The 50,864-nt window shown below is 65.7% G+C and carries 43 protein-coding genes and 1 pseudogene; 29 read left to right on the forward strand and 15 right to left on the reverse strand.

The genetic code is table 11. From position 1 onward, the window contains the following. The first annotated feature begins 167 nt into the window (after positions 1 to 167). The 6 genes from F3J14_RS14075 (at position 168) to F3J14_RS14100 (ending at position 4,641) form a co-directional block, all read left to right on the forward strand. A complete protein-coding gene (locus F3J14_RS14075) occupies positions 168 to 380 on the forward strand; it encodes a DUF1656 domain-containing protein (protein ID WP_006755496.1) in 213 nt (70 codons plus the stop codon). A 2-nt stretch (positions 381 to 382) separates the two neighbouring features. Next, positions 383 to 1,366, forward strand: a complete 984-nt coding sequence (locus F3J14_RS14080) for an HlyD family secretion protein (protein WP_166723506.1) — start codon at positions 383 to 385, stop codon at positions 1,364 to 1,366. After that, positions 1,363 to 2,862, forward strand: coding sequence for an efflux transporter outer membrane subunit (locus F3J14_RS14085; RefSeq protein ID WP_166723507.1), 1,500 nt, complete (start codon positions 1,363 to 1,365; stop codon positions 2,860 to 2,862). The genes F3J14_RS14080 and F3J14_RS14085 overlap by 4 nt, the downstream gene beginning before the upstream one ends. A gap of 185 nt (positions 2,863 to 3,047) precedes the next feature. Next, the gene (locus tag F3J14_RS14090; RefSeq protein WP_166723508.1) at positions 3,048 to 3,473 is read left to right on the forward strand and encodes a TOBE domain-containing protein; all 426 of its coding nucleotides are present in this window, start codon (positions 3,048 to 3,050) and stop codon (positions 3,471 to 3,473) included. 93 nt (positions 3,474 to 3,566) lie between these two features. Then, complete coding sequence (locus F3J14_RS14095) at positions 3,567 to 4,157, forward strand: nitrogen fixation protein NifQ (protein ID WP_166723509.1); 591 nt, start codon at positions 3,567 to 3,569, stop codon at positions 4,155 to 4,157. Positions 4,158 to 4,275: 118 nt separating this feature from the next. Beyond that, on the forward strand, positions 4,276 to 4,641 hold the full coding sequence (locus tag F3J14_RS14100; protein WP_166723541.1) for a bleomycin resistance protein: 366 nt from the start codon (positions 4,276 to 4,278) through the stop codon (positions 4,639 to 4,641). 108 nt (positions 4,642 to 4,749) lie between these two features. Here F3J14_RS14100 and F3J14_RS14105 read toward each other — a convergent pair whose 3' ends face one another. Continuing rightward, complete coding sequence (locus F3J14_RS14105; RefSeq protein WP_166723510.1) at positions 4,750 to 5,811, reverse strand: DMT family transporter; 1,062 nt, start codon at positions 5,809 to 5,811, stop codon at positions 4,750 to 4,752. Positions 5,812 to 6,482: 671 nt separating this feature from the next. After that, a complete protein-coding gene (locus tag F3J14_RS14110) occupies positions 6,483 to 7,142 on the reverse strand; it encodes a ProQ/FinO family protein (protein WP_166723542.1) in 660 nt (219 codons plus the stop codon). 672 nt (positions 7,143 to 7,814) lie between these two features. Here F3J14_RS14110 and F3J14_RS14115 point away from each other — a divergent pair. After that, complete coding sequence (locus F3J14_RS14115) at positions 7,815 to 8,399, forward strand: DUF2889 domain-containing protein (protein ID WP_166723511.1); 585 nt, start codon at positions 7,815 to 7,817, stop codon at positions 8,397 to 8,399. A gap of 177 nt (positions 8,400 to 8,576) precedes the next feature. Here the strand turns inward: F3J14_RS14115 and F3J14_RS14120 are convergent, their stop codons facing one another. Both F3J14_RS14120 and F3J14_RS14125 read right to left on the reverse strand, forming a co-directional pair. Continuing rightward, on the reverse strand, positions 8,577 to 9,068 hold the full coding sequence (locus tag F3J14_RS14120; RefSeq protein ID WP_166723512.1) for an NAD(P)H-dependent oxidoreductase: 492 nt from the start codon (positions 9,066 to 9,068) through the stop codon (positions 8,577 to 8,579). Positions 9,069 to 9,261: 193 nt separating this feature from the next. Continuing rightward, the gene (locus tag F3J14_RS14125; RefSeq protein ID WP_166723513.1) at positions 9,262 to 9,915 is read right to left on the reverse strand and encodes a TetR/AcrR family transcriptional regulator; all 654 of its coding nucleotides are present in this window, start codon (positions 9,913 to 9,915) and stop codon (positions 9,262 to 9,264) included. A gap of 85 nt (positions 9,916 to 10,000) precedes the next feature. On the opposite strand from F3J14_RS14125, the gene F3J14_RS14130 reads away from it, so the two are divergent. Beyond that, the gene (locus F3J14_RS14130; protein ID WP_166723543.1) at positions 10,001 to 11,125 is read left to right on the forward strand and encodes an MBL fold metallo-hydrolase; all 1,125 of its coding nucleotides are present in this window, start codon (positions 10,001 to 10,003) and stop codon (positions 11,123 to 11,125) included. 1,126 nt (positions 11,126 to 12,251) lie between these two features. On the opposite strand, the gene F3J14_RS14135 is transcribed toward F3J14_RS14130, so the two are convergent. Continuing rightward, the gene (locus tag F3J14_RS14135; protein ID WP_166723505.1) at positions 12,252 to 12,725 is read right to left on the reverse strand and encodes a hypothetical protein; all 474 of its coding nucleotides are present in this window, start codon (positions 12,723 to 12,725) and stop codon (positions 12,252 to 12,254) included. A gap of 490 nt (positions 12,726 to 13,215) precedes the next feature. Between F3J14_RS14135 and F3J14_RS14140 the strand changes: the two genes are divergently transcribed. Both F3J14_RS14140 and F3J14_RS14145 read left to right on the forward strand, forming a co-directional pair. Further along, positions 13,216 to 13,911, forward strand: a complete 696-nt coding sequence (locus F3J14_RS14140) for a ParA family protein (RefSeq protein WP_006759638.1) — start codon at positions 13,216 to 13,218, stop codon at positions 13,909 to 13,911. Further along, entirely contained in the window at positions 13,904 to 14,935 is a 1,032-nt protein-coding gene (locus tag F3J14_RS14145) for a ParB/RepB/Spo0J family partition protein (protein ID WP_166723514.1), read from the forward strand. The genes F3J14_RS14140 and F3J14_RS14145 overlap by 8 nt, the downstream gene beginning before the upstream one ends. A gap of 92 nt (positions 14,936 to 15,027) precedes the next feature. Here F3J14_RS14145 and F3J14_RS14150 read toward each other — a convergent pair whose 3' ends face one another. Then, positions 15,028 to 16,344, reverse strand: coding sequence for a replication initiation protein (locus tag F3J14_RS14150; RefSeq protein WP_166723515.1), 1,317 nt, complete (start codon positions 16,342 to 16,344; stop codon positions 15,028 to 15,030). A 2,479-nt stretch (positions 16,345 to 18,823) separates the two neighbouring features. Here F3J14_RS14150 and F3J14_RS14155 point away from each other — a divergent pair. After that, positions 18,824 to 19,144, forward strand: coding sequence for a DUF4148 domain-containing protein (locus F3J14_RS14155; protein WP_166723516.1), 321 nt, complete (start codon positions 18,824 to 18,826; stop codon positions 19,142 to 19,144). 248 nt (positions 19,145 to 19,392) lie between these two features. On the opposite strand, the gene gcvA is transcribed toward F3J14_RS14155, so the two are convergent. Further along, positions 19,393 to 20,295, reverse strand: a complete 903-nt coding sequence (gcvA, locus tag F3J14_RS14160) for a transcriptional regulator GcvA (RefSeq protein WP_166723517.1) — start codon at positions 20,293 to 20,295, stop codon at positions 19,393 to 19,395. Between the two features lie 140 nt (positions 20,296 to 20,435). On the opposite strand from gcvA, the gene F3J14_RS14165 reads away from it, so the two are divergent. From F3J14_RS14165 to F3J14_RS14175, 3 genes are all read left to right on the forward strand, one after another. Further along, positions 20,436 to 21,725, forward strand: coding sequence for an adenylosuccinate synthase (locus tag F3J14_RS14165; protein ID WP_166723518.1), 1,290 nt, complete (start codon positions 20,436 to 20,438; stop codon positions 21,723 to 21,725). A 236-nt stretch (positions 21,726 to 21,961) separates the two neighbouring features. Further along, entirely contained in the window at positions 21,962 to 22,903 is a 942-nt protein-coding gene (locus F3J14_RS14170; protein WP_166723519.1) for a LysR family transcriptional regulator, read from the forward strand. A 277-nt stretch (positions 22,904 to 23,180) separates the two neighbouring features. Further along, positions 23,181 to 24,152 (forward strand): sulfonate ABC transporter substrate-binding protein, encoded by a 972-nt coding sequence (locus F3J14_RS14175; protein WP_166723520.1) that lies wholly within the window; start codon positions 23,181 to 23,183, stop codon positions 24,150 to 24,152. Between the two features lie 99 nt (positions 24,153 to 24,251). On the opposite strand, the gene F3J14_RS14180 is transcribed toward F3J14_RS14175, so the two are convergent. The 3 genes from F3J14_RS14180 to F3J14_RS14190 form a co-directional block, all read right to left on the reverse strand. Next, on the reverse strand, positions 24,252 to 24,965 hold the full coding sequence (locus tag F3J14_RS14180; RefSeq protein WP_166723521.1) for a dienelactone hydrolase family protein: 714 nt from the start codon (positions 24,963 to 24,965) through the stop codon (positions 24,252 to 24,254). 312 nt (positions 24,966 to 25,277) lie between these two features. Beyond that, positions 25,278 to 25,589: a DUF4148 domain-containing protein gene (locus F3J14_RS14185; RefSeq protein WP_011660879.1), complete on the reverse strand. Its 312-nt coding sequence runs from the start codon at positions 25,587 to 25,589 to the stop codon at positions 25,278 to 25,280. A 390-nt stretch (positions 25,590 to 25,979) separates the two neighbouring features. Further along, positions 25,980 to 26,945: a GlxA family transcriptional regulator gene (locus F3J14_RS14190; RefSeq protein ID WP_166723522.1), complete on the reverse strand. Its 966-nt coding sequence runs from the start codon at positions 26,943 to 26,945 to the stop codon at positions 25,980 to 25,982. Positions 26,946 to 27,169: 224 nt separating this feature from the next. Between F3J14_RS14190 and F3J14_RS14195 the strand changes: the two genes are divergently transcribed. From F3J14_RS14195 to F3J14_RS14205, 3 genes are all read left to right on the forward strand, one after another. After that, a complete protein-coding gene (locus F3J14_RS14195; protein WP_166723523.1) occupies positions 27,170 to 27,811 on the forward strand; it encodes an HD domain-containing protein in 642 nt (213 codons plus the stop codon). 305 nt (positions 27,812 to 28,116) lie between these two features. Continuing rightward, positions 28,117 to 28,572 (forward strand): antitoxin Xre/MbcA/ParS toxin-binding domain-containing protein, encoded by a 456-nt coding sequence (locus F3J14_RS14200; RefSeq protein ID WP_006753033.1) that lies wholly within the window; start codon positions 28,117 to 28,119, stop codon positions 28,570 to 28,572. Continuing rightward, on the forward strand, positions 28,569 to 29,048 hold the full coding sequence (locus F3J14_RS14205; protein ID WP_166723524.1) for an RES family NAD+ phosphorylase: 480 nt from the start codon (positions 28,569 to 28,571) through the stop codon (positions 29,046 to 29,048). The genes F3J14_RS14200 and F3J14_RS14205 overlap by 4 nt, the downstream gene beginning before the upstream one ends. A gap of 16 nt (positions 29,049 to 29,064) precedes the next feature. Here the strand turns inward: F3J14_RS14205 and F3J14_RS35680 are convergent. Next, positions 29,065 to 29,184, reverse strand: a pseudogene (locus F3J14_RS35680) (site-specific integrase); the annotation flags it as partial. A gap of 222 nt (positions 29,185 to 29,406) precedes the next feature. On the opposite strand from F3J14_RS35680, the gene F3J14_RS14210 reads away from it, so the two are divergent. Beyond that, positions 29,407 to 30,084 (forward strand): heavy metal response regulator transcription factor, encoded by a 678-nt coding sequence (locus tag F3J14_RS14210; protein WP_166723525.1) that lies wholly within the window; start codon positions 29,407 to 29,409, stop codon positions 30,082 to 30,084. Beyond that, positions 30,081 to 31,562 (forward strand): heavy metal sensor histidine kinase, encoded by a 1,482-nt coding sequence (locus F3J14_RS14215; protein ID WP_166723526.1) that lies wholly within the window; start codon positions 30,081 to 30,083, stop codon positions 31,560 to 31,562. Before F3J14_RS14210 ends, F3J14_RS14215 begins: the two co-directional genes overlap by 4 nt. On the opposite strand, the gene F3J14_RS14220 is transcribed toward F3J14_RS14215, so the two are convergent. Genes F3J14_RS14220 through F3J14_RS14230 form a run of 3 tightly spaced genes read right to left on the reverse strand, consistent with a single transcriptional unit; the run spans position 31,543 to position 37,714 of the window. Then, positions 31,543 to 33,036: an efflux transporter outer membrane subunit gene (locus F3J14_RS14220; RefSeq protein WP_166723527.1), complete on the reverse strand. Its 1,494-nt coding sequence runs from the start codon at positions 33,034 to 33,036 to the stop codon at positions 31,543 to 31,545. The two genes, F3J14_RS14215 and F3J14_RS14220, sit on opposite strands and share 20 nt — an antisense overlap. Positions 33,037 to 33,066: 30 nt before the next feature. After that, positions 33,067 to 34,434, reverse strand: a complete 1,368-nt coding sequence (locus F3J14_RS14225; RefSeq protein WP_166723528.1) for an efflux RND transporter periplasmic adaptor subunit — start codon at positions 34,432 to 34,434, stop codon at positions 33,067 to 33,069. A gap of 49 nt (positions 34,435 to 34,483) precedes the next feature. Continuing rightward, positions 34,484 to 37,714 (reverse strand): efflux RND transporter permease subunit, encoded by a 3,231-nt coding sequence (locus F3J14_RS14230; protein ID WP_166723529.1) that lies wholly within the window; start codon positions 37,712 to 37,714, stop codon positions 34,484 to 34,486. A 269-nt stretch (positions 37,715 to 37,983) separates the two neighbouring features. Between F3J14_RS14230 and F3J14_RS14235 the strand changes: the two genes are divergently transcribed. The 10 genes from F3J14_RS14235 to F3J14_RS14280 all read left to right on the forward strand — a co-directional run bounded on the left by F3J14_RS14235 (position 37,984) and on the right by F3J14_RS14280 (position 49,569). Continuing rightward, the gene (locus F3J14_RS14235) at positions 37,984 to 38,265 is read left to right on the forward strand and encodes a DUF4148 domain-containing protein (protein ID WP_166723530.1); all 282 of its coding nucleotides are present in this window, start codon (positions 37,984 to 37,986) and stop codon (positions 38,263 to 38,265) included. Next, a complete protein-coding gene (locus tag F3J14_RS14240; protein ID WP_166723531.1) occupies positions 38,262 to 38,531 on the forward strand; it encodes a hypothetical protein in 270 nt (89 codons plus the stop codon). The genes F3J14_RS14235 and F3J14_RS14240 overlap by 4 nt, the downstream gene beginning before the upstream one ends. Before the next feature lie 441 nt (positions 38,532 to 38,972). Further along, entirely contained in the window at positions 38,973 to 40,961 is a 1,989-nt protein-coding gene (locus tag F3J14_RS14245) for a gamma-glutamyltransferase family protein (protein WP_166723532.1), read from the forward strand. 94 nt (positions 40,962 to 41,055) lie between these two features. Then, positions 41,056 to 41,478 carry a hypothetical protein gene (locus tag F3J14_RS14250; protein WP_166723533.1) on the forward strand — a complete coding sequence of 141 codons (423 nt, stop codon included), beginning with the start codon at positions 41,056 to 41,058 and terminating at the stop codon, positions 41,476 to 41,478. A gap of 246 nt (positions 41,479 to 41,724) precedes the next feature. Further along, positions 41,725 to 42,264 carry a hypothetical protein gene (locus tag F3J14_RS14255; protein WP_166723534.1) on the forward strand — a complete coding sequence of 180 codons (540 nt, stop codon included), beginning with the start codon at positions 41,725 to 41,727 and terminating at the stop codon, positions 42,262 to 42,264. A gap of 297 nt (positions 42,265 to 42,561) precedes the next feature. Then, positions 42,562 to 43,338 carry a hypothetical protein gene (locus F3J14_RS14260; protein WP_166723535.1) on the forward strand — a complete coding sequence of 259 codons (777 nt, stop codon included), beginning with the start codon at positions 42,562 to 42,564 and terminating at the stop codon, positions 43,336 to 43,338. 167 nt (positions 43,339 to 43,505) lie between these two features. Continuing rightward, positions 43,506 to 44,756: a DNA repair exonuclease gene (locus F3J14_RS14265; protein WP_166723536.1), complete on the forward strand. Its 1,251-nt coding sequence runs from the start codon at positions 43,506 to 43,508 to the stop codon at positions 44,754 to 44,756. 3 nt (positions 44,757 to 44,759) lie between these two features. Beyond that, positions 44,760 to 48,230 (forward strand): YhaN family protein, encoded by a 3,471-nt coding sequence (locus tag F3J14_RS14270; RefSeq protein ID WP_166723537.1) that lies wholly within the window; start codon positions 44,760 to 44,762, stop codon positions 48,228 to 48,230. A gap of 121 nt (positions 48,231 to 48,351) precedes the next feature. Then, on the forward strand, positions 48,352 to 48,876 hold the full coding sequence (locus F3J14_RS14275) for an HD domain-containing protein (RefSeq protein WP_166723538.1): 525 nt from the start codon (positions 48,352 to 48,354) through the stop codon (positions 48,874 to 48,876). 9 nt (positions 48,877 to 48,885) lie between these two features. Next, complete coding sequence (locus F3J14_RS14280) at positions 48,886 to 49,569, forward strand: DUF429 domain-containing protein (protein WP_166723539.1); 684 nt, start codon at positions 48,886 to 48,888, stop codon at positions 49,567 to 49,569. 183 nt (positions 49,570 to 49,752) lie between these two features. On the opposite strand, the gene F3J14_RS14285 is transcribed toward F3J14_RS14280, so the two are convergent. Next, positions 49,753 to 50,190, reverse strand: a complete 438-nt coding sequence (locus tag F3J14_RS14285) for an ATPase (RefSeq protein WP_166723540.1) — start codon at positions 50,188 to 50,190, stop codon at positions 49,753 to 49,755. Positions 50,191 to 50,864 lie beyond the last annotated feature (674 nt).

A 50,864-nucleotide genomic window follows, 5' to 3' on the forward strand; every position in this document is an offset into this window, starting at 1 on the left:
GGCGCCGGCCACGCCTGCGACGCACCGCCGGCTGCGCGATACGCTGCACGCGCTCGTCGGCCTGCGGCTGTCGCTGTACCCGGGCGCGTCCGCGCAACCGCCGCAAGCCGCACCGGACGGAGCACGCGCATGATCCCGCTTTCCAACCTGTCTTTCCGACCGCGACCATGATCGGCGAAATCGACATCTTCGGCGTATTCGTGCCGGCTCCGCTCGTGCTGATGCTGATCGCCTACCTGATCAACATCGTCGTGCGCGCGCTGCTCGAGCGCGTCGGCTTTTACCGCCTCGTCTGGCACCGTTCGATCTTCGACCTCGGCATCTACGTGTTCGTGTTTGCCGCCGTCGTCATCGTGTCTCACCATCTCGTGGCTAGCTAACCGTGAAAAAAACCTGGCTCTCGGCAGGGCAGATCCTGCTCACCCTGATCGTCGTCGTCGTGGCCGCCCTCGTGCTGTGGCGGATCATCAACTACTACATGTTCTCGCCGTGGACACGCGACGGGCACGTGCGCGCCGACGTGATCCAGGTCGCGCCCGACGTGTCGGGGCTCATCACCGCGGTGCAGGTCGCCGACAACCAGGAGGTCAAGCGCGGGCAGGTGCTGTTCGTGATCGACCAGGCGCGCTACGCGCTCACGGAACGGCTGGCCGAAGCGACGCTCGCGCAGCGCCGCGCGACGCTCGCTCAGGCGAAGCGCGAATACGCGCGCAACCTGCAGCTCGGCAACCTGGTCGCCAGCGAACAGGTCGAGGAAAGCCGCACGCGTGTCGAACAGGGCGAAGCCGCCGTTGCCGATGCGCAGGTGTCGCTCGACACCGCGAAGCTGAACCTGCAGCGCACGACGATCGTGAGCCCCGTCGACGGCTACCTGAACGACCGCGCGCCGCGCGTCGGCGAATACGTGCCGGCCGGCCGCGCGGTGCTGTCGGTCGTCGACCGCAATTCGTTCCGCGTCGACGGCTACTTCGAGGAAACCAAGCTGCGCGGCATCCACATCGGCCAGCCGGTCGACATCGTCGTGATGGGCGAGCCGCATCCGCTGCGCGGCCACGTGCAGAGCATCGTCGCCGCGATCGAGGATCGCGACCGCACGCAGGGCGCAAACCTGCTGCCGAACGTGAACCCGGCATTCAGCTGGGTGCGGCTCGCGCAGCGCGTGCCGGTGCGCGTCGTGCTCGACGAGGTGCCCGACGACTTCCGGATGATCGCCGGCCGCACCGCAACCGTCGCGGTGCGCACCGACACGCGCCGCGACGACAAGGCGAAGCCGGCTGCCGGCGCTTCCACCGCGGCCGTGCCGCCCGCTTCGTTGCCCGCGGCATCCGCACCGGCGGCCGTCAGCGCAACGGGAGCATCGCAATGAAGCGGCACGGCCTGCGCCTCGCGGCGGCACTCGCGCCGCTCACGCTCGCACTCGGCGCGTGCAAGTCCGTCGGCCCCGATTACACGCTGCCGCAGCAGGCGTACGTGAATGCACCGCTCGCGAACCATGCGCTCGACGACGCGAACGGCGCGCTCGTCTCGCGCAACGCCGTGCCCGGCAACTGGTGGCAGCTGTACGACGATCCCGTGCTCGACGAGCTCGTGCGCAGCGCGCTGAAATCGAACACCGATCTGCGCGTCGCCGCGGCCAACCTCGCGCGTTCGCGCGCGGCGCTGGAAGTCGCGAACGAACAGGGCGGCTTCTCCGGCAGCGCGGAAGCAGCCGTGCAGCGCGCGCAGGAATCGGCCGAGCAGTATCTGCTCGAAAACAAGCTGCCGGTCGTCAACGAAGGCACGGTCGGCATCAGCGTGTCGTACGAACTCGATCTGTTCGGCAAGCTGCGGCGCGGCGTCGAGGCCGCGCGCGCGGACAGCGAAGCCGTGCAGGCGGCCGCCGACCTGGCGCGCATCACGGTCGTCGCGGACGTCGTGCGTGCCTACGTCGAATCGTGCTCCGCCGGCGACGAGCTCGCGATCGCGAAGCAGTCGCTCGCGCTGCAGCAGCAGCGCGTGAAGCTGTCGCAGCGGCTGCGCGATGCGGGGCGCGGCAACCAGACCGACGTGACGCGTGGCGTCACGCAGGTGCGCACGCTGTCCGCCGACATCCCGCGTTTCGAAGGTCGCCGCAAGATCGCGCAATACCAGCTCGCCGCGCTGCTCGCACGCTCGCCGGCCGACCTGCCGAAGGCGGTCGCGGAATGCGAGCGGCTGCCGAAGCTGCGCCAGCCGATTCCGATCGGCGACGGCGCCGCGCTGCTGCGACGCCGCCCCGACGTTCGCGAAGCCGAGCGCCAGCTCGCCGCCGCGACCGCACGGATCGGCGTCGCGAGCGCCGCGCTGTATCCGTCGATCAGCATCGGCGCGTCGGCCGGCTCGGTCGGCGTCGCCGCCGACCTGTTCTCGTCCACCACGAATCGCTGGTCGTTCGGACCGCTGATCAGTTGGTCGTTCCCGGTCAACGGCCAGCGCGCGCGCGTGCGCGAAGCCGAAGCCGCGAGCGGTGGCGCACTCGCGCACTTCGACGGCGTCGTGCTGAACGCGCTGCGCGAAACGCAGTCGAGTCTCGCGACCTACGCGGCCGACGTGCAGCGCATCGATGCGCTGCGCACGGCCTACGAATCGGCGCGCAATTCCGCTGACGAAACGCACCGGCTCTATGTGGCCGGCCGCGAATCGTTCATCTCCGATCTCGATGCGACGCGCACGCTCACGAGTGTGCGCGCGCAGGTCGCCGCGGCCGAAGGGCAAGTCGCCGCCGACCAGGTGAAGCTGTTCCTCGCGCTCGGCGGCGGATGGGAACGCGACGCGGCGTCCGCTGTGTCGCAGCAAACGTCGGCGGCCGGTGCGCCGGCTGCTGCGTCAGCGCCGGCCAAGTAAGTAATCGCGCGCGGTGCGGGACGGCGTGCGTGACACGCGTGCCGTCCCGCATCACCGTGCGCGGTCTCGCATGTCCGGTATGTCGATGCCGACGGCGCGCATCACCGGCATTGCCGGTAAACTCGTCCGCAGTTCCCATCATTCGCTCGCCGCCCGCCGGGCGGCCCATGTTCCGGAGGATCATCATGCGAAGCAGTGCCCGTAATCAGTTCGCCGGCCAGATTAGCGCCGTCAAGCCCGGTGCCGTCAACGACGAAATCACGCTGCGTACCCAGGACGGCCTCGACATCGTCGCCGTGATCACGCACGGCAGCGTCGCATCGCTCGGTCTCACGGCCGGCACGAAGGCATTCGCGCTCGTCAAGGCATCGTCGGTGATCGTGATGGTCGACGTCGACAGCAGCAAGGTGTCGGCGCGCAACTGCATCGCGGGCACCGTGTCGTCGATCGCGAAGGGTGCAGTCAATTCGGAAGTCGTGATCAAGGCCGCGGGCGGCGCGGAAATCGTCGCGATCGTCACCAACGACAGCGTCGATCGTCTCGGCCTCGCGAGCGGCACGCCTGCGTCTGCGATCTTCAAGGCGTCGAGCGTGATCGTCGGGGTCGAATGATCGCCTGATCGACTGACCGATTGTGATGACGACCCATCGTTCGCCGCACCTGCAAGCGGCGCGCAACCCTCGCCCGGCGTGCGGGTGCACACGATGACGTCCGCGCTCGAACACGCGCATCGGCGTGTATTGCAATCGCTGCTGTCCGCGGCGGCGGACGCCGCGTCCGCGGATGCACGTCTGTTCGGCGCACTCGTTGCGGCACGCGCATGCCGCAACGAACTCGCGCTGCTCGGCCTGTCTCCTGCCCGGTTGAGCGGCCTGCTTGCCCGCCAGTTTCCGCGTCTGCGTTCCACCGATGCCGCCACGCTCATGCCGACCGACGCCATCGCGCCGCTGCCGGCCGCGCACGCGCAGTTCGTCGCAACACTGCACGCGCTGCTGATGCGGGATGCGCATCCCGCCGTCGCGCGCGACGATGCCGACTGCGTCGCGGCAATCATCGCGCATGCATGCCTGCGCCCCGACCACCTGTGGCGGGATCTCGGCCTCGACGGGCGCAATGCGGTTTCGGCGATGCTCGACCGCTATTTCCCCGCGCTCGCCGCGCGCAATGTCGCGCAACTGCGCTGGAAGAAATTCCTCGCGCAGGAAGTGGCCGCATCGCTCGGCCGGACGCCCGGGCCCGCGCCCGGATGTCCGGGCTGCGAGGATTTCGGATTCTGCTTTCCCCGGCAACGATAGTCACGACGTCGCCCTGCGTGGCTTGTCGATACGCAGCGTTTGACCGATCATGCACGACATCCATCTCCGCGCTGTCCCGCGCGTTCGTTCGATCTCAACGCCCACCGGAGGAACAGCCTTGACCGACTTGGCGACGCCCAATCTGCCGTCACGCGATTTCGAAGCCACATCGCAGTTCTACGCGAAACTCGGCTTCGTCGAAACCTGGCGCGACGACAGCTGGATGATCCTGAGGCGCGGCGACCTGCTGCTGGAATTCTTTCCGCATCCCGGCCTCGATCCGGCCACGAGCTGGTTCAGCTGCTGTTTCCGGCTCGCCGACGTCGGCGCGTTTTTCGATGAGGTGCTCGCGGCCGGTATTCCGGAGCAGACGACCGGCTGGCCGCGTGCGCATCGGCCGAAACGCGAGCCATGGGGCGGTACCCTCGGCACGCTGATCGACCTGGACGGTTCATTGATTCGGCTGATTCAGACGGACGACTGAATCGATGGGTGTCGAAGGGGCACGGCTGGCACGAAACGACATCCCATAAACGGTTACCTTGCGATACACGTTGCGCGCGGCGCGCGTCTTTCTCCTTGTGCCGCGCGGTCAGTGTCGATGGCGGTGGTGAATGTCCGGGAAATGCGCGTGACTGTGCGTGATCGGCAGATGCACGTGCGGATGCGTGTGCGGTTCATCGCCATCGTACGGAAAGTCGTGCGTGTGCTGATGATGTTCGTCATGCCGATGCCGGTGCGTGTGCTCGATCCGCTCGTGCGCATGTTCGTGTTCGTGCCGTTCGCGCACATGCAGCCAGATGCCGAGCGCCATCAACGCGGCCGCGATCCAGAACGTGACGGACGGTAGTGCCGGCCAGATCAGCAGCGACAGCACGACGCCGAACAGCGGCGCCACGGAAAAATACGCGCCCGTGCGCGCACTGCCGAGATGACGCAGCGCGACGACGAACAACACGAGACTGATCCCGTAGCCGCCGAGGCCGGTCAGCATCGCGGCGGCGGTGGCCGGAATGGCGGGCAGCGTCGCGCCGGCCGCGAGCGCGATGCCGATATTCACGGGCCCGGCGACCAGGCCTTTCACGCACGCGATGACCATTGCATCGTTCGCGGCGACCTTGCGAGTCAGGTTGTTGTCGATCGCCCAGCACAGGCACGCGGCGGCGATCAGCAGCGCACCGACCGGCACGCCCGCGCGCCCCGGCACCCACGACAGCAGCGTGCCGCCGGCGACGATTGCGACCATGCCGAGAAACACCTGGAGATCCACGTTCTCGCGAAACACGACCCACGCGATGACTGCCGTCAGCACGCCTTCGAGATTGAGCAGCAGCGCACTCGTCGCGGCCGGCGCGCTCGACAGCCCGAGCATCAACAGCGCCGGGCCCGCGACGCCGCCGGCCGCGATCGCGCCGGCAAGCCACGGCAGGTCCGCGCGTTGCAGCGGCGCGGCATTCCCGGCCGGCGCGCGGCGGCTGCGCAGCCCGCGAAGCAGGATCCCGATGGCGAGACCGATCCCGCTGCCGAGGTAGAACAGGCCCGCGACCATGAACGGCGACATCGCGCCGAGGAGTGCCTTGGCGAGCGGCGTCGCGGCGCCGAACAGCGCGGCGGCGATGAGCGCGACGAGAATCGCGGAATGTCTCGGGTTCATGAGGCGGTCTTGGTGTAAGGCGTTGGGGCGTAGGGAGTCGGCAGGCGTCATGTGATGCCGTAGCGCGTACGGTTTGCCTCGGGGATTGTCGGGAAGCTCGCGTCAGCGTTCAGGCACCTGTCACGTCATACGTGGTCGGCAATGCGTATCGGCCCGACGTTCCCGGATGCGGAGATTATCGGCGTTTGTGTCGCGGGTCGCCAACCAATGGGCTGGCGGCCGCTGCGGTGGCGGCGGGTCCGGACATCACACGTCGGTCCCGCGACTAGGGCTGTACTTCGCGCCCGACAACGACTGACGCGAGACATATTGGCGTGAGTGCGAATCGGACGCTTGATCTGCGCTCGCTCCGCGTACTTTAGGAAAACGAACTATTGTGACGCGACGTAAGCGGATTCGTGATGCACACCACCCTTGTTTCGATGTCCGGTCGTCATGCTCATTCAACACGAACGATGCATTGCGCAGCTGCGGTCGCCGACGCGCTTTCATCGCCGGTTCGATTGGCAGTTCGATGCTGATGGGTGAAGGGCTAGCTGACTGGCGGTCTCGCCAGCGGAGGCAGTCCCGACCTGCCCCGTGCGGGGACAGGCCGGTCTGTTAGGTGGTTGCGCTGCACGCGCGGTGCAGGCGGACCGTCACCGCGCGATCGCGCGGCGATGCATTGCGCGTTACTCGCTCGCGGTCGTTTGCTGCTCGGCCTGCGGTGCTGCGTCGGCCAGTGCTTCCGGGGTCGCCGGCTGCGGCGCAGCGGCGTCGGCCTGCGGTTCCGCCTTCGGCTGCGACGGTGCGCCCTTTGCTGCTTGAGCGCCGCCCTTGTTGCCCGGACGACGCGACTTCAACCGGCGCGCACGCGCTGCGTCGTCGTGCGTCACGCGCCCGGCTTCGTTACCTTGCAGATCGACCCGCACCGCGTCTTCGACGAGGCACGACCAGTAACGATTGCCGCGGCACCACGTGGACATCGCCTCGCGCAACTCGGCTTCACTCAGGCCGACGGCCTGCGCCTCGCGGGCGAGGTCGTCCCAGATGCCGACCTTCAGCGGCACCTTCGGTGCCGGATTCTTCGGGAACGCGCGCGGGAAACGGCGCTGCAGTTTGCCGATCGCGACGATGACGGGATCGACCGGGGTCGACGGCTTCGCCGAAGCGGGCTTGGCACCGGACGGCGCTTTGGCCCCGGCACCCGATTTGGCCCCGCGAGCGGGCCGGTCGCCGGACTTCGGCTTCGCGCCGGCGTCCGGTTGCGCAGCCGGTCGCTTCGCGTTGCGCTCCTGCTTGGCCTTGGCTGCGAGCTGCGCCCGCAATTCGGCAAGTTGTTCAAAACCCATAAATTCAATCCACCAGGAATATAAGGTGTGGTTCGTGCTGCCATTCCGCACATCGGCGTTTTGCCGCATTGCCTGCGGCTTCTGCCACCGATGCGGAACATTGCGGGGCCGCATCGCCACAACCGCTGTTTTCAGGCACCCGGCCACGATGCCGGATAAAGGCAGGAGTGGAAGTATACCGGTACGCGCGGCTGTCGGCTGACTCACCGGTTCGCATTTGACGGATCCGAGGGGCGCGCAATGCATCCACGCGGTCACGTTGCGCATTATCGCGGCGTTTTCAACCGGTAGTGATGCACGCGTTACGTAGTGCCGCTTTCGGTACTTTCGGTTTTGGTTCGCGGCTCATGCATCGCGTCGGTCATTCCACACTACGGAATGGCGAGCGATGGTACGGACGCCCAAGATGCCCGCGCCTGCGGACTCATGCGGTCCGAAAGACCGAGCGTTCGCGTACGATCCGCGCGGCGGAGCGGCGTTCGCGTCGATCGCTGCTGGTATTCAATTAGTTGCGTACGCATCGATCGTCGATCGTACGGCGGCACCGGAAAGTGCGTAGTATGGCCGGATCGACATCGTCGGCGGCCTGTGGTGGTTTCACTACGCACCGATCGGCCAACGCCATCGCTGTCGAATGCAAAGAGACCCGGTTGTACGAAACGGAGCGATTACATGAATCCCCGACACGACCTCCCGCACGAAGGCATTACGCGCGAAGAGATTCACCATCGGCAGATCGACATGCGCGGCTATCGCCGCAGTGACGGCCTGTTCGAAGTCACGGCCTGTCTCGCGGATCGCAAGACGAGCGATTTCACCCCGCCGGGCGGCACGCGCACGTTCGCGGCGCTGGCCCCGATTCACGACCTCGGCGTGACGCTGGTCTTCGACGTCGACATGATCGTGCGCGCGGTATCCACGTTCATCAGGTCGCATCCTTATGCGCAGTGTCCGGGCGGCGGCGAGACGCTGCAGGCGCTCGTCGGACTGCGCATCGGCGCCGGCTGGAACAGCGAGGTCCGCAAACGCCTGCCGTCTTGCGACACGTGCACCCATCTGAAGGAAATTCTCGGTCCGGCCGCGACCGCGGCCTATCAGACGGTGGTCGGCGTGCGGCCGTCGTCGCTGAATTACCGCGACGACAACGGAAAGCCGCTCAAGATCGACAGCTGCTATGCGTATGGCGCTTCGCGCGATCTCGTGAAGAGCCTGTGGCCCGAATACCATCAACCGACCGTGTCGACCGAGGGTGACTAGGACATCGATACGCGACGGTGCCGCTGCGGCAAACGGCGATGCGAGTCGCAACCGCCGTGTCCCGCGAAAAGTACGCGTCGCTTGAACTCGGTGCGATTGGAGACAACACGGCAGGCGTCGCGCGGCGGTCCTTGCGTGCGGCTGCGGCACCGGTTCGACCCGGTTGATCGCCGATGATCAGAACACGCCGAGCGCGAGCCCCGCAGCAAGACCCGCGCCGACTTCCGCGCAGCGCGCGAGATCCTCGGCGTCGATCGTCTTCGGCGCGAGGATCCGCTCCGGCGTCTGCGCATGGGTGCAGACGATCAGGCCCGGAGCCACATTCCTGAGCCGCCACCCGGTCGCGATCCGGTCGATCTGGCGCAGCGCATTTTGTCCGTCGCTGCCCGCGCAGATCATTGCCGCATACGGGCGACCGTTCACGCGATCGAGCGCCGCGTAGTAGCAGCGATCGAAGAAATCCTTCATCAGCCCGGACATCGCGGCGAGATTTTCCGGCGTCGCGAACAGATAGGCGTCGGCGGCGAGCACGTCGTCCGCGCTCGTCGCATCCGCACGCTGCAACCTGACGTCGACACCGGGCTGCTCGCGCGCGGCAGCCGCGGCCGCTTCGGCCATCTGCTGCGTGCCGCCGGTCATCGTGTGGTAGACGATCAACAGCGTCTTCATCGGTGTTCGTTCGTGTTGGGTTTCATATGTGCCGACCACCCGCGTCGGTACGGCTCAAATGGGCGACCTCGACGTGTATGCCCGGTCCTGCGTTCGCCCGTGGTCGCATGGCGCTTTCTTCCAGGTGGCGGATGGACCGCGCACCGAGTCAATCGACGCGCCCGTTGCGCTTCACGCGTCGCATGACGCGCGCTCAGTCCTGTCCTGCACCTGACGCACCGCCGTAATCCGGAGGCGCGTAGTACGCAAGAAACATGTCGGCGGCCGTTTCCGCGACTTTCTGCTGTTCCTGCGCGCCCAGCGGCGGCTGGCCCATCGTCACCTGCGGCCAGAACGCGAACGCTTTCACGAGTCCGTGCAGCTGATGTGCGGCGAATACGGGATCGGTCGCCGCCAGCCGGCCAGCCGCCGCGGCTGCACGAATCCATACCGTCACGTCTTCTTCACGCTCGCCCATGCGTTCGACCATGTCGCGCGCGCGTTCCGGCGAGTGCATGGCCGCGCCGATCGCGACGCGAGCGAGCGCGAGAAAGGCTTCGTCGTTCAACAGCCGCAATTTGCGACCCAGCAGTGCGAGCAATTGATCGCGCAGCGGCACGTCGGCGCAGTAGGCCGGCGCGCCGGCGGTCAGCGTCGCGTCCCACAGCTGGTGCAGGATCGCTGCGAACAATGCTTCCTTGCCGGGGAAGTGGTTGTAGACGGTGCGCTTCGACACGTCCGCGCGCGCGGCGATGCGATCCATGCTGGTCGCGTCGTAGCCGGCCGCGCGAAATTCCTCGATCGCCGCAGCGAGAATTGCCGCGCGCTTTCGATCGGTCATGCGCTGGGGGGAAGTGCTCGTATCCATGCAAAAATTTTACACCGCTGAGTTTACTTTTCCCAGGGATAAACTACACTGTTCAGTGTACTTTTATTTCCGGATGGATCGCGACATGGCTTCGCCTCTCGTTTTTCTTCATCGCGTACTGGGTTTCGCCGCCGCCAGGCGTGGCCGCACGCTGTCCGGCGAGTCGCCGCAGCACAATGGCGAACGCTTCAGCAATGTCGCGCCGCGACCGGTCGAAGGCTTCGGCAAGACGCTCGGCATTGCATGGAACATGCTGGTCAACAAGCCACGCAACACGGTTCCGACAGGTGCACTGCCGATCGATTCGCTGACTCGCGAGCAACTCGACGCGGCCCCTGACCGCAGCCTGTATCGGCTCGGGCATTCGACGCTGCTGTTGAAGCTGCGCGGTGAGTTCTGGCTGACCGATCCGGTATTTGCCGAACGTGCATCGCCGTTTCGACGCGTCGGCCCCAAGCGCTTCCATGCGCCGCCGATTGCGCTCGAGGATCTCCCGCCGTTGCGCGGCGTAATCCTGTCGCACGATCACTACGATCACCTCGACCGTGACACGGTGCTCGCGCTTGCGGCCACGACTGGCGTGTTCGTCACGACGCTGGGCGTCGGCGACCGCCTGATCGAGTGGGGTATCGACGCGACGAAGGTGCGCCAGCTCGACTGGTGGCAAAGCATCGACATCGACGGACTGACGCTGACCGCAACACCGGCGCAGCACTTCTCCGGGCGCAGCCTGTTTGACGGCAACAGCACGCTGTGGGCGTCCTGGGTCATCGTCGCCGACGATCTGCGCGTGTTCTTCAGCGGCGACACCGGCTACTTCGACGGTTTCCGGACAATCGGTGAACGTCTTGGGCCCTTCGATGTGACTCTGATCGAGACCGGCGCCTACGACCCGCAATGGCCCTACGTGCACATGCAGCCGGAAGAAACCGTGCAGGCGCACATCGACCTGCGCGGACGCACGCTGATACCGATTCACAACGGCACGTTCGATCTGGCGATGCATCGTTGGCAGGAGCCGTTCGAGCGCGTCACGGCGTTGGCAATGGTGCGTGGCGTCGAGCTAGCGACGCCCAGGATGGGCGAGCGGCTCGATCTGAATGAGCCGCATCGCGGTGAACGGTGGTGGCGAACCGTCGATGACGCAGAAAAGGCACCGGCGGCGAAGCCGCGCCGGTGGCAGCTATGCGCATCGCAGACGACGAAGTAGGTTTGCTGGCCGCGGCGCTTCTGGCCGGGAGCGTCGCGCTGCGGCGGCGGTTTTTCGTTACGGCGCGAGGCTTGGCGGCGGACTCTTCAATTGAGTGTCGATGACGATGATCGGCCGGCCGGAAAAGCAGACGTTCGGCATCGGCCGAGATCTATTCGGTCGGCCGACGATGCCGATGCACTTCGTCTCCCTGATGCAGATTCTGTAGATTCCGGCTTCGCCCACGCCGCGATAGAGATGACGATCATCTCAGGCTGTCTACAGAATCGCATGTTGCTCGCCCCGCCTTGGGGCGCACTGTAGAGTCAACATAGCCAGCCCCGCGCTTTGGCTTCTCCCGACATCCCGTCAGTTCGCGATCCTGCATGCTCGTTGTCACGTGACAACTGGCAATCGAGAGGAAACTACACCGACTGAATTTTCCCCTCCGACTGTTCAGCGCGCTGCATCAGGTCGCCGGTATATCGATCGGATTGCATCTCTCTGCAGGACGTATTTTTCACCACGAAACACGTATCATACGATACGATTTCGCGCCAATCATCATTGCTCGCAGCCAATCTGCCGCGCGGAATTCATGCGCCCCCATTTTGCCGGCAGATCACGTGCATGTTGCGTGAAACAACATGAAGAAAGTGGCGCAACTCATTGCCAGACAAGGGTTTACGAAGACACCACGTTTTTCAGAAATGTTTCACGACCCCGCGGATCCACGTCGCCTCATGTCGCCGGACAATGAATTTACCTTCAAAAGAGGAATCGTCACGCGAGGCCACGTGACAGGATGCCGATGCCGGCTTCCATCAAATCAATCGCCGATACAACAGCTCGGAATATCTGCCCCTCCCCTGCCCCAAGGTTGTGGCTTCGTGGATGCTGAACTGGCTAATTTATTGGGGCCATATCATAGGCCTAGAATCCAGGCCGGCATGCACTGCCGAGAGCCCACGCCGTTGAAGGATGCCAGGAGAAGGCGCCAGCTGACCCGACTAGTTGAACGGAATATAGACGCATACGCCTCGGCTCGCATAGCGCGCTTCTTCCAAGACCGTGTGCGTGCCACGCCGCTACCACGCTGGTCATTCCCGGATAGAACCGCACCGGTTGTCACGTGACAACCGCTCGCCTACATCGGACGCCGATTAGCGACCGGGCCCAACTGGCCAACATCCCTTCGTGTCTCCCCCCAGATTTCTTCACGGTAGCGATCTCTACCGTGGCCGCGCTCGGGCAGAAGACGTCCGCCCACAATCGCCAGTGGTGAGGTTGTCACGTAACAACCCACCAGTCGCAGTCGCAGTCGCAGTCGCAGTCGCAGTCGCAGTCGCAGTCGCAGTCGCAGTCGCAGTCGCAGTCGCAGTCGCGGTCGCGGTCGCGGTCGCGGTCGCGGTCGCGGTCGCGGTCGCACGAGCACGAGCACGAGCACGAGCACGAGCACGAGCACGAGCACGAGCACGAGCACGAGCACGAGCACGAGCACGAGCACGAGCACGAGCACGAGCACGAGCACGAGCACGAGCACGAGCATCTGCATCTGCATCTGCATCTGCATCTGCATCTGCATCTGCATCTGCACCAGCACCAGCACCAGCACCAGCACCAGCAGCCATATCGGAGCGCAGATTGCATCAAAGCAGAAAGTGGATTTACCGGGATCATCTCGGCAAGTCGATCTGCGTGCCGCCCCGTTGACCCCTGTTTGAATGCCTTGGTCAGCCGTATCGACTTGTCACGTGACAACTGCAGATTCCGGCGCCGCTCAGGCTCGCAAGTCGTTGGCAAAACCGCATCAGCACTTCCAGAACAAGAACGAAACCGCGCGCCGAATCACCATCGCGATTTCTTGTCCCTCGGGACGCTAAAGTCCCCGGTACTTCATTAGCGCCTATTGGCGCGTCCCATCTCGAACGAAATTTTCATCAGTTATTATTTTTCATCCGATTTCAAATCACCAATAACTTTCTAGCCACTTGGCTGGCTTGTCACGTAACAACTACATCGATCAAGCAAATTCATCTTTTCATCTAACACTTTTCTGGACTTTTCGACAATATCTGCATATATTACGAAAAACTCCTTGGAGGGATTTAATGGCTTTCAAGATCGCCGTCAGCAATCAAAAAGGTGGTACTGGAAAGACGACCATCTCCGTCAATATCGCGGCAGCCTTCGAGGCCGGCGGCAACAAGGTCGCCTTGATAGATGCCGACCCTCAAGGCACGTCAGTCAGATGGGTGACGAGCGGCGAAAATACGCTCCCGATGACGGTGCTGTCGCTGGCCCCTGCCGGGCGCGGTATCGGCGGCGAGATCAAGAAGCAGGACGCGAATTTCGATGTAATCGTCGTCGACTGCCCGGGCAACCTCGAAGATCCGCGCATCGCATCCGTGCTTGAAGTGGCCGATTTCTGCCTCGTGCCGCTGTCGCCGTCGCCGGCCGACCTGTATAGCACCGTCGCGATGATTCGCATGATCGAGTCGATGCGTGCCGTTCGTAACCCGAATTTGTCTTCCGCGCTGATGCTGAATAGCGTCAATGGAAAAACTAAAATGCGTGAAGAAATTTTAAAAATTCTAAGGGCAGAAGAAATAGGGGAGCATCTGCTCGACAGCCAGATCGCGCAGCGCGAGGTTTATCGGCAGACGTTCGCCCTCGGCACCACGATCCATCACCACAATCGATACCTGAAGGGGCTGAAGGAAGCCCGCGCGGAAATCGAGAGACTGGTCACTGAAATGGCCCAATACATCGCGTCGACGCGCGCTACGGGAGCCGCTCATGGCTAAGGAAACATCGAAAGACAAGAAGCCGACCGGCAACCTGCATCTCGCTGCCGGCCTGCTGCGCGGGCTCGCGCAGGAAAACGCAGCGCTGGAAACGCGCCTGCCCGAGCCGACGCCGGCATCGAATCCCGCCGTCGAAGCCGCAACCCCCGCGGCCCCGAGCGCGGCCACGCCCGCCGACGCGCACGATCTCGGCGCGCCGCAGAAGGTCGCGGTCAAGGACTGCATCCCGAACCCGTTCAACCCGCGTGTGTTCTATTCGGAGTCGAGCCTGCACGAACTCGCGCTGACGCTGAAGCGGGAAGGGCAGATCGAGCCGATCAAGGTCACGCGGCTCCCGGAATTTCCGGGCAAGCTCGTCGTGATCGACGGGCAACGCCGCTTGCGTGCGACGAGCATCAACGGCGACGAGACGATCAACGCGACGTTCCGCACGGATCACACGCCCGAGCAGCTCTATACGATCGCGTATCGCGCCAACCACGACCACGAACGCCAGACGATCTTCGACGACGCGGTCGCGTGGAAGCGTCTTCTCGACGAAAAGGTCTTCCCCGACCAGAACACGCTCGCGGAGAAGATCGGCAAGGACAAGGCATCGATCAGCAAGACGCTGTCGCTGAACGCGCTACCGAACACGCTGCTCGAACGGATGGCCAGCGCGAACGACGTGGTCGGCCTGCAGGCGGCGTACTTCCTTAAGCTGATCTTCGAGCGCCTGGGCGAACCGGCTGCCGACCGTCTGCTCACGGCGGTGATCGACCGGAAAAAGTCGGTACGCGACCTCGAGAACTTCCTGCGCGCGCAGAGCGACGGCAACAAGAAGACGGGGCGCACGCGCTACAGCGTGCGTCACGATTTCGCGCTCGAATCGCGCGCGATCGGTCAACTGAAGACCTATCCGGACGGGCGCCTGGATCTGCAACTGAAGGGCGTCGATGCGTCCCACCAGGAATCCCTCGCCGACCGGCTCAAGACCGTGATCGACGCATACGTCGCCGAACTGGCGGTAGCGGCGCAAAAGTAAGCGCCCCAGGCAAGGGCCTCGCACCTGCACGGCTCCGCGCAGCCGGATGAAGTCCGGCGCACGACGCATGCCGGGCGCGAGGCCTCGAACAATCAGTTGGTCGCGAGGCTGCTTTTCAGCAGGAATTCCAGCAAGTCGTCCGAGGTCGGTTCGCCCCAGGTATCGAGCGCCAGCCACCGGAAGAAACTGGTTTGCGCCAGCTTGCTCGCCTTCTTCTTCGGCGACAGCGTGAGATCCTTCGAACCGGCCACCGTCTCGTTGTAGCGCTCGATCAGCTTGGTCTGGTCGTCGATCTCCAGTTCGCGGAAATATGCACCGGCTTCATCGACCTTCGCGGCCAGGTATTTGTCGCGAATCTGTTCCTGCTTGCTCTGCGCGGATTCCTTCGCCGGCGCGGCCGTTTCGGTCCCCTGCCCGTCAGCCAGCGTATAGCCGTGCGTCAGCGCCTTGCGGAAATACGCGGCCACATTGTCGATGGGCGCCGCGTTCTTCTTCGTAGTCCGATTGAGCGTATAGGCGATTGCCGCCTTGATGCGCTGCACGCCGTACTGCGTGATCAACCGGCGCGCTTCCGAACGCGGGATGCCGAACTTGGCGACCTCGTCGACGAGCGCTTCGTTCTTGACATCACCTTCCTCGACCGTATCCGCGCTCTGCTTGCGCGTCACCTTGAACTGCACGGCCTCCACGCTGCGACCTGACTTGTGTTCGATCAGCTCGAGCGTGTGGTCGGAAACTTCGTTCACCTCCTGAATGCACGGCACCAGGACCTTGCTCTTGAAGAGCTTGTACTCCTTGTAGGACTGCGATGCCTTGTCCTGACCGAGAATGAGATCGCGGAATTTCGGCAGCGGAATCTTCGCCGTGATGCCGATCCCCTCATAGCGCACCGTGTTCTCCCACAGCGCGAGCGAGTGCGAGCGCCGAAACTCGCGCGCAATCCGCATATCGATGAGCGCGTAGATCTCCGGATTGAGCAGCTCGCTGCGAATCTGGTCGGAGAAGCTGTACTTGAGCACCGATTGCTCGAGCTCGGCGCCGGCGAGCAGGCCCGACGCCTTCCACACCGTCGAGCGGTCCGCAGCAAGGTAGTCCCAATTGACGACGGTACTGATCAGCGAGTTGACCGTGTCCTTCACGTACTTCGTGTTGTTGCTGTTCAACCCGCTCTCGTGCGAGAGCGCCGCGAGCGAGATCGAGAAGCTCGTCCGGCCGGGCTCGAACGCTTCCTGACGAAGGGCGTTCTTGATCAGCGAGCTGAACATCTTGCGCTGCTGCAGACCGATCTTTCCGGACTTCGGAGCGATATGAATTGCCTGGACCGCCTTGCGCAGCAGATCGGGAGGCTCGGGTGTCTGAAATAGCGAAACCTGCTTGTCGGAGCCTTTGATTGCGGGCTTGCGCGGCATCGTGATGTCCGGAGAAGGTGACCGTGTTGATGGCGGACTTTATACCTTTTCAAGCCGTCGAGCAACGTCTCTTTCTCCAGTATCACTTTCACTACCGCTCCTAACTTATTGTCATAAAAGGAAAATCTACTGTTTTTCGAGCTGTGCGAAGTCCCATATCCATATACCTTTCCGCCAAAAATAGCTCCCAAATCCTGCTACCTGTGTAGTTCGCCATCAGGATCCGGCACGAGACTTGCCCAACCGAAGGTACCCATTCATGGGAAAGAATTCACCCGAACGGGATTTGCAAACCGGATTCGTGGTGCCCTGCAACACGATCCGCGCGCTCCCATAACACGCTACCTTTAATGCTTCCCATGAATGGGTACCTGTCGGGAACCGCCGGTTTAGCGTTTTGTCTTCAACCGTGCCGGGCGGGCGAAAATCACCCCCATGGATGACTACCTTGGGAATCCCCCACAGAAGGTAACCTTTCCATCTCCCTGATCCTGTCTATGGGACTCAACATCCCGAGGGCCGAGCAAAACGAGATAACCCGGTCTGTGCAGGCCCCCATAACCGGCTACCTGAAGTCCATCCCATAACCGGCAACCTCACATAAAATGCTGTGCCGTGGGCCGCCGACGGATCAGCAACAATGCACCATAAATGGCTACCAATGGATTCCCCCATAGAGGGCTACCTGAAGCATTTCCGGGCGGAAATCCCATAACAGGCTACGCGTGCCCCATATCCACAACCCCCATTTCCCACAACTCGGTACCCGAATCCCCAAATCCACAGACCTTAAGCCCCATACTCTTCCGCCTGTGCTCCCATAAATGGGTACTGAACCCCTGTCAAACCCTTGCCAGACAAGGCTCTGAGCCGTCTAAAAGTAGTTAAAGAAGTAAACGTTGTTTACAAAAGATGTAAACACACGTGTGCTTGTGCAGAAACACAACCCCCATAAACCGCTACCAAAGCGAGTCCGCAGGGCTGGACAGGCACAGCAATCCGGGTGTTCGGCCTGTGCAACCCTTGATATTTGCCCTCATTCTGCAAGCCTCCCAGGCCCAACAAGGCCTTCCAAGAAGGTGAGTACCCACTCACAAACACTCAAACGTAGAAACTTATGGGAGGAAATCGTCGTTTGCGGGACATAGGTACCCGCGTATGGGACCAAAAATATCCGTCGCGGGCTGCCTTTCATCCGGGATTACCCTCAATGAGCGATTCCTGCGCCTCACTGGGGAACATCGCCAGCTTCCCTCCCGGCAGTGAGAAATCGCCGAAATCCAGTCGCAAGTGGATTTTTTGTCATCTGTGCCGGGGCTTCCGTGGATAAGTCTTCGGCTATCGCATGTCGATCGGTCCGACACTTTTCCAATCGCCGGCCTGTGTGCTGACGAAAGTGCCCGGCGTGTCTAAGGGCATTCGCTCTCATAGTTTTCTACCTTTGGGCCGTACCGGAATCGGTACTGTGTCTCGATCGGCGAGACAGCGACCGCGGGCGGCTCAATCCTCCGAACGTGAGGCGATCGCCATCAACGAAGCTCACCCTCATCGGATCCCGCGCTCGGATCCCGAATATCCTCACCGTCGGAAAATCTCGAGTCCTGTAAAAGCTCACCGACAAGGTCTTCCGCGGATTGGCAAACCGAGTGCGCGATGCCTCCGCGCGAGATGCGCCCAACCAACGGAAAAGCTGTGACGCAGACGCGCAGCGCAGGACGTACCGGTGTCCTCGTCGCACAGGCTCGAGACTCGTCGCGACGCCGGTGCGGTGACGAACCTTTCGCGTTCGCACCGCAAACGCATCGTGCGATACCTGCGCGCAATCGCGAACGAATGTCGATCGAAGCGTTCACCGCATGCGGCGATGACGTCTCGGTCCGCAAACGTCATCTCCCACAAGTGGTTACGAAGAGCGCCGAACAGGTAGCCATGCGTGCAGCGAGCGGTTACCCGATCGTTCGCTTTGGACCGTATGGACATGCAGGGATCGTGTCGGACTCGGCGCCGAACGAAGCGTGCCCGTTTATGGGATGAACCGCGTTCGCGCGACCGCGAATCACAACCAGGCACATGGGCCTGCAGTTCGGTAGGTGATCCCGTTCATGAAGCGACGCTCACGTTGCGCGCGCGGCAAATTCCACGGGTGAAACAGTCGGCCTCATACGCGTGCACGACATGCGGAAACGGATCTCGTCCTCATCGGCAACCGGCATCGTATCGACGGAATAATCCGGTTCGTCATATGGTTGCCGCGGTCATCGACGTCGCGTGGTCCTCGCGCCCGATGCATCGTTGTGGTGCCGGCGGCACGACCTATCCCATACGTGTATCCCCAACATTGTCCTCACGATGACGCCACATTTTTCGCAACGCGGTTATGATGCAAAGGCCCTGATCGCAACATGAAGACCGATCAGGGGCAGGGGCGGTATCTCGATGCATTTTCATTCCGTGACCAATCAGAAAAGAGAGCTCAGCGATGCGAATCCAGATCAGAAAACTCACGCTGGCTGCTACGGCAGCAGCGTTCCTCTTCGGCTCCGCAGCTCCGGTGTTCGCGCAGGCTGACGCCAGCAGCGCACCGGTCGCCCAGAATGCGAAGGCCGCGAAGCGTGAGGCGCGCAAGGCAGCACGGGCACAACGCAAAGCCGAACACAAGGCTGCGCGCGCGAAGAACACCGCCGAACTGAAGAAACTCGAAGACGCTGGTTACAAGCCGGCGGCCAACGATCCGAACTATCCGCAGAACCTGCAGAACGCCGAGAAGAAGGCGGGCGCAGCCGCTGGCGCCAGCCAGTAAGCGCCGTTCGCGACAAAGACCCCGGCTCGAGCCGGGGTTTGTCGTTTGTGCTGCACAAACACGCTGCGCGTCCTGGCAACGCATCCGTATCAATTGCTTCGATATCCTCTGTATTTTGGTAGAGCGAGTCGACATCCATCGAACCTTGTCGCTCTCCGTGAATGAGCGCGACGCCCGGCATGTTCATATACGGGTCGGCGCAACGGCGCTCGAAACCCGCACCTGCTGATCGCCCGCAGCCGGCATAGTCAGTGCCGCGCGTCCGCCGCCGCGTTCCCCGTCGTTTTCAGCCAGTCCTTGAATGCCCGCACCGCTTCGTCCTCCGCGCGCGCGGCCGCCACGTAGGTGAAATAACGCCACGGCGGCAGTGCCGGTTCGCTGAACGGTTGCACCAGCCGCCCTTCGGCAATGTCGTCCGCGACGAGCGCGATCGGTCCCATCGCGACGCCGAGGCCGTCGAGCGCGCCTTGCAGCGTCAGGTAGAAATGCTCGAGCGTGAGCGAGTGCCGCGGCACCAGATTCGCGTGCCCGGCCGCCGCGAGCCATTCAGGCCACATGCCGGGATAGGTCGCCGCATGCAGCAGCGTGAAGCCGGCGAGATCGGCCGGTGTACGCAACGGCCGGCCCTCGAGCAGCTTCGGCGCGCATACGGGCAACCGGACTTCGGACAGGAATTCCTCGGCGACGTACCCGTCGATTGCCTGCGGACCGCCGCGGACGATCAGGTCGACCTTGTCGCGCAACTTCTCGATCGGCTCGTTCGACGTCGACAGCCGCACCTCGATGGCCGGATGGGCAACCTGGAACGACGACAGCTTCGGCACGAGCCAGCGCAGCGAAAACGTCGCGGGCGCGCTGACGCGCAGCACGCGTTGCTGCCCCTGGCCGAAATGCTGCGCGGTGGCGAGCGCGATCCGGTCGAACGATGCGCCAACCTCGGCGAGGTACGCGCGACCGGCATCGGTCAGCTCGACCCGCCGGTTGTGCCGTTCGAACAGCGGCCGGCCGAGCCACGCTTCCAGCTGCTGGACATGCCGGCTGATCGCGCCATGTGTCACGCACAGCTCGTCGGCGGCAAGCGTGAAACTGCCGAGCCGGGCAGCGGCTTCGAACGCGCGCAGCGAATTCAAGGGAGGGAGTCGTCGGGCCATTCATCGTTTCGCGTGAATTTTATTCACGCGAATGCTCAGATTTAATCGTTTGATCGGGCGATCCTGCTCCGCCAATATGGCACACAAACGGCCGATGTGGCCGCAATACGTGTCTGGATTTCTCACATGGAGTATGGAGCATGCCGAACGTGGTGGTGGTGGGCGCCCAATGGGGTGACGAAGGCAAGGGGCGCGTCGTGGACTGGCTGGCGGCGCAGGCCGATCTCGTCGCCCGCTACAACGGCGGCCACAACGCGGGCCATACGCTGGTCGTCGGCGACAAGACGTACAAGCTCGCGCTGCTGCCGAGCGGGATCGTGCGCGGCAAGCGCGGCGTGATCGGCAACGGCGTGGCGCTCGATCCCGAGGCGCTGCTGGCCGAGATCGGGCGGATGGCCGAGCTTGGGCTGTCGGTGACGCCCGACAATCTGTCGATCGCCGAGAACGCCACGCTGGTCCTGCCGATTCACCGCGCGATCGACCAGGCGCAGGAGCGTCTGCGTCGCGAACCCATCGGCACCACGCTGCGCGGGATCGGGCCGGCCTATGAGGACAAGGTCGGGCGCCGCGGGTTGCGGGTCGCCGATCTGGCGGAACCGGGCCGGCTTGCCGACAAGCTCGACGTGCTGGTCGATTATCACAATGCATGGTTTCGCGGCCTGGGGCTCGAACCGTGCTCGCGCGACGCGATGCTGGCAACGCTGGTCGACATCGCACCGAAGATCCTGCCGTTCGTGCGTCCCGTGTGGGCCGACCTCAACGACGCGAACGACCGCGGCGAGCGCATCCTGTTCGAAGGCTCGCAAGCCGTGATGCTCGACATCGACTGGGGCACGTATCCGTTCGTGACGTCGTCGGGCACCGTTGCATCGGCCGCGGCGGCCGGCACGGGGCTCGGCGCGTCGAAACTCGGCCACGTGCTGGGCGTGACCAAGGCGTACGCGACGCGCGTCGGCGGCGGCCCGTTCCTCACCGAACTGACCAACGCCACCGGCGAAACGCTGCGCGCGCGCGGGCAGGAGTTCGGCGTCAACACCGGCCGGCCGCGCCGCTGCGGATGGCTCGATGCCGCGCAGTTGCGGCAGGCCGTCCGGATCTCGGGGATCGATTCGCTTGCGCTCACCAAGCTCGACGTGCTCGACGGCTTCGCGTCGATCGAGCTGTGCGTCGGCTACGAGCTCGATGGCGCACGCGTCGACCATCTGCCCGCGAGTCTCGACGCGCAGGCGCGTGCGATGCCCGTCTACGAAACGTTCGCCGGGTGGGACGGCACCGTGAAGGGCGTGCGCGAGCGTGCGGCGTTGCCGCGTGCCGCGCAGGATTTCATCGCGCGCGTCGAGGCGGTCGCGGGCGTGCCCGTGTCGATGATCACGACCGGCGCCGAGCGCGACGACACGATCGTGCTGAGCAACCCGTTCGAGCAGGCCTGAGCGCGACGCGGCACGTGCAATGCGTGCCCGGCAGGCCGCCGCCGTGCCACCTGCACCGATCCGATGCCGGTCGTCCTTCGACAGGGGTTGTCGCGTGAACGAGGCCCGCCGCAACGGTGCACGGCAAACTGGACACGCCTGCACCGCTGCGGTACTGTTCCGCACAATTCGCGCCAGACCGGACCGTGCCGGGGCAGGCGCCGCCGCGAAGCGATTTCAATCCCGGGGACCTGTCGATGGACACGTTACAGATGATGCGCATTTTCGTCCGGGTGGCGGAGGAGGGCAGCTTCACGAGCGCGGCCCAGCGCCTGGGCATCACCACCGCCTATGCGTCGCGTTCAGTCGCGCAACTCGAAACGCATCTGCGCACGCGCCTGCTCAACCGGAGCACGCGCCGCATCGCATTGACCGATGCCGGGCAGCGTTATCTCGACCGGTGCCAGCGCATCCTCGGCTATATCGACGAAGCGGAAGCGGAGGCGGCGGACGCGCAGGCGAAGCCGTCGGGACGCCTGCATGTGCATGCAACCACAAGTTTCGGCCAGGCCTACGTCGTGCCCGCGGTCGTGCGATACCGGCAGCGCTATCCGTCGGTGGCGGTCGAACTGACGCTGTCGCAGCACGTGCCCGACATCATCGACGAAGGTTACGACGTGTCGCTGCAGCTGAGCTCGGCGGAGCTGCCCGACTCGGGGCTGGTGTCGCAGCGGCTCGGCGATGTTCACAGCGTGCTGTGCGCGTCGCCCGCTTACCTGAAGGAGCGCGGCACGCCACGCACCGTGCGCGATCTCGAAGCGCATTCATGCCTGCAGATCGTCACGCCGATCTTTCCGCGCGACCGCTGGCATCTCGACGGCCCCGACGGTCGGGAGACATTCGAGCTGCCGCTGCCGGACTTCCAGGTGAACATCGCCGACGCGCTCGGCGCCGCGCTGCGCGCCGGCCTCGGGATCGGCTCATTGCCGATGTCGAGCGCGGTACCCGCCCTGGCGAGTGGCGCGCTGGTTCGCGTGTTGCCCGAGTACCGGCTGCAGAAGCTGACGGTCTACACGCTATACGCGTCGCGCCAGTACCTCGACGCGAAGATCCGGACGTTCGTCGATTTCCTGCGGGAATGCGTGCCCGAAATGCTGGCCGCCGACGAGGCCGCGCTGCGCGGTTCCTGCGCGTCCTGAGCGAAAGTGGGCGACGTGTGCCCGGTTCAATGACGCGGCACACGTTACGCAGTCCATGAATCGATATTGGTCGACATTGGTCCGCGCCAGATAATTCGCATACCGAAGTTGATGGCGAAGACGAACCGGCGCGACGTCTCCGATCGGTTGCATCGCGCGATGCACGCCTTTATGAAAGCACCTGCTTTCGATATCGGACTTCGTTGGTTCGATGCCAAGCGTCGAACCCCTAGAATCGATTCGACTCGCGCTCCCTTCCCATCGAACCCAGGACATCATGGCAGATCGACTATCCAGATCCCGCCGCCGGCTTATCCAGGCCGGTCTGGCGCTCGCGGCGGGCGCTGCCGCCCAGCCGCGCTTCGCGCTCGCTGCCGCGGCCGGCGCACGCACGTTACGCATCGGCTACCAGAAAGGGCCGCTCAGCCTGCTGAAGGCGAGAGGCACGCTGCAGGACAAGCTCGCGACGCTCGGTGTGAACGTGACATGGGCCGAGTTCCCGTCGGGGCCGCCGCAGCTCGAAGCGCTCAACGCGGGCTCGATCGACTTCGGCGATGTCGGCGAGGCGCCGCCGATTTTTGCGCTCGCGGCGGGTGCGCCGCTCGTCTACTACGCGCAGACGCCGGCAGGACCCTCGACCGAGGCAGTGATCGTCGCGAAGGATTCGCCGGTCAGGACCTTCGCGGATCTGCGCGGCAAGCGCATCGCGCTGGTGAAGGGATCCAACACCCACTTCCTGCTGGTCCGCTTGCTGCAGGCCGCGAAGCTCGACCATGCGGACGTCAAGCCGGTCTGGCTGTCTCCGTCCGATGCGCGCGCCGCGTTCGAGAACCGCTCGGTCGACGCGTGGATCATCTGGGATCCGTTTCTCGCCGTCGTCCAGCAGGCTTTGGGCGCGCGCATCGTCGCGGATGGCACGGGGCTCGTCGAGAACCGCAGTTACTACTTCGCGTCGCGCACTTATGCGCAGCGCAATGCCGACGTGCTGGGTGTGGTCGTGTCCGAGCTGACGACGGTCCAGCGATGGCTCGATGCGAATCGCGCGCAGGGTGCGGCCGAGTTCTCGAAACTGTGGGGCATTCCGGAGCCGGCCGTGGCGCTCGCGTTCCGCCGTGCGCGCTTCGGCGTCGAACCCGTGACGCGCGAGACGCTCGCGTACCAGCAGCACATCGCGGACGTGTTCTATCAGACGGGCATCCTGCCGAAACGCGTGGACGTCAGCCAGGCGGCGCCGCCCACGCTCGCGTGACGAATTCGCAGCCACAAACGACAACGCCACGGATGCAGGTCCGTGGCGTTTCGCTTTACGTGCGTCGCTGCACGGCAGCGGCCGGTGCCCGCTGCGGTATTACTGCTGCTTGCCCCAGAGCGTGCGCCCGAAGAACGTGAGCGTGCGATCCCACGCGATCTGCGACCACACAGGATCGAACTGCGTGCCGCCGATGCGGCCGGGGCCGACCGCCGTTTCGTTCGCGAACGCGTGATGTGCGAGATAGCGGTGGAATTCGATGCCGACCTTCGCATCGGTCAGCTTCTTCTCCAGCGCATCGACCTGGTCGATGGCGAAGAACGCATCCTGGGTACCCCAGTGACCCATCAGCGGCACCTTGATCTTCGACGGATCGAGGTAGTCGAGCGGAGGGAAGCCGTACCACGTGACGCCGGCATCCGCATCGGCGAACTGCAGCGACAGCAGCGTGAGTGCGCCGCCCATGCAGAAGCCGGTGACCGCCACGCGCGACGCGCGCGTCTTCAAATATTGCACTGCGCCCGGAATGTCCTGCGATGCGGCGTCGCCGAAATCGAGGCCGGTCATCAGGTGGTGCGCTTCTTCCTCTTCGACCGTCGACTTGCCGCGATACAGGTCGGGCACGAGCGCGAAGTAGCCGCAGCGCGCGAGGCGATCGGCGACGCCGCGGATCTGGTCGTTCAGGCCCCACCACTCCTGGATGACGACGACCGCGGGTGCACCTTCGGTCTTTTCCGGCGTCGCGAGGTAGCCCTGCAGTTCCTGGCCGTCCGGGCGACGAAACGTGATCATGGAACCGGATGTTTGAGACATGAAACCGCTCCTTTTCGAAAAATGCGATGAGTGCGGCATCGGGTCGGCCAGCGAGTGCGGTATGCCCGGTGACTCGAGGTATCGCTCGCGTTCGCTTCGGCCGGCGCCGACCACGCGGCCATTCTATGCGCAAACGCCGGCCGTCTGCGTGAACGGTGCGGGGCAGCGGCCGAGCCGTGCTCGCGCATCGATCGTGCGTCGTGGAGCGCGCGTGTCGGAGGCACCGAAAACGAAACACCCCGCCCCGATGAACGGGAGCGGGGTGTTGCGTCGGCAGCGCGCGTATCGAGGAACGCGCCGCGTGCGTCGGTCTTACTGACCGAAATAGACCGAGTCGCGAGCGGTTTGCTTGACCGCGATCGCGCGGCCGGTACGCACGCCGGCGGCGGCTTGTGCGCCGTAACCCGTTGCGTCGCTGTTCGTCACGCGCGCCTGCGCGGTTTGCAGCGCATTCGGATAGTGGGCGTCGGACGCTTCCGGCTTGTAACCGGCTTGCTCGAGCTGCACGAGTTCCGCGCGGACCTGGGCGCGCGTCAGTTCGCCCGACGGGTTCGACTGGGCGAATGCGCCAACGGATGCGGTAAGGGCGGTGGCAGCGGCGACTGCGTAGATGAACGACTTCATGGTGACCTCCGGGTTTCGTAGATTTCGCGCTTCGCTTGTTGCGTTCAGCGGTTGATTGCATCGTAGCGATCGCGATACCGGTCGGAAATAGGCGTTCCAGCGAATAATTATTGCAACTGGGTAAACGATTCGCGGGGAAAGCGGGATTTTGTCTGATGATTATTGGCGTGCCGGAGCGCATTCGCGGGGTGCGATTGGTGGTGCTGAACCCAGGAACCGGCGCGATCCGGGACAGAGGCGTATCGCAACCGCACGCCGGCCTCGGCCGATTGAAAGATCAATTAAATCGGATAACGAAGCATTGGTCGCGGGCAAGGCAATGCGTTCGCCCCATCGCTGTGCAATGCGGACCGGGCCCGCCTTCTCGCGCATCGATGTGTATCGCGTCACTCACGCCTCGACGACCGACTGTCGTTTCCGGTATTCGGCGGGCGTGATCCCGACGTGCCTGGCGAACGACCGTCTGAGCGTATCGACGTTCGCGAAGCCGCATTTCGCGGCGACCTGCTTGGGCGTGTCATGTCCGTTTTCGAGCAGTTGCCGAGCCGCGGAGATGCGGGTCGCTTCGACCCACGCGGCCGGTGTCATGCCGACCTCCGCGCGAAAGAGCCGCGCGAAGTGGCGCGGGCTCATGCCCGCATGCTTCGCGAGTGCCGCCACCGAGTGTTCGAGTTCAGGATGGCTGGCGATCCAGCGCTGGACTTCCTGCAGCACGGAGCGCCCGGCCGGCCGTGCCTCGCCGCTGCGGCTGAACTGGAGCTGCCCGCCCGGGCGCTTGAAGAACATGACCAGTTGCGCGGCGACGCGCCGCGCGATTTCCCGGCCGAGATCTTCCTCGACCAGCGCGAGCGCGAGATCGAGGCCGGCCGTGACGCCCGCTCCGGTGCGCAGCTTGCCGTCGCGTACGTACAGCGCGTCCGCTTCGACCGTGAGCGATGGATACGCATCGGCGAGCGCGTCGGCGGCGGCCCAGTGCGTCGTCAGGCGTCGTCCTTTCAGCAGGCCGGTCGCCGCGAGGATGAAGGCGCCGGTGCAGATCGAGCCATACCGCTTGCTTTGCACGGCGGCCGAGCGCAGCCATGCGAGAACGTCGGTTCGCAGCGCGACCTGGGCGGCACCCGGCGCACCGGCGACGAGCAGCGTGTCGAGGCGATCAGGAATGGCGGGAGCGATCCAGTCGGCCAGCAATTGCGCGCCCGATGACGTGCGGATCGGCCCGGACTCACTCGCGATGATCCGCAGCGTATAGAACGGCTTGCCGCATTCGGCGTTGGCCTGGGCGAATACGTCGAGCGGCGCGGAGACGTCGAGCAGTTGTACGCCCGGTACCGCGAAAATTCCCACGACCTTCGGCATGTTCGGTTGCGTGTTGTATCGATGTGTCGAACGTGACGCGTAGCAGTATAGACGCGCAATGCGAGGCGACGAGCGGCGCATCGGCGCACTTCGCGGGCGCGATTCGAGGGTTGCGGCGGCGATGGCCGTCGATCGAGCGAAATGGCAGGATTTGGCGTAATACGTCGATTGATGCCAAACCCGGGCCTCCGGAGAATGGTTGCTGTCTTCAATGGAGATCGATCATGACTATGAACGTCGCCGGCATCACCCTTCCCGATAGCCAACTCGCTCGCGAAATCACCGAACTCGTACGGGATACCGAGTCCGAGTTGCTGTTTCATCACTCCAGCCGCGTCTACTACTTCGGCGCGCTTGCGGGGCAGCACCGCGGGCTCCGCTACGATCCCGAGCTGCTCTATTGCGGCTGCATGTTTCATGACATGGGGCTCACGCATCGGCACAGCAGCGCGTGCGAACGATTCGAAGTGGACGGCGCCAATGCCGCCCGGGATTTCCTGAAGAGCAAGGGCATTTCGCAGCAGGACATCGACGTCGTATGGACTGCGATCGCGCTGCACACCACCCCCGGCATTCCGCGGCACATGCATCCGGTCGTCGCGCTCGTCACCGCGGGGGTCGAGATGGACGTGCTGGGCCTCGCGTATCCGGAGTACAGCGACGTCGAACGGGACGCCATCGTCCGAGCGCATCCGCGCACGCCGCATTTCAAGGAAGACATCATCCAGGCGTTCTACGACGGCATCCGGCACAAGCCGGACACGACGTTCGGCAACGTGAAGGCCGATGTGCTGGCCGACAAGGATCCGCATTTCCATGCAGGCAATTTCTGCAGCGTGATCCGATCGTCGGCATGGGCCGGCTGATCGGCGTCGGCACCGGGCAGGACGTCGGAGGAAGGACGCCCCGGGGCGTCGCGCGTCGTGCCTGCCGATCTTTATTCCTTAGAAAAGTTGTTACGTGACAACCACATGACGTCGGTACAGGCCTTCATTCCCGAATTTCACTGCCTCCGCTCCCGCGCGAACCGTCGATTGCGCGCCCGCGACCACGTGTAATGGGGCCGAAGCGGCGCGCCCGTGACGATGCGCAATCGAACCCGTGACGACAAGAATCTGCCCGCCCTCGGCAAAACGCCTATAATGTTTGGGCAAATTGCCGGAGAAGAATCATGAGCACGATCGCGTTTCACCCTTCGGGCGTCGCGCACCCGCGCCAGGCCGAATTCACGATACTCGAGCAACTGCTCGCGATTCGCGTCCGCTCGGGCGCCGATCTCGCCGAGCTGGCGAGCGCGCGCGTCGACGTCGCGGTGATCGATCGGCTGTCGGAGCGCGGCCTGAAGTCGGACGAACTCGCCTTCATCATCCCGCGGCGCACGTTGAGCCATCGCCGCCAGGCACACGAGCGCCTGTCGCCGGAGGAATCGGACAAGGCGATCCGGCTTGCGCGCATCGTCGCGCAGGCGACGGCCACGTTCGGCGATCAGGACAAGGCGATGGCGTGGCTGCGCAACGGGCTCCAGCGCTTCGGTGGCCGCACGTCGCTCGACATGTCGAGCACCGAGCACGGCGCGCGACTCGTCGAAGAGGCGCTCACGCAGATCGACGAGGGGTATTTCGCTTGACGACGCTGTGGCGGATCAGCAATTACGCCGATCTGAAAGGCATCGGCGGCTTGCGGGCCGGCGGGCGCTGGCATTTTGCCGGGCAGCCCGTCGTCTATCTCGCCGAGCATCCGGCGCTCGCGCTGCTCGAGACGCTCGTCCACTTCGAAATGGCCACCGTTGCGCAATTGCCGAGCGGATACCAGTTGCTGCGCGTCGAGGTGTCCGAATCGGTGGACGTTGCCGAGATCGCCGAAGGCGATGCGCCGGCCGACTGGCGGGAGAACGTCGACTGGACCCGCAGCGCCGGCACCGAGTGGCTGCACACGCAGCCGAGCGCACTGCTGCGCGTACCGAGCGTCGTCGTGCCGCACGCGCACAACTTCCTGTTGAACCCGCTGCACCCGGCCGCATCCGACATCCGCATTGCGGAAGTCATGCAGTCGCCGTACGACAGCCGGATTCTGCGTCTGGTCCAGTCGAACAAGAGCGAATAGGGTGCGTCGCGCACCGCGCACCGCGCACGGCAAGCAACAGGAACACGTCGTTCATTGCGCCGCCGCCGCGTGGTGCACGAAACGGCAGTGCCGATGCGGGTGCATCCGCCGAGATCGACCGCCATCCGCCGAGCGGCCGTTTACGCTGGAAGCGAACGTGCGGCTCATTGCTGCCAGGCCGCGGTATGGCAAATCCCCGCCGCATAGTCACGACGTGCGCAATGCCGCGACCGTCAACGCGCTGACCGGCTGATTACATTTTCGTCATCGAGCCGTGCCGCTGGTCGGCGAAGCCTTTCGCCCGCCGGTTTACCGGTAACATCGCCGCATATTCCAACCGAATGCGATGGAGCCGAGCATGCGCATCCTGATAGTCGAAGACGAACCGAAGACGGCCGCGTATCTGAAGAAAGGGCTCGAGGAATCCGGCTTCAGCATCGATCTCGCAAAGGACGGCGCGGAAGGGTTGATGCTCGCGCAGGAAGAGAACTACGACGTGATCGTGCTGGACGTGATGCTGCCCGTGCTCGACGGGTGGGGCGTGCTCAAGCGCCTGCGCGACACCCATACCACGCCCGTGCTGTTCCTGACCGCGCGCGACGATGTGCAGGATCGCGTGCACGGTCTCGAACTGGGCGCCGATGATTACCTCGTGAAGCCGTTCGCATTCGTCGAACTGCTCGCTCGCATCCGCACGCTTGCGCGCCGCGGGCCACCACGCGAGACCGAGCGCGTCGTGGTCGGCGACCTGGAAATCGACGTCGTGCGCCGCCGCGTGAAGCGCGGCACGGTGCGGATCGACCTGACGCCACGCGAGTTCTCGCTGCTGCAGTTGCTCGCGCGTCGGCAAGGCGAGGTGCTGAGCCGCACGCAGATCGCGTCGTATGTCTGGGACATGAACTTCGATAGCGACACCAACGTCGTCGAAGTCGCCATCCGGCGACTGCGCGCGAAGATCGACGATGCGTTTCCGGTCAAGCTGATCCATACGGTGCGCGGCGTAGGCTACGTGCTCGAACCGAAGGACGGTGCATGACGCTCGGTCGATCGCTTGGCGCGACGCTCGCGCTCGCGTTCGGGGCGACGATGCTCGCGGTCTTCGCGCTCGTCGGCACGTACGTGTATACCGGCCTCGAGCGGCAGGTGAGGACGCAGGACGATCTGGACATCGTGCTTGCCGCACGACACACGCGCCGGCTCGCGGGCGAACTCGATTCGCTCGACGCCGTGCGCGCGCACGCGGACCGGCTGACGAGCCAGGTGCTCGGGAACGCGGCACTCTCGATGGCCGTGATCGACGATCGGGGCAATGTGCTCGCGCGGCACAACGTCAGGCGCAACGAGCGCGAGGATCTGCCGACGGTTGCGTCGGGCACGGCGTCGCCCGCACCGCCTGCGTTGCCCGATGCCGAGCTGTTTCCGCGCGACGCGACGCCTGTGCCGGCGGCCGACCGGATCACGGTCGACCGGATCGCGACATGGCGCGCCGACGGCGGCACGCCCGTGCGCGGTGTCGTGGCCGGCGCGATGCTGCGCGACGGTACGCAGATCCGCATCGCGATCGCGCGCGACATGAGCGATCGCGCCGAACTGCTGGACGGCTATCGCGACAAGCTGAAGCTCGCCGGCGGGCTGGGCGCGCTGTGCGCGATGCTGCTCAGCTACTGGCTGATCCGCACGGCGCTCGCACCGCTGCGCGAGATCGTCGCGAACACCGGCCGGATCACCGTCGACAAGCTCGACGCGCGGCTCGACGCCGCGCGCGCGCCGCGCGAACTGCGCGCGCTCGTCGATGCGCAGAACGCGATGCTCGGCCGTCTGCAGCAAGCTTTCGGACATCTGTCGCAATTCAGCGCCGATCTCGCGCACGACCTGCGCACGCCGCTGAACAACATGCGCGGCGCGACCGAGGTGGCGCTTGCACGGCCGCGTTCGCCCGGCGAATACCAGGCGCTGCTCGAATCGAATCTCGAGGAATACGACCGTCTCGCGCGGATGATCGAGAACGTGCTGTTTCTCGCGCGCGCCGAACACCCGACCTTCGTGACGCGGCAGCGCGCATTTGACGTGCATGACGAGCTGACGCGCATCGCCGAATACTTCGAAGGGCTCGCCGATGAAGCGGGTTCGACGCTGCGCGTCGAAGGGCACGGCCAGCTGACTGCCGATGTCGAACTGTTTCGCCGCGCGGTCGGCAACCTGCTCGCGAATGCGCTGCGCTATACGCCTGCGGGCGGCGTCATCGCGCTGAGCGTCGACGAAACGGCGGACGCGGTACGCGTCGTCGTCGAGAATCCGGGCGAGCCGATCGATCCCGCGCTGCTGCCGCGCATCTTCGACCGATTCGTACGCGGCGACCCCGCGCGCAGCGGCGGCGTGCCGGGCGGCACGGCCGGGCTCGGGCTCGCGATCGTGCGCTCGGTGATGGAACTGCACGGCGGCAGCGCGCGCGTCGAAAGCGACGCGACGGGCACGCGATTCATCCTCATTTTCGTCAGGAACCCTGCGTCTTGATCGCCGTGCCCGACCCGGCGGCGGAAGCGGCGATATCCGCGCCCGCGTGCCAGCCGCCGCCCAGCGCCTTCAGCAATCCGACCGACGCTTCCATCCGGCGCGCGGCGATCTGGTCGGCCTGGCGCCGATTGGTCAGCGCGATCGTCTGCGCGGTCACTACGTCCAGATAGCTGACGGCGCCGGCATTGAAACGATTCGTCGTCAGCCGCAGCGACAGGTCGGCCGCGTCGGTCGCGCGCCGCTGACTGGCGGCTTCGGACGCGAGCGCATCGAGCGCGGACAGTTGATCCTCCACCTGCTGGAATGCGCCAAGCACGGTCTGCCGATAGTCGGCGACCTCGCCATCGTACTGCGCGTGCGCGCCGCGCAGCGTCGCGCTGCGCCGGCCGCCGTCGAACAGCGTGCCGACGAGTTGCGGGCCGAGCGACCAGAACAGGCTTGGCGCGGTCAGCCACGGCATGAAGAACCCGCTTTCGAGCCCCGCGCTCGCCGACAGCACGAGGTCGGGGAAGAACGCGGCGTGCGCTTCGCCGATCTGCGCGTTCGCGGCTGCGACGCGACGCTCGGCAGCCGCGATGTCAGGCCGTCGTTCGAGCAGTTGCGACGGCACGCCGGCCGGAATGGCCGGCACATCGAACGCTTGAACGCGCGGCGGCAAGGCGAACGTCGATGCGTTTTCGCCGACGAGCGTCGCGATCGCATGCTGGAGCTGCGCGCGCGACGCGTCGATGTCGGTATCCTGCGTGCGCGTCGCTTCCAGTTGCGTTTCGGCTTGTGCGACGGCGGACGCATCGATCGCGCCGGCCGCGAGCTGCTGTTGCAGCAGCTTCAGCGCATCCGCATAGGCCCGCACCGAGTCGTCGAGCAGCTGCTTTTGCGTGTCGAGCGAGCGCAGCGCGAAATAGTCGGTCGCGAGTTCGGCCGTGACCGACAGTTTTACAGCTTGCAGATCGGCGGCGCTCGCGTCCGCGTTCGCCTGCGCACCTGCCACTGCATCGCGCACGCGGCCGAACACGTCGGGTTCCCAGCTTGCAGTCACGCCGACCTGATGGTCGGGTGTCGTCTTGCCGGCGAGTGACGAACCCAGCTTGTTCTGCGATATGCGTGAACGGCTTTGCGCCACGCCCGCCGTCACTGTCGGCAGAAACCCCGCATGCTGGTAGTTGACCGTCGCGCGCGCTTGCTCGAGGTCGGCAACGGCTTTCTTCACGGTCTGATTCGACACGTCGACGCGCGCTTCGAGCGCGTTCAGATCCGCGTCGTGGAACACGGTCCACCACGCGCCGCGCGACGCGGCATCGGCCGGCGCCGCGACATGCCAGCCCGGTTGCGCGGCCGGTGCGCCCGCATAGTGCGTGGGCACCGCGACAGTCGGCGGCGAATAGGGCGGCAGCGTCGAGCAAGCGGCCAACGCGGTGACAACGCCGAGCGCGACGACGCGGCGGGCGAACGGGAGCGGGTGAGGAAGGCGCATGGCGGGAATCTCACAGGTAGGCATGGCGGGTCAGATGCGGGCGTTCGAGGCGGGCGCAGCGGGCGCGGAGGCGGGCAGGGACGTCGCCGCGCGTGGCGCTGACGGCACGCCACTTGCCGTGCCCGGTTGCGCTGTCGGCGAAGCTGCTGGCACCGCGCCGTGCTCGACCGACACGATCTTCACGGTTTCGCCGCTTGCGATCGAATCGCCCGGGTTGTCGATCACGCGATCGGTCGCGCCGAGCCCCGCGACGATCTCGACATGCGTGCCGAAATCGCGCCCGATCTGCACGGTCTTCAGCGCCGTGCGTCCATCCGCGCCGACCGTTGCAACCGTCACGCCGTTCGGCCGGTACAGCAGTGCACTGACCGGCAGCTCGAACGCGGGCGCCGCGCTCGGCACGAGCAGGTGCGCCTGTGCATACGCGCCGGGCAGCAACGCGCCATCGCGATTGTCGACGTCGATCTCGACGCGCAGCGTGCGCGTGACCGGGTCGATCGCGCCCGCGCTGCGGGCGACGTGCGCGGCGAAGCGCCGCCCCGGATACTGCTGCGTGGTCAGGTAGACGGCCGTGCCGGTGGAGACGCCGGTCGCGCTGTCCTGCGGCACGTCGACGAACACGCGCAGCGTGTCCGTCTGCTCCAGATGGAACAGTTCGCCAGACAGCCCGGGGCTGCCCGGCGTGCCGCCCGCCGTCACGAGCGTGCCGACGTCGACGTTGCGCGCGGTAATCACGCCGTCGAACGGCGCGCTCACCGATTCGAACGACACGAGCTCGTTCAGATGGGCGGTATTGGCCTGCGCGGATGAGAGCATCGCGCGCTTCGCGTTCATGTCGGCAACCTTCGTGTCGGTGTCCTGCTGCGACACCGATTGCGTCTTCAGCATGTCCTGCCAGCGCTGCGCGGTCGATTTCGCATAGTCGTAGTTCGCTTGCGCGGTCGCCGCGTCCGCGCGCGCCTGGCGCAGCTGCGCGTCGAGGTCGGGCGCCGTGATCTGCGCGAGCGTTTGCCCGGCCTTCACATGCGTGCCGATGTCCGCGCTCCAGTGTGCGATATAGCCGCTCGTGCGCGCGTAGATCGATGCTTCCGCATACGGCGTCACGGCACCCGGCAGCGTAAGCGTCTGGTCGGCCGGTGCGGCGCCGGGCTGGATCACGGTCACCGGCAGCGCCTGCTGCGCCGCCACCTGATGGCGCTGCGCGGCGCGCGCGTCGATGCGCGGCACGATGCCGATCGCGAGCAGCGCGGCGGCGACGGCAATCGCGGCAAGCGGGACGGCCAGCTTGCGGCCGCGCCAGGGCGGCGGCGTTTCTGGCGCTGCGCCGTGCGCGGCAGGCGGCATCGTTTCCGGTTCGGCAGCCGGCGGCGGGGTCAGAGGTTCGGTCGTGTCGTTCATGATGAGTTCGATGTCGGGCGAGTCGAAGGGAATCGGGATGCGTTAGCGATCAGCGCACCACCGGCATGTCCTGCGCGCGGCGGGCGGCGGCCGCTTCGCGGCGTCGGTCGAGCCACGCGTGGATGAAGCCGAACAGCACAGGTACGAACAGCAGTGTCGACAGCGTGCCGAACGCCAGCCCGCCGATCACGGCACGGCCAAGCGGGGCGTTCTGTTCGCCGCCGTCGCCGAGGCCGAGCGCCATCGGCAACATGCCGATCAGCATCGCGAGCGCGGTCATCACGACCGGACGGAAGCGGCTGAATCCGGCCTCGAGCGCGGCCTGCCACGGTGGTGTGCCGCTCGCGATCAGCTCGCGCGCCGCGTTGACGACGAGGATGCTGTTCGCGGTCGCGATGCCGATGCACAGGATCGTGCCGGTCAGCGCGGGCACCGACAGTGTGGTGCGCGTGACGAACAGCATCCACGCGATACCGGCGAGCGACGCGGGCAGGCCGCCAACGATCACGAGCGGGTCCAGCCACGACTGGAAGTTGACGACCATCAGCAAGTAGACGAGCGCGATCGCGATCGCGAGCCCGCCGAGCAGCCCGGCAAACGATTCGTGCATCGCCTGCACCTGACCGCGCAGCACGATCGACGAACCGGGCGGCAGTTGCGCGCGCGCATCGTCGACGAGCTTCGTCACGTCGGCCGTGACGCCACCCAGATCGCGTCCCTGCACCGACGCGAAGATGTCGAGCACGGGCTGCACGTTGTAATGCGACACCACGGCCTGCTGCGTCGCGCGTGAGAACGCGCCCAATGCGCCGAGCAGGTTCTGTGCGGGCGCGCCTGCGGCCGGACCGCCCACGGGCGTCTGCGGCGGGCGCGCGGCACCCGTCGGCAGCGGTATGTTCGCAAGCGCCTGCAGCGAATCGACGGAATACTGCGGTGCCTGCACGATCAACGGGTAGCTGACGCCGTTGCGCGGATCGAGCCAGAAGTTCGGCGTCGTCTGCGAACTGCCCGACAACGCGATCAGCAGGTTCTGCGCGACGTCGCGTTGTTCGAGGCCGGCCTGAATCGCCTTCGTGCGGTCCACGTCGACGTTGATTGCCGGCTCGTCGCCGGGCTGCTGGATGCGTGTATCGACGAGGCCGCGCACGCCGCGCAGCTTGGCAAGCAGCGCATTCGCCACCGCGCGGTTCTGGTCAAGCTTGTTGCCGACGATCTGGATGTCGACCGGCGCGGGCAGTCCGAAATTGAGAATCTGGCTGACGATGTCGGCCGGCAGGAAGGCGAACGTCACGCCCGGGAACGATTGGGCGAGCAGGTTGCGCAGCTTCGCGACATACGCTGCCGTAGGCGCGTGGTTCGGCTTCAGCGTGATGTTCACGTCCGCATCCTCGGTGCCGATCGGGTCGGACGAGTCGTACGTGAGGTTGATCCCGCTCACCGGCACGCCGATGTTGTCGAGCATGCCGGCCAGTTGGTTCGCCGGAATCACGGTGCGGATGCGCGCTTCCACTTCGTCGGTGAGGCGTGCGGTTTCCTCGATTCGTGTGCCGGTCGGGGCGCGCAGATGCAGACGGATCTCGCCCGTGTCGACCGACGGGAAGAAATCCTGGCCGGCGAATGCGAACAGGCCGGTCGATGCGGCGCACGCAAGCAGAAACGCGGCCGCGAAACGGCGGCGATTCGAGATCGCCGCCGACAGCAGCGCGCGATAGCGCAGCCGGACCGCCTCGAAGCGACGTTCGAACGCGGCCTGGAATCGTGCGATGCGCGCGAACACGCCACGCGGCGGGCGGCCTTGCCCCTTCGCGCGCATCAGGACCATGGCGAGCGTCGGCACCAGCGTGCGCGAGAAGAAATACGACGCGACCATCGCGAAGATCACCGCTTCGGCCAACGGCACGAACAGGTAGCGCGCGACGCCCGTGAGCATGAACATCGGCACGAACACGATGCAGATCGACAGCGTCGACACGAAGGTCGGCACGGCAATTTCGCCCGAGCCGGTCAGAATGGCGTCTTCCAGCGGCGCGCCGCGTTCGAGATGATGCGTGATGTTCTCGATCGCGACGGTCGCGTCGTCGACGAGTATCCCGACCGCGAGCGCGAGCCCACCGAGCGTCATGATGTTGATGGTCTGGCCGAGCGCGCCCAGCGCGAGCAGCGACGTGAGCACGGCCAGCGGAATCGATACGGCGATGATCAACGTCGCGCGCCAGCTGCCGAGGAACAACAGGATCATCAGCGCGGTCAGGCAGGCGGCGATCAGCGCTTCGCGCACGACGCCCTGGACCGCCGCCTTCACGAACACCGACTGATCGCCGAGCGCGGAGATGTGCAGCGCTTTCGGCAAGCCGGCCGCGATCTTCGGCAGCATCGCCTTGACCTGGTCGATGATCGTCAGTGTCGACGCGCTGCCGGTCTTCTCGACGGTCAGCAGCGCCGCGCGCTTGCCGTCGACGCGCACGATGTTGGTCTGCGGGGCGTAGCCGTCGCGAACGTGCGCGACGTCGTGCACATAGACCACATTGCCGTCGATCGTCTTGACGGGCAGGTTGTTCAGCGCGGCGACCGTCTGTGTGCTGCCGTTCATCTGCACGTTGTACTCGCGCGTGCCGATCTTCGCGGTGCCGCCCGGCAGGATCAGGTTCTGTGCGTTGATCGCGTTCACCACGTCGATGGGCGCGAGCCCCTTCGCCTGCAGCGCGCGCGTGTCGAGATCGACGACGATCTGGCGAATCTTGCCGCCGAACGGCAGCGGCACCGCCGCGCCCTGCACGGTCGCGAGCTGCGTGCGGATGAAGCTGTTGCCGAGGTCGTACAGTTGCTGTTCGGCAAGCGTGTTGCTCGACAGTCCGAGCTGCAGGATCGGCACCGTCGACGCGTTGTACGTGATGATGTTCGGCGGCAGCGTGCCGGGCGGCAGGATCCGCAGGATCGACGCGGAATTGCTCGCGGCTTCCGCGATCGCGCGATTGATGTCCGCACCGGGGTGGAAGAAGATCTTCACGACCGACACCCCGTTCAGCGACTGCGATTCGATGTGCTCGATGTCGTCGACGTCCGACGTCAGCGCGCGCTCGTAGTTGGACGTGATTCGCTTGGCCATGTCCTCGGCGGAAAAGCCGTTGTATGACCAGACGATGCTGACGACCGGAATGTCGATGTTCGGGAAGATGTCGGTCGGCATGCGCAGGATCGCGAGCGGTCCCGCGATGAAGATCAGCAATGCGAGTACGACGAAGGTATAGGGCCTGCGCAACGCCAGCCGGACGATCCACATGATTTTGTTCCTCGATGCAGGGCATGGGTGCCGCATTCGATGCGGTGAGCTTGCAGTCTGCTGGCGCAGCGTTGACCCGACGCTGACCTGAACATTACGAAACTGTTATCCGTGCGTGGGCGACGGATTTCAAAATTGTCATCTGCCGGTCAGCGTGGGGTGCGGGCCGATCGCCAGAATGGACGTGTCAGGCGGCGAATCGCGATTGCGGTCACGCCGGCGGCGCATCGACGATGCGTCTTCATTGAACCGTTCTCGGGAGTTTCATCATGAATCGCAAACTGATCGCAGCCGCACTGCTCGCCGTCGTCGTCGGAACACCGGTAGCCGCCTTCGCACAAACCTCGTCGTCCGGCGTGACCCGTGCCGAGGTGATCGCCGATCTCGTTCAGGCAGAACGCGACGGCATCGTGCCCACTTCGAACTCCGACTATCCGCCGAGCGCGGCGACGGTCGCACGCAACCGCGAGCTCTACGCGATCGCGCACGGTGAACAGCGCACCGCGATGGCCGCCACGGCAACGACCGTATCGACCGCGAGTGCGCAATGAAGCGGGGGAACGTGACAAAGCTCCGTTCCCGGATGGTGGTCGCCGCGCTGCTCGCGGCGACGGCCATGCCGGCCTTTGCGCGCGGGCAGCCGGAATTGCCGAGCGACGACGGCGGCCGTGCGAGTGTGCTGCGCGAGCTCAATCCGACGCGGGTGTCGGATGACGCGCGGTCGCGCACGGCATCCGCCGCCTCGAATGGCGGCGGTAACGCACCCAGGACTGCCGCGACCTGGCGGGTCCGAGCCTCGTCGAGCCCGCAGGGGTGATCCGGGGTGCTGGCTCGAGATCCTTTTCACGCATGTACGTCGAAGGCGGCGCGACAGTGAACCCAGACTGTGTCACCCTGTCGCGCATCGTCTGTCACGCAGACGATCGGGGCGTTCGCGTTGCCAGTTTCGCCCACCTTGTCTGAAGTCCCGATAACGAATCGGTACGGACAGCCATGCATGTGGAGCCCGAATGCCGGCCCGGATGATGGTGTCAAAAAGGTGTCGTGCGGATTGGCACGGGAGACCGGCGGCGTAACCGCCGGCACCGTCAAGCAAGCCCGTGCTTGCTGCGCCGCCGATGCGCCGGTCACATCGCATCAATTCCTTATTGCGGAAAAAAATCCGGTCATGGGACTATCGATCGCGTTGTCCGCCCGCCGAGGGGGGGCGCCGTCAGCGTGACGAACGCGCAACGAACTACGAGAATCCCGAGAGACCATGAACAGAACCGCGCTTTTCCCGTACGCGTCCGCGTTGGTCGCCGCCGTCCTGATGACGGCGTGCGGCAGTGACGAAATCGAAAACAACGCGGGTGCCACGTCGCCGCCCGCATCCGACACGAGTTGCCTCGCGATCGACAGCAGCGGCTCGACGGTCGTCGTGGGCTCGAACCAGCCCGGCGATCCGTCGCTGCCGGAAGCCTCGTCGGGCTACCGCACCGGCATGAAGCCCGTCTACGCGAAGCGGTACCTCGTGGCCACCTCGAACGCGTATGCAAGCGCGGCCGGTTGCGCGGTGCTGAAGCGGGGCGGCACGGCCGCCGATGCGGCGGTCGCCGTGCAGGCCGTGCTCGGCCTGACGGTGCCCGAGGCGACCGGCCTCGGCTCCGGCGGCGTGCTGCTCTACTACGATGCGCGCGGCAAGACGCTGCAGGCGTACGACGGACGGGAAACGGCGCCGGCGGCGGCGACGGAGAACTACCTGCGCTATGTCGACGACCAGAACGACCGGTCGGCGCCGCAACCGAACGCGCGTGCAAGCGGCCGTTCGATCGGCACGATCGGCGTACCGAGGCTCATCGAGGCGTTGCAGCAGGATCATGGCAAGCTGCCGTGGCAGGGGCTGTTCGGCGACGCGATCACGCTCGCGACCAACGGCTTCCCGATCGGCGGCCGGCTGGCCGATGCGATCGCGTTGAACGCCGTGAACCTGAAGCGCGATCCCGAGGCCGCCGCGTATTTCCTGAAGGCGGACGGCACGCCGAAAACGCTCGGCACCGTGCTGAAGAACCCGGCTTACGCGCATACGCTGACGCTGATGGCGCAGTCCGGTGCGAATGCGCTGTACACGGGGCAGATCGCGCAGGACATCGTCGCGAAGATCGCGACGACACAGGGCGCCGACGGCTCGACGATCACGCCGGGCAAGACGACCGTCGCCGATTTGGCCGCGTACCAGGCGAAGCGTCGCGACCCCGTGTGCACGACCTATCGCAGCTACTGGGTATGCGGGATGCCGCCGCCGTCGTCGGGCGGTATCGCGGTCGCGTCGGCGCTCGGCATTCTCGAGAACTTCGACCTGAAGCCGCTGAAGCCGACGGCGATCGATCTCGAAGGCGGCAAGCCGACCGTCGCCGGCGTGCACCTGATCACCGAAGCCGAGCGGCTCGCGTATGCCGATCGCGACAAGTACGTGGCCGATACCGATTTCGTGCCGCTGCCGGGCGGCACGTGGGACACGCTGCTGAACAAGCCGTACCTGAAGTCGCGTGCCGCATTGATCGACACGAGCCGCAGCATGGGCACCGCGCAGCCCGGTAATTTCGGCGCAGTGCCGCTCGGCGTCGACACGACGCTGATCGAACACGGCACGAACCAGTTCACGATCGTCGACGGTGACGGCAGCGTGCTGAGCGCGACGACGACCGTCGAGTCGAGCATGGGCTCGTTCCACATGACCAACGGCTTCCTGCTGAACAACCAGCTGACCGATTTCTCGGCGAACCCGCTCGACAGTAACGGCAATCCGGTGGCGAACCGCGTGCAGCCGGGTAAGCGGCCGCGCAGCTCGATGGCGCCGACGATCGTGTTCGGCACCGCCACGGACGGCTCGCGCGGCGATTTCGTGATGGCTACCGGTTCGCCGGGCGGCGGCACGATTCCGCAATATGTGGTGAAGACGCTCGTCGGCGCGCTCGACTGGGGGCTCGATGCGCAGCAGTCCGCGGGTCTCGTCGACTTCGGCGCGAGCAACAGCCCGACGACGAACATCGGCGGCGAGCATCCGAACATCAATGCGTCGAACAACGGCGCGAACGATCCGCTGATCGCGGGCCTCGTCGCGCTCGGGCACAAGGTGTCGACGTCGGCGCAGGCGAGCGGTGTCAACACCGTGATGCGCGTGACGGTCGGACAGTCGCCCGCACTGCAGGGCGGTACCGATCCGCGTCGCGAAGGCGTCGTGCTCGGCGACACGTTCAGGCCGTAAGCCGGCGGTAGCGGAGAATGGCGTGCGGCTCCCGTCTGCCGGTCGCGGCGGATACGGGGCTGCGCGTCGCCGATGCCGAACTTGAAAGCGGCGCATGGCGGCAACGATCGATGAACAGAACGGCCACGCATCGTGGCAAGGGGCCGCCGTGACGAACGCGCATCTGCTCGAAATGGACGCCATCCTGTCGGCCCCGGGGTTTTTCGATTTCCTCGGCGACATCGATTGCGATCGCGCGCTGGCCAGCCGCGACGCGGAGCCGTTCGACGCGCGCTGGATGACGGCGTTCGACGAAGTCGACGGCGAACCGGGTGCCGCGCTCGACAAGCGGGCGGTGGATGCGCTCAGGGAAAAGGCGTTCAGGCTGGCGTTCCGGGCCTCGGGGAATGCCGACATCGCGGCGTGCGTGTCCGACGATATCGAGCTGATCGCGCGAAGCCGTTCGTCGGGCCGCACCGACGGCTGGCCGACCGAGATCCTTTGGGATGCCTACAGGAACGGCCGCTTTCCCTGCTAGCCGGCGCGTTGTGCCCGGCGCACCGATGCATGCCATCGGACGACGCCAATCACGGGCCGGTCGCGGTGATTGTCAAACAGTGTGAGTCAATCGTCAGCATTTGCAACGGAAGTAACAGTCCCCGCAATTCGACGGTTTTGGGCGTTGGCGCCGCTACATTAGCTCCACCTGCCGCACGTCGCGGTGAGGCATGCGACCAGCCGCAGAACGCGGCCCGCAGCAACAACGTCTTTGGGGAGAATGACCATGAACAAGATTCGCACGATTCTGCTTGGCGCCGCGCTGACGGCAATCGCATCGGCGGCTTTCGCACAAACGGCCCAGACGGGCGCTGAGGGTTCCGCCGGCGTCGGCGCACAAGTCCAGACGCCGCTGCTCGGTGGCGGCGTGGGCGTGCAGGCAGGTGCGGGCGCGAACGCCGCGGGCTCGGGTTCGGGCGCAGGCAACGTCGTTGGCGGCGCGCTGAACGGCGTCGGCAAGACGGTCGGTAGCGTCGGCTCGGCGGCCGGCAACACGGTTGGCGGCGCGACGCAGGCAGTCGGCTCGGCCGCCGGCTCGGCGAAGGATGCGGCGGTATCGGCCACGCACGCGACGAAGTCGCACGTGAAGCACGTCGCGAACTCGGCGAAGAGCCATGCGCAAGGCGCGGTGTCGACGGCGGGCGATGTCGCCGGCGGCGCGAAGGCGAAGGCCGGCGAAGCGCTTGAGGGCGCGACGAACTCGGTGCAAGGCGGCGCATCGGTCGGCGTGAAGGGTTCGGCGTCGGCGCAAGGCGGCGCGCTGTAAGCGACCCGCTTCCCGCGCAGGCCCGGCCCGCTTCGATGCGGGCCGGGCTTTTTTTATTGATGCGCCGCGCATCGTGATCGGAAGTGTGCGCCGCGGACCGAAACAGGCGCTCCGTATACGCTCTGCCCATTGCCTGCACGCCATGCTTAAATAGCGGGGCTCCCGGCTGCCGGGCCTCCCGCGTGGCGGCACCGGCCCAGGCAAGCATGTCCGATCGGCATCGTGACGACAGACGACACCAAAGTGCCGCGCCGGCCCGCCCGGCGTGGTCCGATAACATTCCGAGGCATCACGATCATGACCATCCTGTTCCGTCTGCTCGCGCTCGCTTGCGTGCTGTGGCTCGCGGCGTGCGCGTCACCGCCTCCGCCATCCGCGAGCACCGCGGCGCCGGCCGCACCGACCACCCAGGAAGCCGGTGAACGCCGCGGGCTCGGCACCGCGTGGGGCGAGTCGGTCCGTTCCGAAACTCGCAAGGTCGATTTCGAACGCGCGGACCCGGCGACGCCGACGGATCTCGCGTCGGTCTACTACAACGACGCGCTACCCGGGCATCCGCCCGCGTCGCAGATTCGCCGGTTGCCGACGCGCGTCGTGCTCGCGAACGGCGACATCGCGCTGTCGTTTACGGACGAAACAGGTGCGCCGCTGCGCCTTGCGCGCAGCAACGGCCGCTGGCACATGGCGGGCGTCGAAGGTGCGCGCTACAGGATCGTGCTGCGCAACCAGGGGCGCCGTACGTTCGAGATCGTGTCGACGGTCGACGGGCTCGACGTGCTGTCCGGGCGGCCGGGCAGCTACACGAACGGCGGCTACGTGCTGTATCCGGGCCGCACGCTGACGATCGAGGGCTTCCGCAAGAGTCGCGATGAAGTCGCCGCATTCCGCTTCGCGTCGGTGCCCGACAGCTATGTCGCGAATTCGAAGTACGGCGAGACGGCGAACGTCGGTGTGATCGGCGTCGCATTGTTCGCGCAGAAGGAAAGCGACGAGGAAGCGCTGCGTCGCAACGCGAATCCGTTCCCGGGCAACGACAACGGCTTTGCACCGCCGCCCGTGCCGCGCGGCGAGTGACGCGGCGCGACGAACTCGCCGTCGTCAGGTTGCCGGGCCGTGCGCCTGCGCGGCGCCCGCTTTCAGGTACCATCCCGACCCGCTGGCGACGGGCGGCCGTGCCCGGCGTTCGATATCGTACGATGCCGGTCGACATCGCCCCTTCGTCATGAAACAGAGGAATCTTCGTGAAGTTCATCCACGCGGCAGACATTCACCTTGACAGTCCGTTGCACGGCCTGAGCGCGTATCCCGACGCGCCGGCCGCGCAGTTGCGCAACGCGTCGCGCGAGGCGCTGCGGCAACTCGTGGATCGTGCGATCGAAGAGGAGGTTGCGTTCCTCGTGATCGCCGGCGACCTGTACGACGGCGACTGGAAGGACCACAACACCGGCATTTTCTTCGGCCAGCAAATGGGCCGCCTGCGCAAGGCCGGCATTCGCGCATTCGTGCTCGGCGGCAATCACGATGCCGAAAGCGAGATGACGAAGAAGCTCACCTTGCCCGACAACGTCACCGTGTTCGGCCACCGCAAGCCGGAAACCCACCGGCTGCCGGAATTCGACGTGGCGCTGCACGGGCAGAGCTTCAAGGACAAGGCCGTCGTCGACAATCTCGCGATCGGCTATCCGGACCCGGTGCCGGGTTACTACAACATCGGCGTGCTGCACACCGCGCTCGAAGGCTATGCCGCGCATGCGAACTATGCGCCGTGCACGCTGGCGGAATTGCACGCGAAAGGCTACGACTACTGGGCGCTCGGCCACGTGCACGAGTTCCAGCAATGGTCGGGGCCGTCGACCGTCGTGTTTCCCGGCAACCTGCAGGGCCGCCATATCCGCGAGACGGGCCGCCGCGGCGCGGTGCTCGTGACGATCGAGCAGGGGCGCACGCACCTCGAACGTCTGTACCTCGACGTGCTGCGCTGGGAAGCCGTGTCGGTCGACGCGTCCGACTGCTTGACGGTCGCCGACCTGTCGAGAAAGATCGGCCAGTCGCTGGAGGCGCTGCTGAACGTCGATGGCCACGTGCCGCGCGCGGTGCGCGTGACGGTCACGGGGCGCACGCCCGCGCACGGCCTCTTTTTCGGGCGTGCGCCGCAATTGCGCGCGGAGGTGCTGAACCAGATCGGCATCATCGGCAACGAACGGCTGTGGCTGGAGAAGGTCCGGCTCGCGACGTCCGCACCCGAGCAGCCGCAAGGCGAGAGCGAGCAACTCGAGGCGCTGGAGGATCTCAAGCAGATCCTGGCCGACGCCGCGCACGATCCGGATTTCCTCGCGCTGCTCGAGCGCGACCTGAAGCCGTTCGTCGGCAAGGTGCGCAGCGACGTGAAGGAGGAGGTGCCGCTGCTGACGATGGCGCGCGCCGGCGAACTCACGGCGCTGGTCGAGCAGGTCGGCCCCGCGTTGCTCGCGCGGCTGGCAAGGGGGGAATAAACGATGCGTATCAGCCAACTCGATCTGATCAAGTACGGCAAGTTCACCGACGAGACGCTGCGCTTTCCGTCGGCCGGCCAGGATTTCCACGTGATCGTGGGGCCGAACGAGGCGGGCAAGTCGACGATCCGGACGGCCGTGTCGGAACTGCTGTTCGGGATGAAGCTGCAGACGCCGCTCGACTTCCTGCATGCGACGCCCGAACTGCGGATCGGCGGCGTGCTGGAGAGCGGCGCCGGCGCGCTCGCCTTTCATCGCGCCCGCGGGCGCAGCCCGCTGCGCACACCCGCCGACGACAAGCTGCCGGACGACTATCTGAACGCCATTCTCGACGGCGCGACGCGCGAATTCTTCGAGCAGATGTTCGGGCTCGACCACGGTCGGCTCGTCGACGGCGGCCGGAGCATCCTCGACGCGTCCGACAAACTCGGCCAGGTGCTGTTCGAATCGGCGGCGGGCGTCGGCACGCTCGGGCCCGTGCGCGAGGAACTCGACGCACGCGCGGGCGAGCTGTGGGCGCCGCGACGCAGCGGCAGCGCATTCGCGCAGGCGGAGGCGTCGTTCAACGAGGCGGTCGGCGAACTGAAGGCCGTCCAGGTGCGCACGCGCGACTGGGTCGATCGCAAGGAAGCGCGCGATGCGGTCGAGCAGGAGATCGAACAGGCGCGCACGGAGCAGCGCCGCCTTGAAGCGCTGCGCTCGAAGCTCGAGCGCGTGCGGCGGTTGGCGCCGTACCTGAAGGAATTGACGATCAAGGAAGCGGCGCTTGCCGAACTGGGCGCCGTGGTCGAGTTGCCGCCGACCGCGTACGCAGACCTGCTGAAAGCGCAAGGCGATCTCGCGGCCGAACAGAAGGTGCTCGAGGAGCGCCGTGCGGACCTGCTCGCGAAACGGCAGGCGCGCGATGCGATCGATCCGGATGCCGACGCACTGGCGCTCGAAGGCGACATCGAAGCACTCGACCAGTTGCGCGGCGCATGCATGAATCACGCACAGGATCTGCTGTTGCTTGGCGCGAACGTCGAGCGGCATCTGTCCGCCGCCGGTTCCGCCGCGGCTCAGCTCGGCTGGCCGACCGACGAGGCGTCGCTGCGCGCGTCGCTGCCGACCGCGCTGTCGCTGAAGACGGTCGCGAACCTGTTGCGTGATCACGGCGCGCTGCATCAGGCGCTGGCCGGCGCGCGCGAATCGCTCGACGAGCGCACGCAGGAACTCACGCAGGCGCAGGAACAACTGGCGCGCCTGTCCATGGTCGATGTGCCGGAAGTGCTTCGGGCGGCGCTTGCCGACGCGCAGGGCTTTCGCAGCAGCGGCCAGCGCGAACAGGCGCTCGAACGCGACATCGCCGCCGCGGAGCGCGCGCTCGCCGATGCGCTCGATGCGCTCGGCCAGTGGCGCAAGCCGGTCGACGCGCTGCGTGTGCTCGATGTGCCGTCCGCGGCGCGGCTTGGCACGCTGCTCAACGAAGCAAGCGAGCGCGCGAGCGCGGCGGCCGCCGCACGCGATGCGCGCGACAGCGCGCAGGAGGAACTCGAGCGGCTCGAACTGCAGGAGAAGCATTTCGCCGAGACCCACAAGGTCGTCACGACCGCCGAGGTGCTGGCGGCGCGCGCACGTCGTGACGGTGCGTGGGGCGACATCCGCAGTGGCGCGGTCGATCTTGCAACGGGTGCGCCGGCCGTCGACGATGCGATTCGCCTCGCCGACGAACTCGTCGATGCGCAGCTCGGCGCCACGCAAGCGGCGGCGACGTTGCAATCGCTGCGTCAGCAGGTCGAGTCCGCCCGCGCCGTATTGACGCGCCGGCAGGCGGCAGTCGACGAGCGTGAGCGCGAGCTGGCCGCGCACCGCGACGCATGGTCCGACCTCGCGACGACGGCTGGCGTGCCCGGCATGCCGCTGGCGGCGATGGGCGACTGGCTCGCGAAGCGCGACACGGTGTTTGCCGCGCAACTCGAGCTTGACCGCCAGCGCCGCGAATTCGAGACGATCCGCGAAGCGCGGACCGGCGCGGAAGCTGCGTTGCGTACGGCGCTGCGCCTGGTATCGCGCGGCAGCGACGCCGACGGGCTGGCGGCACTCATCGCGATCGCCGAGACGTTCGTGCAATCGGCCGAGAAGACGCTCGCGCAGAAGGACAGCCTGGAGGACCGCGCGCGCGAAGCCGAACGCGGATGCGCGACGGCCCGTTCACGCGCCGGCCAGGCCCGGGCGGCCTACGATGCGTGGCAAGCACAATGGCGCGATGCGCTCGCCGACGCGAAGCTGTCAGCGAATGCGGTGACGCTGGCTGCAGCGGAAGGGGCGCTCGGGCTCGCGAATGCGGTGACGGCCGAACTGGCCGGCGCCGATGCGCCGCGCAACCGGATGGCCGCGATCCGTGCGGAGCTGGCTGCGCTCGAGGCCGGTGCACGGCGGCTCGCTGAAGCGCTCGAGCCCGCATGGCTGGCGAGTGGCGACTGGCTGGACGTTGCGCGGCGGTTGACGATGCGCGTTGCGGCCGCACGGGAAACCGCGCGCGCAATCGGTCGTGCCGACACGGCGGTGCGGCAGGCCGACGGCAAGGTCGCCGACGCGGCCGCCGCGGTGGCGGGTGCGGATGCACGCATTCAGCCGTTGCTGCAACTGGCCGGCGTCGCGTCGATCGACGCGGCGCTGCCGCTGGCCGAGCGATCGGATCGGCAGCGCCAGCTTCGGCAGGCTGTCGATGCCGCGAAGGAGGCGCTGGTGCGCGATGGCGACGGGTTGTCCCAGGCGGCCGTCGAGGCCGAGGTCGCGGAACAGGACATCGCCGACGTGCCCGCGCATCTCGAAGCAGTGAAGCAGTCGCTCGGCGATGTCGGCAAGCGCCTGAACGCGCTCGCGCAGCAACAGGTCGTCGCCCAGCAGGCATTCGGCGCGATCGACGGCCAGGCGAGCGCGGCCGTGGCCGAGGCGAAGCGGCAGGAAGCGCTGGCCGCGATGGGCGATGCGGCCGAACAGTATCTGGAAGCGGCGACCGCGAGCCGTCTGCTGAAGTGGGCGACCGATCGCTATCGCGACCAGAAGCAGGGGCCGATGCTGCGCCGGGCGGGCGAGATTTTCGCGGGGCTCACGCTCGGCGAATTCGCGCGGCTGACCGTCGACACCGAACGGACGCCGCCCGCGCTGTACGCGCGCCGCACGAAGGGCACGTCGGTCGAGGTTGCCGGCCTGAGCGAAGGAACGCGCGACCAGCTGTTCCTCGCGCTGCGAATCGCGGCGCTCGAACTGCAGCTCGCCAGCCGGACCGCGCTGCCGTTCGTTGCCGACGATCTCTTCATCAACTTCGACGATGCGCGTGCGAAGGCGGGGCTCGAGGCGCTGCGCGATCTGTCGACGCGAACCCAGGTGCTGTTCCTGACGCACCACGATCACCTGCTGCCGCTCGTGCGGGACGTGTTCGGCGCGCAGGTCAACGTGGTCGGGCTGCAGCGCGAGACGGCCGGCGCATGACGCCGGGCGGCTCGATGTTCCCGATACGTGGGAATGATCATCGCGTACAGGTAGTATGTGCGGTTCCGAAACGGACGCGACCGGTTCTGCCGGCCGTAGTCCGGCCACACGAGGGATCAATATGAACAAGCTGGTAGCTGCCATCGCATTCGCGGCGGACAAGCATCGCAATCAGCGGCGCAAGGACGACGAGGCATCGCCGTACATCAACCATCCGATCGCGCTGGCCGATGTGCTGGCCAACGAAGCCGGCATCGAGGACGAGCGCGTGATCGTCGCGGCTGTGTTGCACGACACGATCGAGGACACGGAGACAACCGAGCAGGAACTGCTGCGGCTGTTCGGCAAGGACGTCGCGGACATCGTGATGGAAGTCACCGACGACAAGTCGTTGCCGAAGGACGAGCGCAAGCGCCTTCAGGTCGAGCATGCGGCGAGCATCAGCCGGCGCGCGAAGCTCGTGAAGCTGGCCGACAAGATCTGCAACCTGCGCGACATCGCGCGGCATCCGCCCGTGGACTGGCCGCTCGAGCGCAAGCAGTCGTACTTCGACTGGGCGAAGTCGGTTGTCGACCGGATGCGCGGCGTGCATCCCGGCCTGGAAGGGATCTTCGATGCCGCGTACGACGCGCGGCCGGCGGACTGACGCGCAGCCATGCAGGCGGCCCGATCCCGATCCGTCGCGCGGTCGTCGCCTGCGGTGGCGGGCGTCGACGTGGGCGGCGACAAGAAGCAATGCGATCTCGTGATCCTGCGCGGCTCGACGATCGTCTGCCGCGAGGCGCGAATCGCGCCCGAAGCGCTGCCTTCGCTGTGTATCGAGCATGACGTGGTGGCCGTCGGCGTCGATGCGCCGAGCCTGTGGTGGACGGGAAGCGGGCGCCGCGCGGCCGAGCAGGCGCTTGCGCGTGAGCGGATCTCGTGCTTTCCGACGCCGTCGCGCGAACAGGCCGTGACCAGTGCGTCGGGCTTCTTCGACTGGATGTTCATGGGCGAGCGTGTGTACCGCGCGCTGGCGCAGGCCTATCCGCTGCTCACCGACGCACGGTATGCCGGCGGACGCGTGAGCTTCGAGACCTATCCGTACGCGATTACCTGCGCGATGCTCGGCAAGGCGATTGCGTCGGCGAAGCAGAAACGCAACCAGCGCCGGCAATTGCTGGCGCAAGTCGGGATCGACGTGTCGACACTGCGCTCGGTCGACGCGCGGGACGCCACGCTGTGCGCATTGACCGCACAGTACGTGATCGACGGAAACGCGCACGCGTATGGCGATGCGGAGGGCGGGTACATCCGTGTGCCGATCGTCCGCGAGACGATCGTGCTCGATACGCTCTAGTCACTCACGGGCCGCGGCTGGCTGGTACCCGTGAACCCGTGACGGCAAGGTGAGCTTTTACGGGGAACGCCTCTAACTGTCGACGTCAAGGTGTCGAGCAGCGACAGCCGGTCGGCAGGTGCGCAGCCGGTGGCATGCGCAACATCTTCAGTCGATGCACCGTACGCCTCCCGGCCGTGATGCTCAGTCTTCGAGAATGGACTTCGGCACGCTGGAGAGATCGCAAGCGTCCGCTTCCTCGAAATAGGCTTGCGCATCGTCGATCATCACGACCGCGACGTCGATCAGTTCGTCGAGCCGCTGCAGCAGCGATTCGCGCCACTCGATGTCCTCGTCGCGCTCGGGCGTCTTGTCGAGCTGCTCGATGATCGAGTCGGCGGTTTGCAGGAACGGGATCGCCTGCTGATAGTTTTCGATCGAGACCATCGCGGCGTTGCGTGCGCCGACGAGCCGTTCGCGATGCTCGTCCGCCAGTTCGGACTCGCCGCTGATGCGCGGCAGGAGATCCGAGATGCGTTGCAGAAGCGGCGGGACCTGTTCTTCCAGCATGACGGCGCGCTCGCGCAGCGCGACATATTCGTCGCGAAGATCGGCGTCGCCGGATTGAGTGGTGCTGTCCATCGTCGGTATGAGTGCGTTGTTCGATCGCGGGATGATACTCGACGGCGCGTACCCCTTTGCTTGTTCCGCGGCATGATGACTGACGCGAGGTACATACGGGATGCTGTGGGCCTCTTATATATAGGACGAAAGAAGGACGCGCGCAGGATCCTTCGCGGGCGCCTGGCGAAGCTGTATTTAGAGCGCCATGCACCAAGCCCCCGTGCGCGGCAGCGCACGGGGGCTTTTTCAAAATATTTTCACAAAGGGGCTTGCGGAGGCGGGGAGGGGTGCCTACAATCACGCCTCTTTCGCGCTAACGGAAACGCGGCGTGGGAGGGAAGGGAAGCGGTGCTGTCGAGGGTGGGTTGTAGAAGCCCCGGCGCACACGAAGTTGAACCCCCGCCGTCGCAACGAAGCAGTTCAAAAAGTTGTTGACGAGCGAAGAAAGACGGTTCATAATCTCACTTCTCTGCTGCTGAAAACGCAGCGCTGCTGAGAAACAGAAGGTTTCTCGCAGAAATGCTCTTTAAAAATTAACAGCCGATAAGTGTGGGCGCTTGATGGTAGCGAGCTGATCTTCGGATCAGATAGCGAAAGTATCAAGAGTCTCACACTAAAGTAAGTCAGGTTTATGAAGTGATTCATATTCCTGTCAGCTTTGAGTGAGCGACCGGTTCTTAACCGAACCGAAA

The organism is Burkholderia sp. Tr-862, assembly GCF_011753085.1.
GTDB lineage: Bacteria > Pseudomonadota > Gammaproteobacteria > Burkholderiales > Burkholderiaceae > Burkholderia > Burkholderia ambifaria.

Excerpts from the sequence above, each read along its gene's own strand:
- F3J14_RS14125 (WP_166723513.1), bottom strand. The coding sequence starts at position 9,915 with ATGGATACGAGCACTTCCCCCCAGCGCATGACCGATCGAAAGCGCGCG.
- F3J14_RS14145 (WP_166723514.1), top strand. The coding sequence starts at position 13,904 with ATGGCTAAGGAAACATCGAAAGACAAGAAGCCGACCGGCAACCTGCAT.
- F3J14_RS14275 (WP_166723538.1), top strand. The coding sequence starts at position 48,352 with ATGAACAAGCTGGTAGCTGCCATCGCATTCGCGGCGGACAAGCATCGC.
- F3J14_RS14190 (WP_166723522.1), bottom strand. The coding sequence starts at position 26,945 with ATGCCGAAGGTCGTGGGAATTTTCGCGGTACCGGGCGTACAACTGCTC.
- F3J14_RS14175 (WP_166723520.1), top strand. The coding sequence starts at position 23,181 with ATGGCAGATCGACTATCCAGATCCCGCCGCCGGCTTATCCAGGCCGGT.
- F3J14_RS14245 (WP_166723532.1), top strand. The coding sequence starts at position 38,973 with ATGAACAGAACCGCGCTTTTCCCGTACGCGTCCGCGTTGGTCGCCGCC.
- F3J14_RS14075 (WP_006755496.1), top strand. The coding sequence starts at position 168 with ATGATCGGCGAAATCGACATCTTCGGCGTATTCGTGCCGGCTCCGCTC.
- F3J14_RS14155 (WP_166723516.1), top strand. The coding sequence starts at position 18,824 with ATGCGAATCCAGATCAGAAAACTCACGCTGGCTGCTACGGCAGCAGCG.
- F3J14_RS14240 (WP_166723531.1), top strand. The coding sequence starts at position 38,262 with ATGAAGCGGGGGAACGTGACAAAGCTCCGTTCCCGGATGGTGGTCGCC.
- F3J14_RS14210 (WP_166723525.1), top strand. The coding sequence starts at position 29,407 with ATGCGCATCCTGATAGTCGAAGACGAACCGAAGACGGCCGCGTATCTG.
- F3J14_RS14250 (WP_166723533.1), top strand. The coding sequence starts at position 41,056 with ATGGCGGCAACGATCGATGAACAGAACGGCCACGCATCGTGGCAAGGG.
- F3J14_RS14170 (WP_166723519.1), top strand. The coding sequence starts at position 21,962 with ATGGACACGTTACAGATGATGCGCATTTTCGTCCGGGTGGCGGAGGAG.
- F3J14_RS14105 (WP_166723510.1), bottom strand. The coding sequence starts at position 5,811 with ATGAACCCGAGACATTCCGCGATTCTCGTCGCGCTCATCGCCGCCGCG.
- F3J14_RS14090 (WP_166723508.1), top strand. The coding sequence starts at position 3,048 with ATGCGAAGCAGTGCCCGTAATCAGTTCGCCGGCCAGATTAGCGCCGTC.
- gcvA (WP_166723517.1), bottom strand. The coding sequence starts at position 20,295 with ATGGCCCGACGACTCCCTCCCTTGAATTCGCTGCGCGCGTTCGAAGCC.
- F3J14_RS14085 (WP_166723507.1), top strand. The coding sequence starts at position 1,363 with ATGAAGCGGCACGGCCTGCGCCTCGCGGCGGCACTCGCGCCGCTCACG.
- F3J14_RS14280 (WP_166723539.1), top strand. The coding sequence starts at position 48,886 with ATGCAGGCGGCCCGATCCCGATCCGTCGCGCGGTCGTCGCCTGCGGTG.
- F3J14_RS14235 (WP_166723530.1), top strand. The coding sequence starts at position 37,984 with ATGAATCGCAAACTGATCGCAGCCGCACTGCTCGCCGTCGTCGTCGGA.
- F3J14_RS14220 (WP_166723527.1), bottom strand. The coding sequence starts at position 33,036 with ATGCGCCTTCCTCACCCGCTCCCGTTCGCCCGCCGCGTCGTCGCGCTC.
- F3J14_RS14230 (WP_166723529.1), bottom strand. The coding sequence starts at position 37,714 with ATGTGGATCGTCCGGCTGGCGTTGCGCAGGCCCTATACCTTCGTCGTA.
- F3J14_RS14200 (WP_006753033.1), top strand. The coding sequence starts at position 28,117 with ATGAGCACGATCGCGTTTCACCCTTCGGGCGTCGCGCACCCGCGCCAG.
- F3J14_RS14150 (WP_166723515.1), bottom strand. The coding sequence starts at position 16,344 with ATGCCGCGCAAGCCCGCAATCAAAGGCTCCGACAAGCAGGTTTCGCTA.
- F3J14_RS14225 (WP_166723528.1), bottom strand. The coding sequence starts at position 34,434 with ATGAACGACACGACCGAACCTCTGACCCCGCCGCCGGCTGCCGAACCG.
- F3J14_RS14165 (WP_166723518.1), top strand. The coding sequence starts at position 20,436 with ATGCCGAACGTGGTGGTGGTGGGCGCCCAATGGGGTGACGAAGGCAAG.
- F3J14_RS14095 (WP_166723509.1), top strand. The coding sequence starts at position 3,567 with ATGACGTCCGCGCTCGAACACGCGCATCGGCGTGTATTGCAATCGCTG.
- F3J14_RS14185 (WP_011660879.1), bottom strand. The coding sequence starts at position 25,589 with ATGAAGTCGTTCATCTACGCAGTCGCCGCTGCCACCGCCCTTACCGCA.
- F3J14_RS14140 (WP_006759638.1), top strand. The coding sequence starts at position 13,216 with ATGGCTTTCAAGATCGCCGTCAGCAATCAAAAAGGTGGTACTGGAAAG.
- F3J14_RS14285 (WP_166723540.1), bottom strand. The coding sequence starts at position 50,190 with ATGGACAGCACCACTCAATCCGGCGACGCCGATCTTCGCGACGAATAT.
- F3J14_RS14120 (WP_166723512.1), bottom strand. The coding sequence starts at position 9,068 with ATGAAGACGCTGTTGATCGTCTACCACACGATGACCGGCGGCACGCAG.
- F3J14_RS14115 (WP_166723511.1), top strand. The coding sequence starts at position 7,815 with ATGAATCCCCGACACGACCTCCCGCACGAAGGCATTACGCGCGAAGAG.
- F3J14_RS14215 (WP_166723526.1), top strand. The coding sequence starts at position 30,081 with ATGACGCTCGGTCGATCGCTTGGCGCGACGCTCGCGCTCGCGTTCGGG.
- F3J14_RS14260 (WP_166723535.1), top strand. The coding sequence starts at position 42,562 with ATGACCATCCTGTTCCGTCTGCTCGCGCTCGCTTGCGTGCTGTGGCTC.
- F3J14_RS14180 (WP_166723521.1), bottom strand. The coding sequence starts at position 24,965 with ATGTCTCAAACATCCGGTTCCATGATCACGTTTCGTCGCCCGGACGGC.
- F3J14_RS14270 (WP_166723537.1), top strand. The coding sequence starts at position 44,760 with ATGCGTATCAGCCAACTCGATCTGATCAAGTACGGCAAGTTCACCGAC.
- F3J14_RS14110 (WP_166723542.1), bottom strand. The coding sequence starts at position 7,142 with ATGGGTTTTGAACAACTTGCCGAATTGCGGGCGCAGCTCGCAGCCAAG.
- F3J14_RS14130 (WP_166723543.1), top strand. The coding sequence starts at position 10,001 with ATGGCTTCGCCTCTCGTTTTTCTTCATCGCGTACTGGGTTTCGCCGCC.
- F3J14_RS14195 (WP_166723523.1), top strand. The coding sequence starts at position 27,170 with ATGACTATGAACGTCGCCGGCATCACCCTTCCCGATAGCCAACTCGCT.
- F3J14_RS14255 (WP_166723534.1), top strand. The coding sequence starts at position 41,725 with ATGAACAAGATTCGCACGATTCTGCTTGGCGCCGCGCTGACGGCAATC.